Annotated in this window: 60 protein-coding genes and 2 tRNA genes (1 of these 62 cut by a window edge); 31 read left to right on the top strand and 31 right to left on the bottom strand. The window is 70.9% G+C overall.

All coding sequences use genetic code 11. The features are described 5' to 3' along the window. Positions 1-19: 19 nt before the first annotated feature. Positions 20-613, bottom strand: a complete 594-nt coding sequence (locus tag ACH4SI_RS39255) for a lytic polysaccharide monooxygenase (RefSeq protein WP_398304799.1) — start codon at positions 611-613, stop codon at positions 20-22. A gap of 156 nt (positions 614-769) precedes the next feature. Here ACH4SI_RS39255 and ACH4SI_RS39250 point away from each other — a divergent pair. After that, positions 770-843, top strand: a tRNA-Lys gene (locus ACH4SI_RS39250). A gap of 135 nt (positions 844-978) precedes the next feature. Here the strand turns inward: ACH4SI_RS39250 and ACH4SI_RS39245 are convergent. Together ACH4SI_RS39245 and ACH4SI_RS39240 are read right to left on the bottom strand one after the other, a co-directional pair. After that, positions 979-1530: a GNAT family N-acetyltransferase gene (locus ACH4SI_RS39245; protein ID WP_398304914.1), complete on the bottom strand. Its 552-nt coding sequence runs from the start codon at positions 1528-1530 to the stop codon at positions 979-981. Positions 1531-1653: 123 nt separating this feature from the next. Next, a complete protein-coding gene (locus ACH4SI_RS39240; RefSeq protein WP_398304796.1) occupies positions 1654-2247 on the bottom strand; it encodes a choice-of-anchor C family protein in 594 nt (197 codons plus the stop codon). A 229-nt stretch (positions 2248-2476) separates the two neighbouring features. Here ACH4SI_RS39240 and ACH4SI_RS39235 point away from each other — a divergent pair, with 229 nt between their 5' ends. The 3 genes from ACH4SI_RS39235 (at position 2477) to ACH4SI_RS39225 (ending at position 3930) form a co-directional block, all read left to right on the top strand. After that, complete coding sequence (locus tag ACH4SI_RS39235; RefSeq protein WP_398304793.1) at positions 2477-3166, top strand: hypothetical protein; 690 nt, start codon at positions 2477-2479, stop codon at positions 3164-3166. A gap of 67 nt (positions 3167-3233) precedes the next feature. Continuing rightward, positions 3234-3503: a hypothetical protein gene (locus ACH4SI_RS39230; RefSeq protein ID WP_398304790.1), complete on the top strand. Its 270-nt coding sequence runs from the start codon at positions 3234-3236 to the stop codon at positions 3501-3503. Then, complete coding sequence (locus ACH4SI_RS39225) at positions 3496-3930, top strand: DUF6879 family protein (protein WP_398304787.1); 435 nt, start codon at positions 3496-3498, stop codon at positions 3928-3930. Before ACH4SI_RS39230 ends, ACH4SI_RS39225 begins: the two co-directional genes overlap by 8 nt. A gap of 32 nt (positions 3931-3962) precedes the next feature. On the opposite strand, the gene ACH4SI_RS39220 is transcribed toward ACH4SI_RS39225, so the two are convergent. After that, a complete protein-coding gene (locus tag ACH4SI_RS39220) occupies positions 3963-4172 on the bottom strand; it encodes a 4-oxalocrotonate tautomerase family protein (protein ID WP_398304784.1) in 210 nt (69 codons plus the stop codon). A gap of 137 nt (positions 4173-4309) precedes the next feature. On the opposite strand from ACH4SI_RS39220, the gene ACH4SI_RS39215 reads away from it, so the two are divergent. Further along, positions 4310-5170 (top strand): helix-turn-helix transcriptional regulator, encoded by an 861-nt coding sequence (locus ACH4SI_RS39215; protein WP_398304911.1) that lies wholly within the window; start codon positions 4310-4312, stop codon positions 5168-5170. Between the two features lie 10 nt (positions 5171-5180). On the opposite strand, the gene ACH4SI_RS39210 is transcribed toward ACH4SI_RS39215, so the two are convergent. Together ACH4SI_RS39210 and ACH4SI_RS39205 are read right to left on the bottom strand one after the other, a co-directional pair. Next, complete coding sequence (locus ACH4SI_RS39210) at positions 5181-6191, bottom strand: alpha/beta hydrolase fold domain-containing protein (protein WP_398304781.1); 1011 nt, start codon at positions 6189-6191, stop codon at positions 5181-5183. A 327-nt stretch (positions 6192-6518) separates the two neighbouring features. After that, positions 6519-7253 (bottom strand): TetR/AcrR family transcriptional regulator, encoded by a 735-nt coding sequence (locus ACH4SI_RS39205; RefSeq protein WP_398304778.1) that lies wholly within the window; start codon positions 7251-7253, stop codon positions 6519-6521. A 73-nt stretch (positions 7254-7326) separates the two neighbouring features. On the opposite strand from ACH4SI_RS39205, the gene ACH4SI_RS39200 reads away from it, so the two are divergent. The 3 genes from ACH4SI_RS39200 (at position 7327) to ACH4SI_RS39190 (ending at position 10021) form a co-directional block, all read left to right on the top strand. Then, entirely contained in the window at positions 7327-8796 is a 1470-nt protein-coding gene (locus ACH4SI_RS39200; protein WP_398304908.1) for an FAD-dependent monooxygenase, read from the top strand. Between the two features lie 407 nt (positions 8797-9203). Next, positions 9204-9356, top strand: a complete 153-nt coding sequence (locus tag ACH4SI_RS39195) for a hypothetical protein (RefSeq protein ID WP_398304775.1) — start codon at positions 9204-9206, stop codon at positions 9354-9356. Between the two features lie 32 nt (positions 9357-9388). Then, a complete protein-coding gene (locus ACH4SI_RS39190) occupies positions 9389-10021 on the top strand; it encodes a class I SAM-dependent methyltransferase (RefSeq protein ID WP_398304773.1) in 633 nt (210 codons plus the stop codon). On the opposite strand, the gene ACH4SI_RS39185 is transcribed toward ACH4SI_RS39190, so the two are convergent. Then, complete coding sequence (locus tag ACH4SI_RS39185; RefSeq protein ID WP_398304770.1) at positions 10018-10449, bottom strand: ATP-binding protein; 432 nt, start codon at positions 10447-10449, stop codon at positions 10018-10020. The genes ACH4SI_RS39190 and ACH4SI_RS39185 overlap by 4 nt on opposite strands. Positions 10450-10564: 115 nt before the next feature. On the opposite strand from ACH4SI_RS39185, the gene ACH4SI_RS39180 reads away from it, so the two are divergent. From ACH4SI_RS39180 to ACH4SI_RS39140, 9 genes are all read left to right on the top strand, one after another. Continuing rightward, positions 10565-11395, top strand: a complete 831-nt coding sequence (locus ACH4SI_RS39180) for a helix-turn-helix domain-containing protein (protein ID WP_398304767.1) — start codon at positions 10565-10567, stop codon at positions 11393-11395. Beyond that, complete coding sequence (locus ACH4SI_RS39175) at positions 11392-11568, top strand: DUF397 domain-containing protein (RefSeq protein WP_398304763.1); 177 nt, start codon at positions 11392-11394, stop codon at positions 11566-11568. The genes ACH4SI_RS39180 and ACH4SI_RS39175 overlap by 4 nt, the downstream gene beginning before the upstream one ends. A gap of 73 nt (positions 11569-11641) precedes the next feature. Continuing rightward, the gene (locus ACH4SI_RS39170) at positions 11642-12322 is read left to right on the top strand and encodes a FadR/GntR family transcriptional regulator (protein WP_398304906.1); all 681 of its coding nucleotides are present in this window, start codon (positions 11642-11644) and stop codon (positions 12320-12322) included. A gap of 339 nt (positions 12323-12661) precedes the next feature. Beyond that, the gene (locus ACH4SI_RS39165) at positions 12662-14494 is read left to right on the top strand and encodes a glycosyltransferase family 2 protein (protein WP_398304760.1); all 1833 of its coding nucleotides are present in this window, start codon (positions 12662-12664) and stop codon (positions 14492-14494) included. 3 nt (positions 14495-14497) lie between these two features. Beyond that, a complete protein-coding gene (locus ACH4SI_RS39160) occupies positions 14498-16441 on the top strand; it encodes a galactose oxidase-like domain-containing protein (RefSeq protein ID WP_398304757.1) in 1944 nt (647 codons plus the stop codon). 9 nt (positions 16442-16450) lie between these two features. Then, on the top strand, positions 16451-17869 hold the full coding sequence (locus ACH4SI_RS39155; protein WP_398304753.1) for a DUF6177 family protein: 1419 nt from the start codon (positions 16451-16453) through the stop codon (positions 17867-17869). A gap of 149 nt (positions 17870-18018) precedes the next feature. Continuing rightward, positions 18019-18447, top strand: coding sequence for a DUF6507 family protein (locus ACH4SI_RS39150; RefSeq protein WP_398304750.1), 429 nt, complete (start codon positions 18019-18021; stop codon positions 18445-18447). Next, complete coding sequence (locus ACH4SI_RS39145) at positions 18444-21245, top strand: hypothetical protein (RefSeq protein WP_398304747.1); 2802 nt, start codon at positions 18444-18446, stop codon at positions 21243-21245. The genes ACH4SI_RS39150 and ACH4SI_RS39145 overlap by 4 nt, the downstream gene beginning before the upstream one ends. Before the next feature lie 11 nt (positions 21246-21256). Further along, positions 21257-22120 carry an immunity 49 family protein gene (locus tag ACH4SI_RS39140; protein WP_398304744.1) on the top strand — a complete coding sequence of 288 codons (864 nt, stop codon included), beginning with the start codon at positions 21257-21259 and terminating at the stop codon, positions 22118-22120. 56 nt (positions 22121-22176) lie between these two features. Here the strand turns inward: ACH4SI_RS39140 and ACH4SI_RS39135 are convergent, their stop codons facing one another. The 5 genes from ACH4SI_RS39135 to ACH4SI_RS39115 form a co-directional block, all read right to left on the bottom strand. Then, complete coding sequence (locus ACH4SI_RS39135) at positions 22177-23256, bottom strand: glycoside hydrolase family 6 protein (RefSeq protein WP_398304741.1); 1080 nt, start codon at positions 23254-23256, stop codon at positions 22177-22179. Between the two features lie 156 nt (positions 23257-23412). Then, positions 23413-23742: a hypothetical protein gene (locus ACH4SI_RS39130; RefSeq protein ID WP_398304738.1), complete on the bottom strand. Its 330-nt coding sequence runs from the start codon at positions 23740-23742 to the stop codon at positions 23413-23415. 34 nt (positions 23743-23776) lie between these two features. Continuing rightward, the gene (locus ACH4SI_RS39125) at positions 23777-24496 is read right to left on the bottom strand and encodes a class F sortase (RefSeq protein WP_398304735.1); all 720 of its coding nucleotides are present in this window, start codon (positions 24494-24496) and stop codon (positions 23777-23779) included. Continuing rightward, positions 24489-25037, bottom strand: coding sequence for a hypothetical protein (locus ACH4SI_RS39120; protein ID WP_398304731.1), 549 nt, complete (start codon positions 25035-25037; stop codon positions 24489-24491). Before ACH4SI_RS39120 ends, ACH4SI_RS39125 begins: the two co-directional genes overlap by 8 nt. Before the next feature lie 84 nt (positions 25038-25121). Beyond that, positions 25122-25904, bottom strand: coding sequence for an HAD-IIA family hydrolase (locus ACH4SI_RS39115; protein ID WP_398304728.1), 783 nt, complete (start codon positions 25902-25904; stop codon positions 25122-25124). A 140-nt stretch (positions 25905-26044) separates the two neighbouring features. On the opposite strand from ACH4SI_RS39115, the gene ACH4SI_RS39110 reads away from it, so the two are divergent. Beyond that, the gene (locus ACH4SI_RS39110) at positions 26045-26233 is read left to right on the top strand and encodes an antitoxin (RefSeq protein WP_398304725.1); all 189 of its coding nucleotides are present in this window, start codon (positions 26045-26047) and stop codon (positions 26231-26233) included. An 11-nt stretch (positions 26234-26244) separates the two neighbouring features. Here the strand turns inward: ACH4SI_RS39110 and ACH4SI_RS39105 are convergent, their stop codons facing one another. Continuing rightward, positions 26245-27699: a hypothetical protein gene (locus ACH4SI_RS39105; protein ID WP_398304722.1), complete on the bottom strand. Its 1455-nt coding sequence runs from the start codon at positions 27697-27699 to the stop codon at positions 26245-26247. Positions 27700-27816: 117 nt separating this feature from the next. Beyond that, positions 27817-28914, bottom strand: coding sequence for an ROK family protein (locus ACH4SI_RS39100; RefSeq protein ID WP_398304903.1), 1098 nt, complete (start codon positions 28912-28914; stop codon positions 27817-27819). Between the two features lie 67 nt (positions 28915-28981). Between ACH4SI_RS39100 and ACH4SI_RS39095 the strand changes: the two genes are divergently transcribed. The 6 genes from ACH4SI_RS39095 to ACH4SI_RS39070 all read left to right on the top strand — a co-directional run bounded on the left by ACH4SI_RS39095 (position 28982) and on the right by ACH4SI_RS39070 (position 34900). Continuing rightward, a complete protein-coding gene (locus tag ACH4SI_RS39095) occupies positions 28982-30085 on the top strand; it encodes a Gfo/Idh/MocA family oxidoreductase (RefSeq protein ID WP_398304719.1) in 1104 nt (367 codons plus the stop codon). Continuing rightward, positions 30082-30558: a heme-degrading domain-containing protein gene (locus ACH4SI_RS39090; protein ID WP_398304716.1), complete on the top strand. Its 477-nt coding sequence runs from the start codon at positions 30082-30084 to the stop codon at positions 30556-30558. Before ACH4SI_RS39095 ends, ACH4SI_RS39090 begins: the two co-directional genes overlap by 4 nt. Positions 30559-30633: 75 nt before the next feature. Beyond that, entirely contained in the window at positions 30634-31617 is a 984-nt protein-coding gene (locus ACH4SI_RS39085) for an MFS transporter (RefSeq protein WP_398304713.1), read from the top strand. Continuing rightward, the gene (locus ACH4SI_RS39080; RefSeq protein WP_398304900.1) at positions 31618-32034 is read left to right on the top strand and encodes an MFS transporter; all 417 of its coding nucleotides are present in this window, start codon (positions 31618-31620) and stop codon (positions 32032-32034) included. It begins immediately after the preceding gene. A gap of 7 nt (positions 32035-32041) precedes the next feature. Further along, complete coding sequence (locus tag ACH4SI_RS39075; RefSeq protein WP_398304710.1) at positions 32042-32557, top strand: GNAT family N-acetyltransferase; 516 nt, start codon at positions 32042-32044, stop codon at positions 32555-32557. A gap of 102 nt (positions 32558-32659) precedes the next feature. Continuing rightward, complete coding sequence (locus ACH4SI_RS39070; protein WP_398304707.1) at positions 32660-34900, top strand: sulfatase; 2241 nt, start codon at positions 32660-32662, stop codon at positions 34898-34900. 63 nt (positions 34901-34963) lie between these two features. Here ACH4SI_RS39070 and ACH4SI_RS39065 read toward each other — a convergent pair whose 3' ends face one another. From ACH4SI_RS39065 to ACH4SI_RS39045, 5 genes are all read right to left on the bottom strand, one after another. Next, a complete protein-coding gene (locus tag ACH4SI_RS39065) occupies positions 34964-35830 on the bottom strand; it encodes a fumarylacetoacetate hydrolase family protein (protein WP_398304704.1) in 867 nt (288 codons plus the stop codon). Between the two features lie 133 nt (positions 35831-35963). Continuing rightward, complete coding sequence (locus ACH4SI_RS39060; RefSeq protein ID WP_398304700.1) at positions 35964-36659, bottom strand: YidC/Oxa1 family membrane protein insertase; 696 nt, start codon at positions 36657-36659, stop codon at positions 35964-35966. A 104-nt stretch (positions 36660-36763) separates the two neighbouring features. Then, positions 36764-37084, bottom strand: coding sequence for a DUF6412 domain-containing protein (locus tag ACH4SI_RS39055; protein WP_398304897.1), 321 nt, complete (start codon positions 37082-37084; stop codon positions 36764-36766). A 48-nt stretch (positions 37085-37132) separates the two neighbouring features. Next, complete coding sequence (locus ACH4SI_RS39050; RefSeq protein ID WP_398304697.1) at positions 37133-37948, bottom strand: class E sortase; 816 nt, start codon at positions 37946-37948, stop codon at positions 37133-37135. Between the two features lie 37 nt (positions 37949-37985). After that, on the bottom strand, positions 37986-39290 hold the full coding sequence (locus ACH4SI_RS39045) for a DUF445 domain-containing protein (RefSeq protein WP_398304694.1): 1305 nt from the start codon (positions 39288-39290) through the stop codon (positions 37986-37988). Between the two features lie 319 nt (positions 39291-39609). Between ACH4SI_RS39045 and ACH4SI_RS39040 the strand changes: the two genes are divergently transcribed. Then, entirely contained in the window at positions 39610-40917 is a 1308-nt protein-coding gene (locus ACH4SI_RS39040) for an SGNH/GDSL hydrolase family protein (RefSeq protein ID WP_398304691.1), read from the top strand. A gap of 17 nt (positions 40918-40934) precedes the next feature. Here the strand turns inward: ACH4SI_RS39040 and ACH4SI_RS39035 are convergent, their stop codons facing one another. From ACH4SI_RS39035 to ACH4SI_RS39020, 4 genes are all read right to left on the bottom strand, one after another. Beyond that, positions 40935-41735 (bottom strand): DUF1707 domain-containing protein, encoded by an 801-nt coding sequence (locus ACH4SI_RS39035; RefSeq protein WP_398304688.1) that lies wholly within the window; start codon positions 41733-41735, stop codon positions 40935-40937. Positions 41736-41744: 9 nt separating this feature from the next. After that, positions 41745-42800 (bottom strand): ATP-binding cassette domain-containing protein, encoded by a 1056-nt coding sequence (locus tag ACH4SI_RS39030; protein ID WP_398304685.1) that lies wholly within the window; start codon positions 42798-42800, stop codon positions 41745-41747. Between the two features lie 10 nt (positions 42801-42810). Further along, a complete protein-coding gene (locus ACH4SI_RS39025) occupies positions 42811-43575 on the bottom strand; it encodes an ABC transporter permease (protein ID WP_398304894.1) in 765 nt (254 codons plus the stop codon). Between the two features lie 133 nt (positions 43576-43708). Then, positions 43709-44509, bottom strand: coding sequence for an ABC transporter permease (locus ACH4SI_RS39020; RefSeq protein WP_398304891.1), 801 nt, complete (start codon positions 44507-44509; stop codon positions 43709-43711). Positions 44510-44777: 268 nt separating this feature from the next. Between ACH4SI_RS39020 and ACH4SI_RS39015 the strand changes: the two genes are divergently transcribed. Beyond that, entirely contained in the window at positions 44778-47069 is a 2292-nt protein-coding gene (locus tag ACH4SI_RS39015; protein WP_398304682.1) for a transglycosylase domain-containing protein, read from the top strand. 73 nt (positions 47070-47142) lie between these two features. On the opposite strand, the gene ACH4SI_RS39010 is transcribed toward ACH4SI_RS39015, so the two are convergent. Together ACH4SI_RS39010 and ACH4SI_RS39005 are read right to left on the bottom strand one after the other, a co-directional pair. After that, positions 47143-47490 (bottom strand): GroES family chaperonin, encoded by a 348-nt coding sequence (locus tag ACH4SI_RS39010; RefSeq protein ID WP_398304678.1) that lies wholly within the window; start codon positions 47488-47490, stop codon positions 47143-47145. 88 nt (positions 47491-47578) lie between these two features. Next, positions 47579-47926: a DUF3618 domain-containing protein gene (locus ACH4SI_RS39005; RefSeq protein WP_398304675.1), complete on the bottom strand. Its 348-nt coding sequence runs from the start codon at positions 47924-47926 to the stop codon at positions 47579-47581. Positions 47927-48090: 164 nt separating this feature from the next. Here ACH4SI_RS39005 and bcp point away from each other — a divergent pair, with 164 nt between their 5' ends. After that, positions 48091-48558, top strand: a complete 468-nt coding sequence (gene bcp / locus ACH4SI_RS39000) for a thioredoxin-dependent thiol peroxidase (RefSeq protein ID WP_398304672.1) — start codon at positions 48091-48093, stop codon at positions 48556-48558. A gap of 73 nt (positions 48559-48631) precedes the next feature. Here the strand turns inward: bcp and ACH4SI_RS38995 are convergent, their stop codons facing one another. Then, positions 48632-48859 (bottom strand): hypothetical protein, encoded by a 228-nt coding sequence (locus ACH4SI_RS38995; protein WP_398304669.1) that lies wholly within the window; start codon positions 48857-48859, stop codon positions 48632-48634. A gap of 133 nt (positions 48860-48992) precedes the next feature. Here ACH4SI_RS38995 and ACH4SI_RS38990 point away from each other — a divergent pair, with 133 nt between their 5' ends. After that, positions 48993-49367 (top strand): ATP-binding protein, encoded by a 375-nt coding sequence (locus ACH4SI_RS38990; protein WP_398304888.1) that lies wholly within the window; start codon positions 48993-48995, stop codon positions 49365-49367. Positions 49368-49371: 4 nt separating this feature from the next. Here ACH4SI_RS38990 and ACH4SI_RS38985 read toward each other — a convergent pair whose 3' ends face one another. Both ACH4SI_RS38985 and ACH4SI_RS38980 read right to left on the bottom strand, forming a co-directional pair. Further along, a complete protein-coding gene (locus tag ACH4SI_RS38985; RefSeq protein WP_398304666.1) occupies positions 49372-49809 on the bottom strand; it encodes a hypothetical protein in 438 nt (145 codons plus the stop codon). A 184-nt stretch (positions 49810-49993) separates the two neighbouring features. Next, positions 49994-50191: a hypothetical protein gene (locus ACH4SI_RS38980; RefSeq protein ID WP_398304663.1), complete on the bottom strand. Its 198-nt coding sequence runs from the start codon at positions 50189-50191 to the stop codon at positions 49994-49996. 540 nt (positions 50192-50731) lie between these two features. Here ACH4SI_RS38980 and ACH4SI_RS38975 point away from each other — a divergent pair. The 3 genes from ACH4SI_RS38975 (at position 50732) to ACH4SI_RS38965 (ending at position 52305) form a co-directional block, all read left to right on the top strand. After that, positions 50732-51358: an HNH endonuclease gene (locus ACH4SI_RS38975; protein ID WP_398304660.1), complete on the top strand. Its 627-nt coding sequence runs from the start codon at positions 50732-50734 to the stop codon at positions 51356-51358. Positions 51359-51426: 68 nt separating this feature from the next. After that, entirely contained in the window at positions 51427-52218 is a 792-nt protein-coding gene (locus ACH4SI_RS38970) for an HNH endonuclease (RefSeq protein WP_398304657.1), read from the top strand. Between the two features lie 12 nt (positions 52219-52230). Then, a tRNA-Leu gene (locus ACH4SI_RS38965) sits at positions 52231-52305 on the top strand. Positions 52306-52351: 46 nt separating this feature from the next. Here ACH4SI_RS38965 and rdgB read toward each other — a convergent pair. The 3 genes from rdgB to rph all read right to left on the bottom strand — a co-directional run. Beyond that, positions 52352-52993, bottom strand: a complete 642-nt coding sequence (gene rdgB, locus ACH4SI_RS38960) for an RdgB/HAM1 family non-canonical purine NTP pyrophosphatase (protein ID WP_398304654.1) — start codon at positions 52991-52993, stop codon at positions 52352-52354. A 14-nt stretch (positions 52994-53007) separates the two neighbouring features. Continuing rightward, positions 53008-53403 (bottom strand): hypothetical protein, encoded by a 396-nt coding sequence (locus ACH4SI_RS38955; RefSeq protein WP_398304651.1) that lies wholly within the window; start codon positions 53401-53403, stop codon positions 53008-53010. Between the two features lie 63 nt (positions 53404-53466). Continuing rightward, positions 53467-53515 carry the 3' end of a ribonuclease PH gene (gene rph, locus ACH4SI_RS38950; RefSeq protein ID WP_398304648.1) on the bottom strand. The gene runs 677 nt beyond the window's last position, so only the last 49 of its 726 coding nucleotides appear in the window; the start codon falls outside the window, past its right edge; it ends in the stop codon at positions 53467-53469.

The raw sequence follows: 53515 nt of genomic DNA, 5'->3' as shown, positions 1-53515 counted from the left end.
CACGCCGGATTCGGCACGGTCAGAACTGGACATCCGAGCAGGCGTAGAACGCGTTCCCGGTGTCCGCGATGGTCCAGACGGCGAGGATCACATGCCGCCCGGTCATCCCGCTCGGGATCGTCCCCGAGTGCGAGAGCGTGGTCGGCGGCCGCTGGTTGTTGTACGGCACGGTCAGGAACGGCTGGGTCTGGAGGCTGGACCGGGTCACCTTGGAGCTCGGGTTCCAGCCGTTCTTGGTGATGTAGTACTTGAAGTCGGTGGTCGCGTGCGAGGCCGTGAACCGCCAGTTGAAGGTGTAGCTCTTCCCGGCGGTCAGCTTCGTCGTGGGCCACGCCCCGCCGCGCGGGTCGTCGAGCTGGGCGAACCGGCTGTTGCCGCCCGCGCAGATCGTCCCGTCCGCGGGCCCGCCCGACGGGAACCCCTTGGGCCCTTCCACGCTCTGCGGCTCGTACTGGATGTCGCCGCAGTTGGCGACGGTCCCGTTGGCGCACAGCTTCTGCCTGCTGATCGGTGAGTCGGTGTAGCCGTGACCGGTGGCACTGCCGCCGGTCGCGAGGACGGTGACCGCCGCGAGCCCGATGCCGACCACGGCGGCGCGGATCTTCTTGCGCATGCTTCGCTCCTGAAGACGTGGGGGTGCTTCTGCGAGCCGTGCGGTGCGGTCTAGACCAAGTGGAGCGTAGCCAGAGCCATCTGGCATGTCCATACCAATGACAAGAGGTTGGTTCGGACCACGCTCCGAGGTCCGGTAAGATTTCTCCGTCAGCAGGCGCCGCTAGCTCAGTTGGTTAGAGCAGCTGACTCTTAATCAGCGGGTCCGGGGTTCGAGTCCCTGGCGGCGCACCTGGCTTTACGCCACTGACCTGGGGTTTCCTGGCTCGTCCGGGAGGCCCCAGTCGTGTTTCGCGGCATCCGTCGCGGCGGCACGTCCAGGAGCAGAAGGAACGCCAACTCGCCCTGCGCGACGACGCGGATGCCTTACGAGGACGCCCGCCACTCGGGGGCGAGCACCGACCAGATCTCCATGTCGCGCCGCTGCCCCCGGTACAGGAAGCTCTCCCGCAGTACGCCGTCCTTCGTCATCCCGAGGCGCCGGGCCACGGCGATGCTGGCCTCGTTCGCCTCCGCGACGAGCCATTCCACGCGGTGGATGCCCCGCTCCTCGACTGCCCAGTCGATGATCACGCGGGACGCCCTGGTCACCAGGCCCCGGCCCACCGCCGATGGCTCCAGCCAGCAGCCCGCCTCGGCGGTGCCCTGCGCGATGTCCATCGTCCGGAAGAGGACTCCGCCGACCAGCTTGCCGTCCGTCCAGATGCCATAGATCCGCCCGGTGTCCGTGGCGGCCTTGTGCGCGTACGACTCGAGGAACCTACGGCTCGACGCCAGGTCCGTGACAGCGTCCGCCAGCGCGATGTGCTGCCCGATGAACTCCCGTCCCCGCTCCATGTGGGCAAGGAACTCCTCGGCCTGCCACGGTTCGAGCGGGCGTAGCTCCGCGCCGTCGTCCCCCAGGGATATCGCGTACATCATCGCCCTCCACGGCCCGGCCCACCCCGCCACGACGCGACGGATCTTCTCACGAAGCAGTACGAACCGCCCCGGCGCGCGAGGGCGCCGGGGCGGTTCGTACGCGGTCGGTTCAGGCCGCGATCAGCCGCAGTCGGGGCAGGGGTCGCAGGCGCGGACGGAGACGTCGTCGATGACCGGACCGTAGGCGCCGGACAAGGTGCTGGCGAAGGCCAGCGTGGTGGTGGGGCCGGTGGCCACGAAGGACACCTCGTGGGTCACATAGCCCATGTTCGCCATGGTCTTGCCGGTGACGTCGAAGGTGAAGTCCTGGAAGTTCTGGCCGTCGACCAGGACCTTTCCGGTCCTGATGGCCGGACCGCCGGCGGGGTTACCGGCGAGGGAGTACGTCACCGTGTACCTCTTGCCCGGCACCGTGGTGAAGTTCTGGCTCACCGTGCCCGCGTTGTCCCCGTTGAGGTCGACGGACTGGTCCCCCTCGGCCGCCTGCCAGAACCCGCCACCAATGTGGTCGACGTTCCCGGCGGCCACCTGCCATGGCCCGATGGTCCCTCCCGTCCCCACGTTCACGAACGTGTTGGCCGCCACCCTGGGGGTTTCGAAGCTGCCGTCATCGAAGTGGCTGGCCGCCGGCGCGGCCAGCGCGGCGCCCGTACCGGCTCCCGTGAGCACACCGGCGATGATGGCCACAGCAACAAAGGTGCGAATGGGCGACATGTTCCCCTCCCGGATAAAAGATGCGCGAGCGTCTGAATTGACCGCCCGGATGAATCTCCCGCATCTCCCGGCGGAGACCAAGACCGAGCCACCGGCGCACGGTGGTGGGCGACGGCCCGAGCCCCCTGGGCGCGCCGGTCTGTTAATCCGTCCGCCCCTGAACGTCTCGCCTCCATTACGGAGTCCGGAAGGGTGGCATACACCCTCCCAATCTGGTGATCATGGTCAAGTGGAGATCGCCGAACTCGTCCTGAAGTACATAGAGACGCTGGTCTGGCCCGCCGTGACGGTGGGCCTGGTCTGGGGCCTGCGCGGCCACATCCGCGAGGCGTTCACGCGGATGACGCGCCTGGAGACTCCGGCGGGCGCGATCGAGTTCGAGACGCAAGCGCGGGAAGTGCTGAGCCTGGCGGAAGAGGTCGTCATCGCCGACGCACCGGTGCCCTTCGCGCAGGGAGTGCCCACGCCGCGCCCTCAGCCCTGGCCGCCGTACCCAGCACCGGCCGGTGAGCCGGCCCCCGAGCGCGCGGAAGAGGACCTCGCCCCTCCCGCAGGCGAGGAAGCCCCGCCACCGCAGGCCCCGCAAGGACCGGCACCACAGCCTGCGGGCGCGTGGTCTCCGCCCTCGTATGCGCAGCCTGCCCCGACCGAGGCACCGTACTGGCGCGAACAGCTCAGCGAAGCCCGGACCATGGCCGACGCGTCGCCCGTCGGGGCCGTCGTCACGGCGTGGAACGCGCTGCTCAGCATGATGCATGATGGCCTGCCGCCCGACATGGTCGACGTCGTCAACCGGCTGCGCACCCTTCGCAACCAAGCCGTGCACCAAGCCCACACTGTCACTCCCACCGCTGCCCGGAGCTTCATCGAAAGCTGCCATCACGTCGCGCTGCTGGTCGGAACAACGAGGCGGCCATAGATTCCGAGTCCCGGCGCGAATACACTCAGTGACGACCACTCCCGTGGTCCGTTGAGCGGAGGCAGACATGACTCACGCCTGGAAGCCCGACCCGTCCGCGTTGTTCGAGCGGCGGCTCGGAAGGTCCGGCAAAGAGCTCGGCGTTACAGATGGCCGTGACGACTGCCCGGACATCTGGCAGCTCAATAATGGCGACATCGCGGTGATCGGCAGGGACCTCACGGCCGTCTACGGCGCTCAGCTACCGGACGGCGTGAGCGTCGGCCCCGACGAGCGGCTTGTCGTCATCCCCGGAAGCATGCTCAGGGCGGCGAAGGCGGACATCCCCGATGCGTGATCTCCAGGCCCCCGCTCTCCCGCCCGAGCAGGGCGAACGGCTCACCCGGGACGCCTACAAGCGCGACTTCCGGGAACGCGAAGCGAGGATCCGTGACGCCGCCTCCTGGAAGCTGGAGCGCCGACAGCACTTCGAGGAGCAGGGCAGCCCCAGCCGGGACGCACTTCGCCGGGGCCAGTGGGAAGAGGCGCTGCGGCTCCTGGAAGACCGACGTGACGCCTTGCGCGCGGCCGCCCAAGAGGACGCACAGCACGGACACACCTTTCACCGTGTGCGGGTGGTCGAACCACCGCTGACCCCGTACATGCAGTGGGAACTCCACTCCCACCGACAGCGCGGCTACTGGGCGACCACGACGGGCCCACGGGCGGTGGCGATGCGCGGCGCCATCGAACGTCGGTTGGAGGGAACGGACCAGGAGAGCTGACCACCAAGCGCGCGATCGCCGCCGCCCGTTGGTCAGCCCGATTGCTGGAGCGCGGCGAGGGTCAGGACGTTGCCGCCGATGCCCCAGCCGCCGTCGGCGACCTCCTCCACCAGGACGAGGGTGTTGGCCCGGGCCCGTTCGCCGTAGATCTCGGCGTACAGGTCGGTCGTCCGCGTGATGATCTTCTCCTTCTGCTGCTCGTCGAGGGTTCCGGCGGGGACCTTGAAGTTCGCGAAAGGCATGGTGGTTCTCTTTCCTATGCGGAACGGCAGGGACAAGCTGGACAGGTCCCACCCTGGGCCGGTGCCGCCGCGCCAACCAGGGCTGTGCCCACCCAGGGGTTGCCGTCCCCTGGATCAGCGCACCGGTGCGCGCGACGATGGACGGCGTGAACCACTCGCAGCTCGCCGCATTTCTGAAGGCCCGACGCGCCCGGATCCGCCCGGCCGACGTCGGGCTGACCGCCGGTCCGCGGCGCCGGGTGCCCGGGCTGCGGCGCGAGGAGGTCGCCCAGTTGGCCGGGCTCTCCGCGGACTACTACACGGAGCTGGAGCGCGGGCGCGGTGCCCAGCCCTCGGCCCAGGTGCTGGCCGCCCTCGCCCGCGCGCTGCGGCTGGACGGCGACGCACGCGACCACTTGTTCCACCTCGCCGACCGCCGCGTTCCCCCCGCGGCCCACGGACCGGCCGCGCACGTCCAGCCCGCCCTGCTCGGCCTGTTGGACCGGCTCACCACCACCCCCGCGCGGGTCATCACCGACCTGCACGAAACGCTCGTCCAGAACCCGCTGGCCGCCGCGCTCCTCGGTCCGCCCCCGGCCGTACGCGGCCCCGAGGCGAGCTTCGTCCACCGCTGGTTCACCGACCCCGGCGCCCGCGCCCTCTACCCGGCCGAGGACCACCCCCATCACTCCCGGGCCTTCGTCGCCGATCTGCAGGCCGTGGCCGCCCGGCGCGGCGGTGACGCCACGGTGGCCGAACTGGTGGCCGAACTACGGCGGCGCAGCGAGGAGTTCGCCGTCCTCTGGGACACCCACGACGTCGCCCTCCGGCGGACCGACCACAAACACATCGTCCATCCCGCCCTGGGGGTCATCGAACTGGACTGCCACACCCTGTTCAGCGAGGACGGCTGCCAACGCCTGCTGTGGTTCACCGCCCCGCCCGGCACCGAGGGCGCCTCGCAGCTGCAACTTCTCTCCGTCATCGGCACGCAGGACATGACACGCGAGCAGGCGTAGGCGCTGGTCTTCACGGCGCCAGGAGTCTGCGCAGCCATAACAGCCGCGCGGCCCGTGCGTCCCGGGAGATGGCGGCGTGCGGGGCCATTCCGCTGAAACCGTGGAAGGCACCGGGCCAGACGTGCAGTTCAGCCCGCCCCCCGGCGCGCCAGATGCGGCCGGCGTAGTCGACGTCCTCGTCGCGGAAGGTCTCCGCGGATCCCACGTCGATGAACGCGGGCGGCAGCCCCGACAGATCGGTCGCGCGGGCGGGTGCGGCGTACGGCGAGACGCCGTCCGTTCCGCGTGCGGCGCCGAGCAGCGCCGTCCACCCCGCCTCGTTGGAGGCGCTGTCCCACACCCCGACTCCGGTCATCTGGCGGGCGGACGGGGTGTCGTTGCGGTCGTCCAGCATGGGGCATATCAGCAGTTGCCCGAACAGGGCGGGGCCACCGCGGTCGCGCGCCATCAGGGCGACGGCCGCCGCGAGGCCGCCGCCGGCACTGCCACCGGCGACGACGATGCGCTCCCGGTCGACGCCCAACTCCTCGGCGTGCTCGGCGGTCCAGCTCAGACCGGCGTAGCAGTCCTCGACCGGCCCCGGATGCGGTGTCCCGGGCGCCAGGCGGTACTCGACGGACACCACGGCCAGCCGCAGCTCCTGCGCGAGGTCGAGCATGTCGGGCATGCCCGTCCGGTTGTCGCCGACCATCATGCCGCCGCCGTGGATGTGGTACAGCGCCGGTGTCGGGGTGGTCGCGTGGGCCGGGCGGCAGATCAGCAGCGAGACCTCCGGCGCGCCCGCCGGGCCCGGAACGGACCGCTCCTCGACCCGGAAGGCCCCGTCACGCTCCAGGGCCGCGTTGGTCACCGGTGCCATCCCGGGCACATCCTCCGGGGGCGTCTCGCCCGGGTCGGCCCCGGACCCGCCGGGCGGCAGCATCCGAGTGATGACCGCGAGTGCCGCGGCGAGTTCCGGATCGAACGGCGGCGGTGGCCCGAGCGGTGCCGTGGCCGCCGGGTCGGGGGACGTGTTCGGCATGGAGGACTCCCAGGGGCGCAGAAGGAGGATCCCCCGTCGTCGGCCGCCCGCTACCCGAAGATCAGCCGCCGCGTGGCGGATTCTACCGGCGTGGCCCGGCGGTCGGCGGGTGCCTCGGCCAGGGCTGTCCCGGCGCGCTCGTGGCCGGGGCAGCGGGGCTCGGGGCGGACGGCGGGGTGGGGAGCTGCTGCCGGTGGAACGCGCTTGGGCGCCCTTGGTGTGCGTGAGTGAGTATTGACGACCGCGTCATGCGCCTTGAGCGGGAACGGGAGGGAGTCCGTCCCGCCCGGGGAGGCGGGGGCGCTACGATCCCCGGCCGCGCTTGAATCAGACCTGCGGCCCCGTCGAGCGGTGTGCGAGGCCGTCGATCATCAAGGCGAGGGTGAAGTCGAACCGGTCGTGGCCCTCGCCGGCCGTGATCTCGGCGGCGTGGCGGGCGGTGTGGGGGAAGGTCGCGGCGGGCAACGCGGTGAACCGGCGCAGCAGTTCGTCACGGTCGACGACCCACGCGGCGTCATCGTGCGCTGCTCGCTGCCGCACGATCGACGCCTCCAGGCAGTAGGCGGCCACGTACAGCAGGAGGGCGTCGATGGCCCAGGCGGCGGCCTGCGGGGCGACGCCACCCGCGAGCAGGATCGCCAGCATTCCTTCGCTGACGCGCAGGGTCTCCAGGTCGGTGGGGGCCATGGCGAGCGCGGCGCGCGAGATCCCGGGATACGTCAGGTACTGGTCGCGGATCTGGGCGCACACCCCGCGGATCTGCTCCCGCCAGGCCGAGGGGTCGGGTTCGGGCAGTACGAGCTGGGCGCACAGCCGCCCGATGAGCAGCTCGTCCAGGTCGGCCTTGTTGACCACGTGGGCGTAGAGCGAGGCGGGTCCGGTGTCGAGCGCGCCGGCCAGTCGGCGCATGGTCAGCGCCTCGTAACCCTCCGTGGCGATGACACCCAGCGCGGTGTCCACGACCTGCTCGACGGTGATCGGGACCGTGCGGCGCCGTGGTGTGAGGTCGGCCTCGGGATTCGGCGGCTGGTGGCGCGCCGCGCGTCGCTCTCTTGGGTTCACCCGACCACCCTAATTGACACGAACGTCGTTCGTACATAGAACAGCGTTCGTGAAAGTAAATGTGAACCACGATGTGGACGTGACCGTGGTCGGAGCCGGGCCCGTGGGCCTCGTGCTCGCCGCCGAGCTGGCGCTCTCCGGGGCGACGGTGCAGGTCATCGAGCGACGGGCCGAGCCGGACGAGGCGATGAAGGCGGGGGCGATCAACGTGCCGACGGCCGAGGCCCTCGACCGCCGCGGCCTGCGGCCCGCCGCCGAACAGGTGCAGCGCGAGATGCTGGAGCGGGTGGGGCCGTTCGCCCCCGATTCCCGCTTCACCGGGCACTTCGCGGGGATGGTCCTCGACCCCGGCCTCGTGGACTGGTCCGATCCCGACCTCGCCGCGCACACCACGGTCGACGGAGCGAGGCTCGTGCCGCAGCGCGAACTGGAGGCGCTGCTGACCGACCACGTCGCGCGGCTCGGCATACCGGTGCGTCGCGGGATGGAGGTCACCGCCCTCGAGGACACCGGCGACGGCGTGCGTGTCGGCACCACGGACGGTGCGGTGCGCACCGGGTGGCTGGTCGGGTGCGACGGCGGACACAGCGCCGTACGACGCCTCGCGGGCATCGCCTTCCCCGGCACCGGCCCCGAACTCACCGGGCACCTGGCGGTCGCCGACATCGCCGACCCCTCGATGCTCGCGGACGGCTGGGCGTGGTCGCCCCGGGGTGCGTACCGCTACGGGCCGCAGCCCGGGCGGGTGGTCACCGTGGAGTTCGACGGCGGCCCAGCCGACCGGTCGGCGCCGGTCACCCTGGAGGACGTGCAGGCCGGCCTGCGCCGGGTCTCGGGCACCGACGTCACGCTGACCGCGCTGCGCGGCACGGCGACCCGCTGGACCGACAACGCCCGCCAGGCCGCGGCCTACCGCTCGGGTCGGGTGCTGCTGGCCGGTGACGCCGCGCATGTGCACTCGCCGTTCGGCGGCCAGGGGCTCAACCTCGGCGTCGGCGACGCCATGAATCTGGGCTGGAAGCTCGGCGCCGTGGTCGCCGGGTGGGCACCCGAAGGGCTGCTCGACACCTACGACGCCGAGCGCCGCCCCCTCGGCGCCTGGGTGCTGGACTGGACGCGGGCCCAGATCGGCGTGATGCGCGGGGACGCCAAGTCGGCCGCGCTCCGGGAGGTCGTCGCCGACCTGCTGAGCACCTCTGCGGGCGCGACCTACGCGGTCAAGAAGATCTCCGGCGTCACGCAGCGTGTCGACCTGCCCGGCGACCATCCGCTGCTCGGCCGGTACGTCCCCGACCTGTGGCTGAGCGACGGCTCCCGGCTGGTCGACCACGGCCACGGCGGCGGGTTCCTGCTGCTCGACCGCAGCCCGGCCGGCGCGTTCGCCCGCCTCGCGGCGGCCTGGGCAGGACGGGTGAGCACCGTGACCGACGGACCCGGGACGCCGGCCGGGGTGCTGGTACGCCCGGACGGGGTGGTCGCCTGGGCCACCGACACCGCCGACGACACCTGCCTCGAAGCCGCCCTGCGTCGATGGGCGGGTTAGTCACGTCGCGAGCTGACGTGCGCCCAGATAGGCAACGCGCATCGCATCCTCAGCGCCGTGCAACTCGACCGTGGCGAACCGCTGGAGGCCCGGTGGGCGGCGGAGGAGGCCGTCGACATCGCACTCGAACTGCGCAACACCACACTCGAAGGGTATTGGCTGCTTGCTCAGGCCGATGCGCTGCGTGCCTTGGGACGGTTCGGGGAGGCACTGGAGGCGGGGCAGCGGTCGGTGGGACTGCACGGGAGGTTGGGGGACGCTTCGCGGGAGGCGATGGGGTGGCACGGGGTGGGTGCCACGTACCAGGCGATGGGGCGGCGCGCGGACGCCGAGCCATTTCACCGGATGGCGGTGGAGGCACACCGCGCCTCGGGGACACATGGCACGAGGCCGTCGCGCTCGACGGCTTGGCCACGGCCGTGGTCGGCGAGGACCCGGAGGCGGCGCGTCGGCACTGGACCGAGGTGCTACGGCTCCTCGCCGACTACGACGACCCCCGGGCGACCGCGTTACGTGGCCACGTCGAACGCCGGTTGGCGGGACTGGGCGAGACGGGCTAGGTGTGCGTGCGCGGGTGCTAGCTTTCCCTCCCGTGACGGAACACCAGGACGAGACCAGGGTGGCCTACGACGGGGTCGTCGAGATATACGCGTCGCTGTTCGCTGATCGGTTGGAGGCGCATCCGTTCTCGCGGAACATGATCGGCACCTTCGCCGAGCTGGTGCGCGGGACGGGGAACCCGCGGGCAGCCGACGTCGGGTGCGGGCCTGGACATCTGACGGCCATGCTGCACGAACTGGGGCTGGACGCCTTCGGGCTCGATCTCTCCCCGGGCATGGTCGACCACGCCCGGCGGGCCCATCCGGCGCTGCGGTTCGACGTGGCGCGGATGGAGGCCCTGCCGGTCGAGGACAGCTCGCTCGGCGGCATGCTGTCGCACTACTCGATGATCCACACCCCGCCTGGGGAATTGCCCGCGCTGCTCGCCGAGCAGGTACGTGTCCTGGCACCGGGCGGCCTGCTCCTGGTCTCGTTCTTCGCGACCGACGACGGACCGGAGCCGGTCCGCTTCGACCACAAAGTGGCGCCCGCCTACAGCTGGCCGGTGGACCGGTTCGCCGAGTTGCTGGCCGGGGCCGGGCTCGACACGTTCGCCCGGCTGCTCCACGATCCGGCCTCCGAGCGGGGCTTCCTCGACGCCCACTTGCTGTCGCGCCTCCCCTAGAGCGCGCCCTTCCGTAAGGTGATGTGGGCCCAGACGGTCTTGCCCGGGCCGCGGCGTTCCTTGACGCCCCAGCGGTCGGCCAGCGCCTCGACCAGGAGCAGGCCACGGCCCTGTTCGTCGGCGCAGGTGGGGGCCTTGGGGGTGGGCTGACGGTCGTGGGTGTCCGAGACCTCGATCTCCAGACGGCCGGTCTCGTGGTCGTACCGCAGGAGCAGGGCGAAGTCCCGTCCCGGGACGCGGCCGTGGAGTACGGCGTTCGCGGCCAGCTCCGCCACGACGATGACGGCTGCGTCGCTGGGGCCGAGCCCCCAGGAGGCGAACTGGTTCGCGGCCAGCAGCCGGGCGAGCCGGGCCCCGCGCCGGGTGGCGGAGAATCGCTGTGCGAACGTACGTACGGTGACGGGAACTTGGCCCTGTGGTGCGGTCATGGGCGGAAGCGTTGCGGTGCGGGGGCGCCTCCGGCCAGGTATGACACCCACCCAGTTTCCGCTGTACCAGTTGACTCGCTGGACTGGGGCGGTCACCGCCCGTGACGATGTACGTATGGGAGCAGACAACAGCGAACCCGAAGTGTCGGACAGCCTCAAGACGTTTGGCGCGGTGCTGAAAGCGCTGCGGGACGAAGGGGGGTTGACGCAGGAGCAGTTCGCCCCGCGCGTGCGGTACTCGGTGACGTACGTCGCCAAGATCGAGCAGGGCAGGAGGTTCCCACCGAAGGAACTCGTCCCGCGTTCGGAAGGTGTTCTGGGCGCCCCGGCCGCTCGGGTTCTGGGCGCCGCCTACCGCACTCTGATGCGAAAGGCAGGTCTGGCGGCATGGTTCCAGCAGTGGGCGGGGATCGAGGAAGAGGCGGTGACGCTGTACGCGTATGAGTGCCGGGCGATCCCCGGATTGCTGCAGCCCGAGCCATACATCCGCGCCATATATGAGCGCCGGTTGCCACCGGTCACCGAAGACCAGCTGGAACGGGAGGTAGCAGCCCGACTGGAACGCCATCGCCTGCTGACGGAGAGGCCGAACACGGCGTTCAGCTTCATCATCGAACAGGCGCTATTGGAACGGCACATGGGAGGACCTGACGTCACGCGGGCCGTCATCGACCATCTACTGGAGGTCGGCCGCCGACGCAACGTCGAGATCCAGATCATGCCGCTGCGCCAAGAGGATCACTCTGGCGTCGACGGCCAGATGTACTTGGCTGAGACTCCGGACCACCAGTGGGTCGGCTACACCGAAGGACAGCGTTCGAGCACCCTGATTACAGCACCGAAGGACGTGAGTGTTCTCCTCCAACGCTATGGCAAGCTGCGTTCGCAAGCCCTCGATTGCGGGGCCACGGTGAGCTTGCTGAAGCAGATGCGAGGAGCGCTATGAGCATCACTGAACGAGACTGGTTCAAGAGCAGCTACAGCGGAAGCGAGGGAGACAACTGCGTCGAGGTGGCGATACGCCCCCACAGCGTCCATGTCCGCGACTCCAAGGACACCCAGCTCGGCCAGCTGACCATCTCACGGCAGGCGTGGTCGGCATTCACCGCGCAGCTCTGAGGGAACACCCGGCGCCGCTGCCGCTAAGCTGACCGGATCGGAGGTGGCGGTGGCGGCGCAGGCGCGTGGTGGGATGGCGGGCGACATCCAGGAGCGCATCAAACGGCTCATCATCGACCAACGGCTCCCCTCCGGCGCCCCTCTCCCCACCGAGACGGACCTTATGCACTTGCTCGGAGTCAGCCGTAACTCCGTACGCGAGGCGCTCAAGGCACTCCAAGCCATGGGGATCGTCGAGATCCGGCACGGCTTCGGGACATACGTGGGGCCCATGTCGATGGCGCCCATGATCGAGGGGCTGATCTTCCGCACCGTCGCCGGTCACTACCGGGGCGAGGACAGCCTGCTGCAGCTGCTGGAGCTGCGCGAGGCCGTGGAGACAGGGCTCATCGCGCGGTTGGCGGGACGGATACCGGCAGAAGACCTCCAGGCGCTCGACGCGATCGTACGGCGGATGGAGGCGGAGGCGGCCGAAGGGGCCGTCCACGCGGAGACCGATCGCGCCTTTCACGCCGCGCTGTACGGGAGCCTGGACAACACGCTGCTCAGCGAGGTACTGGAGGCGTTCTGGGACGCCTTCCACCGGGTGCGCACCGACCTGGTCGACGTACCGACCGACCCCCACGTCACCCTCGCCCAGCACCGGCGGATTCTGGAATCGGTCCGGTCCGGCGACGCCCTACGCGCCGAAGAGGCCATTCGCGACCACTTCTGCAACATTCGCAACAGACTGCGTTCTCCGCATCACGAATAAGCCGTTTTTGCGACCAGCCATGTCCACCTCACATTGCGCACCTTTGTCCGAATAAGGCCGCGTTTCTCCTTGCGATCACCCGAGCGCCTTCGAGACCCTGAGCTGGGTGCATCACACACCAACACGCCTTGTAACAAGGGGTGTTGGGGCGCCCGGGGGGAAGTCCGGACGAGACGAGTCCGGCACACTTTGCGCACAAGCCGAAGGCGACCATTCCGCATTCGATTCCATTCGACGGATTGATCGCCTCCACTATCGTGCCCGTACGGCCGTGGGGGGTCGTGCCGGCAAGGAGAACGTGACGACACGCACCAGCCCGCGTGCGGGGGGAATGAACTCATGACGTCGACGCCGACAGGCGCCCGGCATTCGTACGACCAGCATGCGTACGACTCGTCCACCACGACGCGCTTACGCATCCCGCGGCAGTATCCGAACGGACGATGGGGCAGCCGCCGGCGGCGGCCGTTGCCGAAGTACGACTACGAGCACTACAGCAGGCTCGCCGGACCACTCACCCAGCCCGACCCGCACGCCCCCTACCGCGTGCGCTACCGCAGCCTGCTGGCGGACGAGCCGCACCGCATCCGGGCCGCGCTGCTGCTGGGGGCGGCGCCGCTGGTGTCGCTGGGGCTGCTGGTATGGCTCATCCAGCCCGCGCACTGGACCGATCGGGCCGACGCCGGCCCGACCATGGCGGTGCTGGACGCCGTCATGCTGGTCTCGATCGGGCTGATCGAGTTGTTCCGGACGATGAACGTCGCGTCCAACGCGCACGCGACGCTCGTGGCCCGCGATCCGGTTCCGGTTGTGCCCGAGACGGGGACGAAGGTCGCCTTCATCACCACGTTCGTGCCCGGCAAGGAGCCGATCGAGATGGTGACGAAGACGCTCCAGGCGGCGGTCAGGGTACGGCACCGGGGGGAGCTGGACGTCTGGCTGCTGGACGAGGGCGACGACCTCGAGGTACGAGAGATCTGCGCGCGCCTGGGCGTGCGCCACTTCACCCGCAAGGGCGTCGAGAAGTGGAACCAGGCCAGCGGCCCGTACCGGGCGAAGACCAAGCACGGCAACTACAACGCCTGGCTGGACGCCCACGGCGACGCGTACGACTTCTTCGCCTCCGTCGACACCGATCACGTGCCGCTGCCGAACTATCTGGAGCGGATGCTCGGCTACTTCCGCGATCCGGACATCGCCTTCGTGGTCGGCCCCCAGGTGTACGGGAACTACGACGCAGCGGTCACGAAGGCCGCCGAGAGCCAGCAGTTCCTGTTCCACGCGCTGATCCAGCGCGCCGGGAACGCGTACCGCGCGCCGATGTTCGTCGGGACCAACAACGCGGTGCGGATCAGCGCCATCAAGAGCATCGGCGGGCTGTACGACTCGATCACCGAGGACATGGCCACCGGCTTCGAGCTGCACCGGCACCGCAACCCTTCCACCGGGCGGAAGTGGGGCTCGGTCTACACCCCGGACGTGCTCGCGGTGGGCGAGGGCCCGAACGCCTGGACGGACTTCTTCACACAGCAGCTGCGCTGGTCGCGCGGCACGTACGAGACGATCCTCAAGCAGTTCTGGAAGGCGCCCTTCTCGCTGCCCGCGGGGAAGCTCTTCAACTACACCCTGATGGTCATCTTCTATCCGATGTCGGCGCTGAACTGGATCCTCGCCGGGATCAGCTGCGCCCTGTTCCTCGGGTTCGGGGCGTCCGGCATCCAGATCGATCCCGCCATCTGGATGATGCTCTACGGCAATGCCTCGGCGCTCCAGATCGGGCTCTACGTCTGGAACCGGCGGCACAACGTTTCGCCGCATGAGCCGGAAGGGTCGGGGGGTGTGGCGGGAATGGTGATGTCCGCGATGTCCGCACCGATTTACGCGCGGTCCCTGATGGATGCCGTACTACGCCGAAAGAGCCGCTTCGTCGTCACCCCCAAGGGTGACTCGTCGAGCCCCGACACGCTCTTCGGAACATTCCGGATCCATCTTTTCTTCCTGGTCGTCTTCGGCGGGTCGCTCGCCTCTTCCTTCTACTTCGGCCACAGTCATCCAGCGATGACCGTTTGGGCATCACTCGCCCTGGCTATCACAGCCGCTCCGATCATCGCCTGGCGGTGGACCGTCCGCCAGGAGAAACGGACAACGCAGCCCGCTCTTGGGGGACGATAAGACGTGAAGTACCGACCGAGTCGCCGCACCCGCCGCTTCGGAATCGGTGCGGCGGCCGTGACCGTACTGGCCGGGATGAACGGCCCGGCGCTCTACCGATTCAGCTCCGCGCACTATCACGATTACAAGATCAACCAACCGGAGTACAAGGCCGAGAACGGCCACTGGGACGTCGTCAACGTCCCGAAGGCGTATCGGATCAATACGATCCACGCCGCCCTGCTGCACACCGGGAAGGTGCTGCTGGTCGCCGGTTCCGGGAACAACGCCAAGAACTTCGACGCGAAGTCGTTCCGCACCGTCCTGTGGGATCCGAAGAAGAACACGTACCGGAACATCCCCACACCCCAGGACCTCTTCTGCTCCGGGCACGCCCAGCTCCCGGACGGAAAGCTGCTGGTGGCGGGCGGCACGCAGCGGTACGAGAAGCTCAAGGGCGACGTCGAGAAGGCGGGCGGACTGATGTTCGTCCACAACGAGGACCCGGACAAGCCGAAGACCTTCCCGCCCGGGACGCGCTTCACGGGCAAGGAGAACGGCAAGACCTTCGAGTCCAAGGACCCGGTCCTCGTCCCGCGCGCGAAGAAGAAGACGAACGCCAAGACGGGAAAGGTCACCGTCACCGCCAGCACGGCGCGGGTCTATGTCGAAGCGCGCCGGAAGGGAAAGAAGTACCAGACCGGCACCGAGGACAATTACCGGATCGCCGGGCTGAAGGGCAAGGACAAGCGGAACTTCTACGGCATCGCGCAGAAGCTGTCGTTCGACAAGAAGGACTTCCAGGGCATCAAGCAGGCCTACGAATTCGACCCGGAGTCGGAGCGGTACATCACCGTGGACCCGATGTACGAGGCCCGCTGGTATCCGACCCTGACGACCCTGAAGGACGGCCGGGTGCTGGCCGTGTCCGGGCTCGATGAAATCGGCCAGGTCGTGCCGGGCAAGAACGAGGTCTACAGCCCGAAGACGAAGAAGTGGAAGCGGCTGCCGAAGAAGCGCTTCTTCCCCACCTACCCCTCGCTCTTCCTCACCGAAAAGGGCCGCCTCTTCTACACCGGGTCGAATGCCGGATACGGTCCGGACGACAAGGGCCGCGCCCCCGGGATCTGGGATCTGAAGAGCAACAAGTTCCAGGTCGTGCCGGGCATCAGCGACCCGAAGCTGCTGGAGACGTCGATGTCGGTCATGCTGCCGCCGGCGCAGGACCAGCGGTTCATGGTCCTGGGCGGCGGCGGGGTCGGCGAGTCCGCCCGGTCCACGGCCGGGACCCGGATCGTCGACCTGAAGGACGACAAGCCGCGGTTCAAGGACGGACCGGATCTGTACGAGAAGGTGCGCTATCCGAGCAGCGTCATCCTGCCGGACGACACGATCCTGACCACCAACGGCTCCGGCGACTACCGGGGGCGCAGCGACAGCAACGTGCTGAAGGCCGAGCTGTACGACCCGAAGACCAACCGCACGCGCGGCGTCGCCGATCCGCTGGTCGGGCGCAACTACCACTCGGGCGCGCTGCTGCTGCCGGACGGGCGGGTCATGACCTTCGGCTCCGACTCGCTGTTCAAGGACAAGGCGAACACCACGCCGGGCCAGTTCCAGCAGCAGATCGACCTCTACACGCCGCCGTACCTGTACCGGGACGGGCGCCCGAAGCTCGCCGCCGAGGGCGGGCCGAGGACGGTCAAGCTGGGCGCGAAGACCACGTACAAGACCGCCCAAGCCTCGGCGGTCAAGAAGATGCGGCTGATCCGGCCCAGTTCCTTCACCCATGTGACCAACGTCGAACAGCGGTCGATCGCACTCGACTTCAAGCGGACGAAGGACGGCATCACGGTGACCCTGCCGAAGGACCCGTCGCTGGTGCCGCCGGGCTACTACATGCTGAACGCGGTCGACGGCAAGGGCACGCCGTCGGAGGCGGTGTGGGTGAAGGTGCCGAAACGTTAGTCTCGCCGCATGACCAAGGACGTCATAGCCCTCACCCGGCAGATGCCCGAACCCGGGGCCGTGCTCGCGGGCCTGCTCTCCGGGGGCCCGGACAAGCTGGTGGACACGACGGGCGAAGGGGCGGTCGTACAACTCTGCGACGAGCGGGGCCGGCCGCTCGTTTCGGTGGAGGCGCCGCTGCTGGTACAGGTTCCGGGTGAGGCCGAGCGGCTGCTCGGGGCCACCGAGCCACCGGTCCCCTTCTGGTGGACCGAGGCCCGCGCCGCCACCGGTGTCGCCGAGGCCGAGCGGCTCGCCGGAACGTTCGCCGCCCGCCTCGCCTCCCTGTCCGGCGGGTCGGCCTGGCCCCGGGAGGCCACGCGCTCGCTGGGGGTGGTGGAGACCGACGGGGTCAGCGTCGCGCCCACGCCCGCCGCGGCGCAGCCCGCCGTGGACGTGCTGACCCCCAAGGTCGCCGTCATCATCATGGACCGCCCGGTCGTCGCCATGACGGCCTGGCTCGCGGATGCCCTCCGGGCGGCCGCGGCCGCCGAGCGGGGCCTGCAGATCGTCACCCCGCCCGGGACGACGCTCTCCCCGGCGGTGCTGGCGAACATGCCGGACTGGCCGTCGCGGTGGGTCGTGCAGGACGAGCGGGAGGGCTACTTCGACGGACTCTCGGGCGCGGTGCTGCGCTGGCAGGACGGCATGTTCAGCGCGGTGGCGGCCCCGGACGCCACGGAGGAAGACCCTCGCACCCCGGCCGCGGCCTCGTACAAGGAGGCCGTGAGCACGGGCGAGCGGCAGTTGGTCGTCACCTTCCGTACGATCCACCCCGCGCACGAGCGGCTGGTCCTCGGCGGGGCCCTGGAGACGGTGTGGCGCGAGCTGACCGGCGAGCCCCCGGCGGGCTGGGGCACCGCCGAACCCGCGAACCTGCCCTGGTCGCCGGGGCGGTTGACCGAGGTGGCCTTCGCACGGGCTCCCGAGCCGACGTGGTTCGTGGTGGTCGGCAGCCGGGAGCGGCCCGGCCTCGCCACGGTGCGGATCAGCCGTACGAAGGCGGGCGTCGAGGAGACCGTGACGCTGGCGTTCGGCTACGGCGCCGATGAGGAACCGCCGCTGGATGCCCTGCGCGGGACCGCGGAAGCGCTCGTCACCCGCCACCCCCTCCAGTCGATGCTGGTACAGCTCCGCAAGGCGCGCCGCGACCTGCTGGTGCCGCCCCGGTTCGAGGGACCGGGGGTTCCGCTGGCCTTCGTGCTCGGGGCGGAGGAGGTCCGGACGGTGCCGGGCGACCGTGCGCGGCTGACGCCGCTGGCCGAAGCGCCGGTCAAGCTGGGGCCGAAGGCGCGGCCGGCCTACTACTACCCGCTGCCCGGGGACCCGTCGGACCTGGCGGGGTGGGCCGACTTCGAACGGCTGATGCGGCACCTGAAGGGCGAATGAAGCACGCGGCTTGATTGTCATGCGTTGGTCACAAGTCCCCGGCCGAACGCCAGAGCACTGACATGCGTTGATAGAAACGGACATAATCGCAGTAGTCAGTTGTTCGCATCAGTCGCCAAGACGACAGGTTGAACACCCGGGGGACGTCGATGACGTGGTGGGACATCAAGCCGCAAGGCGTGCAAGGTCAGTTGAAGACCGTCGGCGGACACGCCGGCGAGCTGGAAAAGGCCCTGAACGCCCTGGTCAAGAACATGTCGGAGGCGGCCCAGGCGGCGGGTACGGCCGTACCCGGCTCGCAGGCGGAAACGAAACTGCAGGGCCCGGTGGCCCCGGGTCAGGCTCCCCTGTCGCACAAGGCGATGGGTCCGGTGGCGGCCGCTCTGAGTGAGTACCTGGAGGGCCGTCAGAAGCAGTTCACCTCGATGGCCGAGCGGATCGAGGCATGCGTCCTCGGTGCGGCGAAGGCGACGAACGAGTACGTCGCAGGGGATCTGGACGCTGCCAAAGAGGCGCAGAACGCGGCGAAGTCCGTGAATCTGGAAGCCCTGCGCGAGCAGCCGGGGGGCAAGAAGTGAGCGGGGACGCGCCGGTCGACCCGGCCGAGGTGCCGGTGTTCACCGGCGATCTGGGAGTGCTTGACGAGAAGGTGAAGGCGCTCTCGACGGGCGGAGTGACCGTCTCGTCGAAGGCGACCGACGTACACACGAGTTTCGGTGGGCTGTCCGCGTTCTATCAGGCGCCGGAGGCCGACCAGCTGTTCGCGACGACGAAGCCGGTCTCGGACGTGGGCCTGACCGTCAGCTCGGACATGTGCACGATCGTCGGGGCATTGGGCACGTACAGCCGCGATGCCGAGCCGCTGGTGAAGAAGCTGGAGAACCTGAAGACGGAAGCGGCGGAGTTCCGCACGAAGGTCGCGGACGACGACAAGTGGCGCGAGGACGGCGACCTGATCGAGGAGAACCTCAATCGCCGCAATGAGATCGCCGAGGTGTGGGCCCAGTTCCAGGAGGTGGAGCGGGCCGCCTACGCGAAGATCGTCGCGCTGGTGGGCGGTAAGGCGCTCAAGGTGAACGACGGCTCCAACGGCGAGGGCATGTACGGCTATGACGCCGAGGCGTTGAAGCAGTCGAAGTCCCTGCCGTGGGGCGATGCGGTGGAGGAGTCGGTTCCGGCCTGGCAGGTGTGGGAGCACGCCTGGGACTTCGGCAAGGGCCTGATCGTGGACGGCGTGTGGGGCACCCTCAAGGGGCTCGGCGGTCTGGTCGGACTGTCCGGCTGGGACACGTTCAAGGCGTCCTGGACGGGGCTGGGGAAGCTGGCGACGGGGCTGGCGATCTCCTCGATTCCGGGTGTGCGCGAGCTGTACTGGGCAGCTCCGGACGACAAGCTCCCGTCGTGGCTGCGTGACTCGCGCACGGCGATGAAGGAGACCGGCAAGGCGCTGCTGGCGTGGGACCAGTGGGGCTCGAACCCTTCCCGCGCGGCGGGTGCGGTGACCTTCAACGTCCTGACGACGGTGTTCACCGGTGGCTCGGGCGGCGCGGTGTCGGGTGCAGGCAAGGCGGGCGCGGTGGCCAAGGCGCTGTCCTTCGCGGGCAAGGCGGGCAGGGCCATCGACCCGATGACGTACATCTTCAAGGGCGCGGGTGCGGGGGTCTCGAAGATCGGCGATGTGCTGGCCGGTCTCAAGGGCATGGGCAAGATCGAGATCCCGAAGATCGACGTGGACGGCGCGTTCGCCTTGCCGGACGGCGGGCGCCTGCTGCCGGACGGCACGATCGAGGTACCACCCGGCACGGCGATACCGGAGGGGGCCACCAAGCTCCCGGACGGCACCATCAAGGTCCCCGAAGGCACCGCGACCCTGCCGCCGGGCACGGTCAAACTGCCGGTCGACGGGCCGCCGCAGTTCATGGACCCCAAGGGCAACATCTACGACGCGAAGGGCGCGATCACCCAGCACGCCGACGAGGCCCCACCGGGCAAGCCGGGGACGGGGGCGGGCGTCCCGAAGGCCGACTCCCCGACGGTGGACAGCCCGACCACGGCCAAGGTGCCGGACCGCGAACTGGTCGGCGTCGGCGGCCGCGGCGACGACGTGATCCGCGTCGGCAGCGACATCTCCGACCCGGTCCGCGCCGGCGACGACCTCCCGGGCGGCCGCCCGGACACCACCCCGGGCGGCACGGCGGGCCACACGCCCGGCGGTCACGCGGGCGACCACATGCCCACGAACCGCCTGGACAACCCTCCTCGCGGCGGTCACGCGGACACCCCGGGCACGGGCGGCCACGCCGACTCCCCGGGCACGGCGGGCCACGCGGACGGCCCCGGCGGCACCCCGCACACCGATGGCCCGGGCTCGGGTGGCGGCGGCCACCACGAGCCGCCGGCGCCGGGCGGCGCCCACCCGGGCGGGGTGGGTGGCGCAGACGACGCGGCACGCGGCGCGGACGACGCGGCGCACCGGGCGGAGTACGAGGCCGCCCGGGAGAAGCCCGCCAGCGAGCGGACCCCGGCCGAGCGGGCGGCCATCAGCCGCGAGCACGTCCGGCTGGCCGACGAGAACCTGGCCTGGCGAATGGAGCACTACGACAAGATCGGCCGACGTCTCGACTCCACCAAGATGGTCGACGGCCAACTTCTGCCGCAGCTCGTGGAGAAGCCAGGCGGCGGCTGGATGGCAGCCGACGACATACCGTACGCGGACCCGGAGAAGTACCGGCCCGGAACCATGCACCGGGGCCCGTCCACGGTCACCCCCGACAACGTCCAGCACCTCAACGAGACCGCGGCCAAGCGCCACGCGGGCATGGGGCTGACCAAGGCCGAGACCAAGTTCGAAGCCGACCCGAGCAGCAAGCACGCCCAGGAACTCGCCGCCGCGCAGAAGCACTACGACGACACCGTCGGCGCCGATGTCCCCAACAACAGCAAGCTCGGCGAGGCCCTTGGTGAGGAGGCCGCACGGCGCCACATGCTCCAACAGCCGGAGTTCCAAGGGGCAAAGGAGATCATCGACCTCCCCGAGACGCCCAATGGCGCGAAGCGGTTCGACCAGCTGTGGCGCACCAAGGAAGGCAACCTGCTCATCGTCGAGGCGAAGGGCCCCAAGGGCGACCTGGAATGGCGTCGAGGCAACGGCGACCTCGACCAAGGCATGAAAGTGAAGCAGGGCACGATCGAATACGTCCGCACCATCGTGGCCGATATGCAGGATCGTGCATGGCTGTCACCGGACGACGGCAAGTACGCCGCGGAAATTCAGGCCGCGATCGACAACAAGACCCTGGAGTACGTCCTCGTCCAGGCCACCGAGAACTCCGGTACGTATGCTGGGGCCGAGCTCAAATATTTCAAGATCTTCTAAGGAGAGACGCGTTGGTCTCCATCGTTTCCCGCCCCCCGTTTCCGACGGGGAACGCGGCGGCGGGCCTCGCCGTGCTCCAGGAGAACGCCTCACAGCAGCTCGACTGGCTGGAGGCCGGCTCCGGCGACTTGGGCGACGCCCTGCGCACCCACCTCACCCTGGCGAAGTCGCACTCCCTGCTGGACCCCACGGCGCAGAAGCTTCCCTCGTGGCTTGCGTGGGTCAGCGCGATGCAGCTCGGCTCCGCCGTGTTCACCGCCGCGACCACCACCGAGCCGTCCGTGACCTGCCATATCGCAGACAAGGACCGCACACTCCAGGCCACGGGAGTGCAGCCGTACACGCACGCGGGCACCTGGCTCACCGCCTTCTACCTGGCAGTGGTGTGCCGGGAGAGGGACCGGATCACGGCCCTGTGTCGGGTGCCGGTGTCCCTGCTGCGGGAATCCGGCGCGGTGTTCGACGAGTTCCAGTACTCCTGGATCGAGACGCTCCAGGAGTACTGGGTCGGCGCCGGCGACATCGGCCCATCGCTGGTGGCCGCGGTCGACGGGACGGATCCAGCGGCCTCCACCATCGCGGACCCGGAGACGGTGGCGAAGCAGTTGTATCCGCCGATGGAGCTGTTCCACCGGTTCATCCAGGACGACCACGAGGAATTCAACCGGTCGCTCACCTATGCCCTGGAATGGCACAAGGACTACTGGAGCGAGGAGAGCCGGTCCATGCAGGCCTCGGGCTTCGTCGCCCTGGCCCCGCTCGCGATGGCCTGTTTCGCCCACGACGCGGGGATCCCCATCGAGGTGGAGTCCGAGTACCTGCCCACCGCGCTCCTGGAGCGCGACTGGGTCGGCGAGTTCTCGACCTCAGGCTGACGGCCTGCGCCGCTTGGTGGCCCGCACCGCTCGCGGTGCGGGCCCTCGTACCGGCCCTACTCGGCGTTCCGGGCGAGATCGAGCGCGTAGCGCGGCCACCACTGGCCGGCCTTGGGGCCGCCCTTGCAGGGGCCGTCCGACTCGCCCGGACGCTTGATCCACAGATAGGCGTCGACCTTCTTGTCGCCGGTGTCGACCGTCGGCGGCTCGCCCAGCGCCCGGCCCTTCGGGTTGCACCAGGACTCCGGGTCGTCCTTGCCCGGGGCCGGGCCGTTGCCGTTGCGGCTGGTGTCGATCACGAAGGGCTTGCCGCCGACCATCGCGGACAGCTTCTTGCCGTAGGTCTTGTTCTCCGCGGTGGTCTGGTAGTTGGAGATGTTGAGCGCGAAGCCGTCCGCCTTGGCGATCCCGGCGCGCTTGAGCGGTCCGGCAATCGCCCGCGGGTCCTTGATCCAGTGCGGGTTGCCGGCGTCCAGGTAGACCTTGGTGTGGGGCAGGCCCTTGAGCTTGTCGACGGCGCCGGTGAGCAGGTCGTACCGCTCTTCGAGGAACTTCTTCGGCGTGCAGCCGTCCGCCACGTGGGGCAGCGCGTCGGGCTCCAGTATCACCGTGGCCTTCCGGTCGCCGATGCCCCGGACGGCCTTGTCGAGCCACGCCCGGTAGGCGGCGCCGTCGGCCGCGCCGCCCTTGGAGTACTGGCCGCAGTCGCGGTGCGGGATGTTGTAGAAGACCATTAACGCGTCGCGGTCCGCGTGCGCGGCCGCCTCGGTGAAGCCACGCGCCTGTCCCTCCGGGTCGTCCACCCCCAGCCACTCCGCGACCGGCTGCTCGGCGATCTTCTGAATCAGCTGGGCGTCGTCGTCCGCGCCTTTCTTGCGGTACGCGGCGACCTGCCGGGCGGCGCTGCCGTCGGGGTTGACCCAGAAGGGGACGGTGGCCTTGGGGCGCTGCTTCTGACGGACCGGCGGGGCCGCGTGGTCGGTTCCCTTGGTGCCCTCGGAGGCGCCGAAGCAGCCGGTGAGCGTCGCGAGCGACAGCAGCGCTCCAGCGGCCGCCACGCCGTTGCGCCGGAGATTCCGTTTACGGTGGTGGTGACGGGCAACGGTGTGCCGACGGCCGGTGTAACTGCCGTACATCCACTCCCCCTTGGGTGCACGCTCCGGGGGAGGACGAGGGGCCCCCGGGTGGGACAAGCCGGTCGAATCCATCCTTGCACAGGGCTCCGGCCGCCCGGGCCCGCCTGCGCAAGCGGAGGCGGGTTTTCGCCCGTCCGGCGCGATTCGCACGGTGTTCTACCGACGGAAGCGGCGCCGCAGGCCCCGACGGAGGCGGCCGCGGCGGGGGCCGCGGGACGGCGGGCCGGGCGCGCCGAGGCCGCGACCGGCCGGACGCCATGGGTGGTCGGGGGACTCGATCGGCGCTTTGCGTTCCGCTTGTGCCCGTATCTCCAGATGGGACTGATAGCCCGACACCTGCCACGCCTGGTCATGGGCCGCGACGGCCGCGCGGATCGCCGAGCCCGCGACGCCCCGGCGGCGGGCCACGACCGCCAGCCAGGCGAAGAAGCCCATGACGGCGACCAGCACGCCGACGAAGATCAGGTACGGCAACAGCGCAGCCATACGGCACCCCTCCCCACACCAGAACGGGCCACCGTCACCCGGCGTTCCCTGCGTTCCCGGCGGTGGTTCGGGGTGCGGGGTGCGTCGGGTGCGGGGGCTGCGTCGTGCCCGTCAGGTACGCGGACACCACCACGTTCGCCGAGTACGTCCGCGTCTTCTTGTCGAACCGTCCCCCGCACGTGATCAGCCGTAGCTCCGCCCGGCCGCCGATCCGCGCCCCGTACACCCGGCGCGCGTCGAACCGCTTGGCGTTCACCATCGCCACGTCCTCCACCGTGAACTCCGCCGTCGAACCGTCCGACCGCCCGATCCGGAGCGTCTCCCCGCGCCGGAGGTCCCTCAGCCGGTAGAAGACCGCGGGCTTGGAGCGGGTGTCGACATGGCCGACCAGCAGCGCCGCCCCCGCCGTGCCGGGCTCGGGCCCGCCCCGGTACCAGGCCACGGAGTCCGCGCGGCTGAACGGCGGCGGCTGCACGGCCCCCTTGCGGTCCAGGCCCGCGCCGATGACCGGGGCGTGGACCCCGGCCGCCGCGATGTCGATGCGTTGCGGCCGGGCGGCCGCCAGCGGGGTGTGCGCCTCGGGCAGCGGATGCGCCGGAGGACGGCCGACCGCGGCCGCGTCCCCCGTCATCGGCGCCGGGGCGCCCGTACCGTCGGTGATGTCCCGGCCCCACATCCACAGCCCGAGCAGCAGCGCCACCCAGGCCAGGCCCATGGCCAGCCGTCCGGCTCCGGAGAAACGCGTCTCAGACATCGCCACCCACCCGCTGCCGACGCCGCCGTACCGCGAGCCCCGCGACAGCCACCGCCGTACCGCCGGACAGCACCAGGCCGTACGCCGTCGCGCCGCCGCCGATGCCGTCCCGCCGTGGCGGCTCCTCGTCGGTGGGCCGCGGCGCACCGCCGCCACCCGCGTGTATGGGCGCGACGGGCGACGGCGGGCGCTCCACGGCCACGGACACCTTCCCGGCGCCCGGCTCCGCCACGCCGCCGCCGCAGTCGACGGCGACCCGATGCACGCCCTTGGAGGCCGTCGAGCGGATCGTCGCCTCGCTGAACAGCCCATCATCGCCATCGGGGGTCAGCTCCGCGTCGTCGACGAACACCGGCGAGGTGGCCGTCGCCATCGTGCCCTGGCAGCCGAAGGCCCGTACCTCCACCTCGGCGCCGGGCGCGATGGCGAGCGGGCTGATCCGGATCGTGGCGGTGGCGTCGTGGCGCTGATCGGCGCGAGCGGGTCCCGAGGCGATGAGGCAGAGAGTTGCCGTACAGAGCGTGAGGGTGGCGATGCGCATCGTGAACCTCCTGACACCACGAGGCTCACGCGCCCGGCCGGGCCCCGCATCCGCTGCGGACCCGGCCCTGCTCCGAACGGGTGCTCAGACGACGCGTTCCACGAGGTCCGCGATCGAGTTCACGACGGTGGACGGCCGGTACGGGAAGCGGTCGACCTGATCGGCCTGGGTCACCCCGGTGAGCACGAGGAACGTCTCCATGCCCGCCTCCAGACCGGCCCGTACGTCCGTGTCCATCCGGTCGCCGATCATCGCGCTGCTCTCGGAGTGCGCGCCGATCGCGTTCAGCCCGGCGCGCATCATCAGCGGATTCGGCTTGCCGACGAAGTACGGCTCCTGACCGGTCGCCTTGGTGATCAGCGCCGCGACCGAGCCGGTGGCGGGCAGCGCGCCCTCGGCCGAGGGGCCGGTCTCGTCCGGGTTGGTCGCGATGAACCGGGCGCCGTCGTTGATCAGGCGGATCGCCTTGGTCAGCGCCTCGAAGCTGTACGTACGCGTCTCGCCGAGGACGACGTAGTCCGGCTCGACGTCGGTGAGGACGTAACCGATGTCGTGCAGGGCGGTGGTCAGCCCCGCCTCCCCGATGACGTACGCGGTGCCGCCGGGGCGCTGCTCGTCCAGGAACTGGCCCGTGGCCAGCGCCGACGTCCAGATGTTCTCGACCGGTACGTCGAGGCCGATACGGGACAGCCGGGCGTGCAGATCGCGCGGGGTGTAGATGGAATTGTTCGTGAGCACGAGGAAGGGCCTGCCGGACTCTCGCAGCCGCTTGATGAAGGCATCGGCCCCGGGGACCGGTATGCCCTCGTGCATCAGCACCCCGTCCATGTCGGTAAGCCATGACTCGATCGGCTTGCGCTCTGCCACTGGTTGCTCTCCGCTCGGCTCGACCGTCTGGGCGACGTCCACAGCCTAACCGGGGGCAGCACGGCCTCAGCGCGACAGACCCGCACAGGTGTCCGATGCTGAGGGAAGGGGGAACGCGAGTCGACGGTTAGGAGACCGCCATGGGCATCATGGACAAGCTGAAGGACGCGATCGCCAAGAACCCGGACAAGAGCCGACAGGGTGCACGCAAGGGGGCGGACGTCGCCGACAAGAAGACCGGCGGCAAGCACTCGGAGCAGATCCAGCGCGGCTCGGACAAGGTCGACGACGAGCTCCGCCGCCGGGGCGAGGGGCCCCGGGGCGGTTAGCGGCGGCGTCCTCAGCGCCTGGCGCGCCGGGACTTCACGACGAGGGCGGTGCCCCCGGCCACGAGTCCGACACTGATCACGCCGAGCCCGGCGAGCCGAACGTTGCGTTCGCCCGTCGCGGCCAGCTCGGGTTTCCAGTGTTCGTGGCGGCGGGCGCCGTCCTCGTCGTGCCGGTCGTCGCCCTTGTCGGCGGGGGCGGTCTCGTCAGGGTCGGTCTTGTCGGATCCGGGGTCTTCGGAGCCGGTTTCGGAGCCAGGGTCTTCGGTGGCGGGGGCTTCGGTGTCGTATCCGGGGTCTTCGGTGGCGGGGTCGGTTTCGGTGCCGAGGTCGGTCTCGGTGCCGAGGTCGGTCTCGGTGCCGAGGTCGGTACCGGGATCGGTTTCGGTGTCGGTACCGGTCTCGGTATCAGCGCCGGTGCCGGGGTCCGCCTCCGTATCCGCCTCGTCCGTATCCGCCTCGTCCGTATCCGCCTGGTCCGTGCCCGCCTCGTCCGTGCCGGTGTCCAGACCCGTGTCCACGCCCAGATCCTCGTCAGTGCCGGAATCCGCCTGGTCCTCGGTGCCCTGGTCCGTCTCGCTGTCGGGGCTCGGCGGCGCGACGAGGCTCCGCTCCCGGCGGCGGGTCGGGGTGGGACTCGGCTCGGCCTTGGCCTTGGTCTCGGGCTCCGCCTTGGCCTCGGGCTCGGGCTCGGCGCTCGGCACGGGCTCCAGCTCGGCGCTGGGCTCCGACTCCAGCCCGGCACTGGGCTCGGGCTCGGACTCCGGCTCGGCGCTCGGCTTCGCGTCCGGCACCGGCAGTGGCACCGGCGCCGGCACCGGTGTGTTGTCCGCCCCCGCCGTACTGTCCGCACCGGGCTCCGCCTCCGCGGCGATCCGGAACGCGTAGTCGTTCGACTGCCCGACCCACCCCCCGTCGTCCCCGCGCCGCTGTACGGCGATGGCGTTGGCCGTGACCGGGCCCAGGGGGGCGTCGGTGGTGAAGCGGGTACGTATCGTCACGTCGACGGTCTTCCCGGCCGCCACGGTGAACCCCTTGAAGTCCTTCTCGAACACGCCGATGTTCTCGTCCTCGTCGGTCGTCTGGAAGGAAACGTCCCGCCAGGTGCCGCCGTCCGCGTACGGGTCGAGGAACTCCAACTGGATCTGGCGGGGCCGCAGCGCATGGCCCTGGTCGACGAGGACCGTGACGGGGTGGATCGCCCGGCATCCGGTGTCCGTGGTGTTGCGCAGTACGAGGTGCCACTGCTGCCACCCGGCGCCCCGCGCGAACTGGTCGGGGCCGCCGCGCAGCCGGGTCTCTATGGGGAAGTCGGAGACGGTCCCGTCCCCGCAGGTCGGGGCGGGTTCGGCCACGGCGGCGTGCGCTTCGAGCCCGTACAGGGCCGGGGCGAGCGCGAGCGCGGCCGCGGGCAGGGCGGCGCGGAGGGACAGAGCGGCGCGGAAGGACAGGGCGGTGGGCAGGCGCATGGGTGACCTCTGCTGGCAGCGGCGTATCCCCGAGCACTCCGCCACATTCCGCGTCCGCACGTCGACACACCGCAGGGGCCGCCGATTGACCCCGACTGGCCGTCAACAAACCCTCGATCAGCCCAATGCGAACAGCGGGGCGAGCACGAGCTGCGCCGCTCCCTCGACCACCGCCCGCGCCCCGCCGCGTACGAGGTCGACCGGGACCGTGGGGCGGCTGGTGCGGGCGGCGTCCTCGGCGAGCACGGCGGCCACGCCGCGTACATACGACGTGGGGTCGGCCAGCACGACCCGGCCGCCGAGCAGCACCCGGTCGATGTCGAGGAGCCGTACGAGGTTGGCCGCGCCGACGCCGAGCAGCCGGGCCGCCTGCGCCTGCGCGCCGCGGGCCACGGCGGCCAGGCACAGGGCTTCCAGGCAGCCGTAGTTGCCGCAGCCGCAGCGCGGCCCGTCGAGCTGCACCACCTGGTGCCCGAACTCCCCCGCGTCCGTCCGCGCGCCCCGGTACACGCCGCCGTCGAGCACGAGCCCGGCGCCGAGGCCCGTGCCCAGGTGCAGATACGCGAACGAATCGACGGGGGCGGCCGGGGCGGCGAGGCCGAGGGCGGCGGCGTTGGTGTCCTTGTCGAGGACGACGGGCAGGCCCAGGCGCCGGGCGAGCGCGTCGCGCAGGGGGAGCCCGTCCCACTGCGGGAAGCCGGTGACCTGGTGCAGTACGCCGGAGCCGTGGTCGAGCGGGCCGGGTGCGGCGACCCCCACTCCGAGCAGCCCGCCCCCGGACAGCCCGGGCGCGGCGGCGATCAGGGCCTCGACCTCCGACGCCGCCGCCGTCAGGGCCCGATCCGCCTCGGCGCCGAAGTCGAAGCGTGCCGTACGGAGGGCCACCGGCGTGCCCGCGAGGTCGACCAGGACCGCCGTCAGCTCGTCGCGGTCCAGGTGCAGGCCGATCGCGTGGCGGGCGTCCGGGACCATGCGGAGGACGGTGCGCGGCTTGCCGCCGGTCGAGGCGCGGCGGCCCGCCTCGGCCGCCAGGCCCTCGGCCCGCAGCCGGGCCGTGATCTTGCTGACGGCCTGGGGGGTGAGGCCGGTACGGTCGGCCAGTTCCAGCCTGCTGACGCCGTCCCCGCCCGCGTCGCGCAGCAGGCGCAGGACGAGCGCGGCGTTATGGCTGCGTAGGGCGGACAGATTGGCTCCGGGCCCGGCCGCCCCCGACATCGTGCTGTTCACACCCCCATTGTGGTCATCGCTTGCGCTTTAGCAACACTGTTGTCAAAGTGGCGGCATGGATGACAAGAGCAGCGATGACAGCAGGACCCTCCGCGCCGGACTGATCGGCTACGGCCTCGCGGGATCCGTCTTCCACGCCCCCCTGATCGCCGCCGCCGACGGCCTCGCCCTCGACACCGTCGTCACCGCCAGCCCCGAGCGGCAGCAGCAGGCCCGCGACGAACACCCCGGCGTGCGGATCGCCGCGTCCGCCGGCGAGCTGTGGGCCCGGGCCGGTGAGCTGGACCTGATCGTCATCGCCTCCCCCAACCGCACCCACGTTCCGCTCGCGCGCGCCGCGCTCCAGGCCGGGCTGCCGGTCGTCGTGGACAAGCCGCTGGCCGCGACCGCCGCCGAGGCCGAGGAGCTGGCCGCGCTCGCCGAGGCCCGCGGGCTGCTGCTGAGCGTCTTCCAGAACCGCCGCTGGGACAACGACTTCCTGACCCTGCGCAAGCTCCTCGCCGACGGCTCGCTCGGCGAGGTGCTGCGCTTCGAGTCGCGCTTCGAGCGGTGGCGGCCGCAGCCCAAGGGCGGCTGGCGGGAATCCGGCGACCCGGCCGAGATCGGCGGGCTGCTGTACGACCTGGGCAGCCATCTGGTCGACCAGGCGCTCACCCTCTTCGGCCCGGCCGACTCCGTCTACGCCGAGGTCGACGTACGGCGCGCCGGGGCGGAGGCCGATGACGACACCTTCATTGCCGTCCACCACACGAACGGCGTCCGCTCGCAGCTGTGGATGAGCGCCGTCACCGCCCAGCTCGGTCCGCGCTTCCGGGTGCTGGGCAGCGAGGCGGGCTATGTGAAGTACGGCCTCGACCCGCAGGAAGCGGCCCTCCGCGAAGGGCTGCGCCCCGCCGAATCCGCGGCGTGGGGCGCCGAGCCCGAGTCCGCGTGGGGGCGGCTGGGCGCGGGCGAGTCGCCGCTGACCGGCGGCGGGCGGCCCGTCCCGACCGTCCCCGGCGACTACCCCGCGTACTACGCCGCCATCGCCACCGCCCTCCGCGACGGCACCCCGCCCCCGGTCACCGCGGCCGAAGCGGCGGCGGCGCTGCGGGTGCTGGAGGCGGCCCGGGTGTCGGCGACGGAGGGCCGTACGGTCCCCATCGGAGGCGCCGCATGAGCACCCCCGACCTCGCTGATCTCATCGCGCAACTGGAGGAGCAGGAGCGCCGGCTGCGCCTCCCGTCCCTGAGTAATGACGACGCCTGGCGCCTCGGCTGCCTCATCGCCGAGCTGGCCGAGGAGCGCGGCGCGGCCGTGACCATCGGCGTGCGCCGGGGCGGCCAGCGCCTCTTCCATCGCGCCCTGTCCGGCACCTCTGCCGACAACGACGCCTGGCTGGAGCGCAAGTGCCGGGTCGTCGACCGCTACGCGGCCTCCTCCTATCTCGTCGGCACCCGCTTCCGGGCGAAGGGCACGACCTTCGAGGAGTCCTCCCGGCTCGACCCCGACCGCTACGCCGCGCACGGCGGCGCCTTCCCGCTTCATGTGACGGGCACGGGCGTCGTCGGCACGGTCGCCGTGTCGGGCCTGCCACAGGCGGAGGACCACGCGCTGGTGGTGGAGGCCCTGGAACGGTTCCTGGCCGACTGATCACGGCGACCGCCCGACGGCGGCGCGGGCTCGCTTCGCCGGGCGCCGAAGCTTTCCACGCCTACGGTGAAGCGCATGGCAGCGAAGACCGTCACCACGGACCTCCCCACCACCGCGCAACCGGCGCGCGTGCTGTCGTTCGCGCTGGTCGCGGTGTGTACGGGCTATTTCATGGTCATCCTGGACAGCACGATCGTGAACGTCGCCCTGCCCGCCCTGCGCACCGATCTGCGGGCGGGCGTGAACGGCCTCCAGTGGATCGTCGACGGCTATCTGCTGGTGCTCGCGGCCGGGCTGCTGTCCGGCGGGGCGCTCGCGGACCGCTTCGGCGCCCGGCGGGTGTTCCAGGCCGGGCTCGGCCTTTTCGTGTCGGCGTCGCTCGGATGCGGGCTGGCCCCCGACGTGCCGGTGCTGGTGCTCGCGCGGGTGGCACAGGGGGCCGGGGCGGCGCTCTCCGTACCGGCCTCGCTGGCGCTGCTGCGGGCCGCGTACACCGACCGGACGACGCGCGCCCGCGCGGTCGGCGTGTGGGGCGGCATCGCCGGGGTGGCCGCGGCGGGCGGGCCGCTCCTCGGCGGCGTCCTGGTCGCGGCGGTCGGCTGGCGGTGGGTGTTCTTCGTCAACGTGCCGATCGGTCTTGCCGCGATGGCGCTGACCGCGCGGTACGTTCCGGCGCCGCGCGCGCAGACCGGCAAGGGGCTGGACCCGGCCGGTCAGCTCACCGGCGTCCTGGCGCTGACCGCGCTGGCGCTCACCATGATCGAGGGCGGCCGCTCCGGGGCGACCGCGCTGGTGGCGTGCGGCGCGCTGGTGTTCGTCCTGGCGGCCGCCGGGTTCGTCGCCGTCGAACGGGCGGTGCGCGCGCCGATGCTGCCGCTCGGGCTGTTCCGCACGCCCACCTTCGCCGGGGGCACGGCGGTCGGCCTGCTGATCAACCTCGGCTTCTACGGCGAACTGTTCGTCATCAACCTCTACTTCCAGCAGACGCTGCACTACTCCGCGCTGCTCGCCGGGTTCGCGCTGCTGCCGCAGATGGGCGTGGTGGCGGCCGGTTCATGACTGTCCGGGCGCTTCACCGCCCGCGTCGGCAGCCCGCGGCCCACGCTGCTCATCGGGCTGGTCACGGGCGGGGCGGGGCTGCTCGCGCTCACCGGTCTCACCGCCGCGGTGGCGCACGTTCCGTATGCGCTGCTGGTACTGCCCCTGATGGCCACGGGCTTCGGGATGTCGTTCACCATGCCCGCCGTGACGACGGCCGTCACCGACGGCGTGCCCGCCGAGCGGGCCGGGCTCGCCTCCGGCGTGATCAACGCCTCCCGCCAGACCGGCGGCGTCATCGGCGTCGCCCTCCTCGGCGCCCTGGCCGGCACCGGCCCCCTGGCCGGGCTGCGTACGGCGCTGGCCATCGCCGGGCTGGCCTTCCTCGCCGGGGCCCTGATCACCCTGCGCACCGTCGATCGCGCCCCCATGCCATGATCCTGCGGTGCCCGCAGCGAACATACGCCCCCGAACCGGCCAGGACCTGGCGGCCTGCGTCACCGCGCTCGCGACCGTGCAGCGGGCCGACCGCTACCCGGTCGACTGGCCCGACGACCCGGAGCGCTGGCTGACACCGGACGGGATGCTCGGCGCGTGGGTCGCGACTGAAGGGGCCGCAGACCCCGCCGTACTCGGCCATGTGATGCTCACCCGGACCGATCCCGCCCTCGCGGACGCCATCGGCGCACCGGCCGAAGGGCTCGCCGCGGTGGCCAGACTGTTCGTCACCACCGCGGCACGCCGCCGCGGTCTGGCCGCCGGGCTGCTCGGGCACGCGGCGCGGGCGGCGGTGGCGGCCGGACTGCGGCCCGTCCTGGAGGTCGACTCGGGCGCCACCGCGGCCATCGGGCTGTACGAGCGCGCCGGGTGGCGCTTCGTCAGGGCCATGACCGCCGACTGGCACACGGCGGACGGACGGCTCGCCGTGGTGCACGCGTACAGCGGACCCGCTGGTCACTGAACACATCCGGCCCCCGGGCCGTACGAGGTGACGGCGGCACCTCGACCCCCCGAGCCTGGTCCGCCGTGTCACTACCGGGCCCCGCACGGAAGGACCTTCGGGATGCGCCAGCTGCCGGACAAGGACAACGCCGAAAAGGCTGCCCCGGAGGAGGGCGACACCCCGGAGGACAGTCCGCCTGAGCGGGCCCCGGAGTCCGCTGCCGAGGGCCCGGGCGGCCCCAAGGCCCCTGCCGAGCCCGACGTCGAGGCCAAGGACGAGGGCGACGCCAAGGGCGAGGCCGACGCCAAGGGGCAGGAGGCCAGAAGTCAGGCCCCGGAGAGCAAGGACCAGGAGAGTCCGGCCAAGGCAAGCCCGGCCCCCAAGAGCCCGGACCCCGAGAGCCCGGACCAGGGAGGCCAGGACCAGGCGAACCCGGCCCCCAAGAGCCCGGCCCCGGAGAGCAAGGCCCCGGAGGACCCGGCCAAGGCAACCACGGCCCCCGAGAGCCGGGACCAGGCGCCCTCGGCCCCCGAGAGCAAGGCGTCCGAGAGCCCGGCGCCCGAGAGTCCCGACCAGGCCGACGACGGGCCGACCGAGTTGTTGGGCGGCGTCACCGCCGGTGGTGGCGGTGAGGACGACGGTCCGGGACCGGACCGGGCGGTCACCGGGCGTGGCGGCTGGCGGGGGCGGTATCCCCTCGCGGCGCGCGCCGTGTCGTGGACGGTCACCGGGCTGTCCCTCGCCCTGGTCTTCGTCGCCCTGCTGCTGCCGACGAAGCTCGAACTCCTCACGGTCGACCACTTCACCCGCATCCCGGTGGAACTGATCTTCGGGGCCGGTCTGCTGCTGCTCCTGCCGGCCCTCGCCCGGAGAGTGGTGGCGGTGCTGGCGGGGCTGTTCCTCGGCGCGCTGGCCATCCTCAACATGCTGGACATGGGCTTCAACGAGTTCCTGGGCCGCGGCTTCAACGTCGTCCTCGACTGGATCCTGTTCGACGACGCCCAGTCGTACCTGGAGGACTCCGTCGGCCAGACGGCCGCCGCGGCCGCCGTGGTCGGGATCGCGGTGCTCGCGCTCGCCGTGCTCGCCCTCATGGCGCTGGCGGTCCTCCGGATCGGCAACGTCATGGCCCGCAACAGCGTCGTGGCGACCCGCACCACCCTGGTGGCCGGGACCGTCTGGGTCGCGTGCGCGTCGGTCGGCGCGCAGGTCGCGGGGCTGCCGGTGGCGTCCCGCAGCACATCCGCGGCGGTCCAGGACCGGGCGGAGCGGGTGGAGAAGACCCTCAAGGACGAGCGGGAGTTCAAGAAGATCGCCGCCTTCGACACGTACGGCGACACCCCGGGCGATCAGCTGCTGACCGGGCTGCGGGGCAAGGACATGATCTTCACCTTCATCGAGAGCTACGGCCGCAGCGCGATCGAGGACCCGGCGATCGCGCCCGGGGTCGACTCGACGCTGAAGAAGGCGACCGAGCGGCTGGACAAGGCCGGGTTCGCCAGCAAGAGCGGCTGGCTGACCTCGGCGACGTACGGCGGCAACAGCTGGCTGGGCCACTCCACCTTCCTGACCGGCCTGTGGATCGACAACCAGAACCGCTACCGCACCGTCACCGCGGGCGACCACCTGTCCATCACCCGCGCCTTCAAGCGCACCGGCGCCTGGCGGACGGTCGGCATCATGCCGGGCGTCCAGAAGAGCTGGCCGGAGGGCACGTTCTACGGCCTCGACCACGTCTACGACTCGCGCGAGCTGGGCTACAAGGGGCCGAAGTTCAGCTGGTCGACCATGCCCGACCAGTACGCGCTGAAGGCGTTCGAGCAGCTGGAGCACGGTAAGAAGCACGACAAGCCGCTGATGTCGCTGAACATCCTGACCTCCAGCCACCAGCCCTGGGCGCCGATCCCGAAGACCATCCCGTGGAGCAAGGTGGGGAACGGCTCGGTCTACAAGGGCATCGAGAAGGCGGGCAAGCGGCCCGAGGACGTGTTCACCGACTCGACCAAGGTGAAGCAGGAGTACGGCAAGTCCGTCCAGTACTCGGTGAACAGCCTCATCGACTACGTGATCAAGTACGGCAACAAGAACACCGTGCTCGTCTTCCTCGGCGACCACCAGCCGCTGGCCCGGGTCAGCGGCAACCACGCGAGCCGGGACGTGCCGGTGTCCATCGTCGCGCATGACCCGAAGGTGCTGAAGCGGATCGCCGACTGGAACTGGGCGGACGGGCTGATGCCCCGCGCGGACACCCCGGTGTGGAAGATGAACACCTTCCGCGACCGCTTCCTGAAGGCCTACGGCTCGACGCCGAGCGCGACCCCGCAGCAGGTGAGGCAGGAGGCGAAGCGGGCGGCCGAGTGAGCGCCGCGGCCTCCGGACGCCGGTGGCGTCCGGGGGCCGCGCTCAGCGCTTCACACCAAGCCGTCAGGCGTCCTTGAACTCCTGGCGCTGGCGGCCCAGTCCGTCGATCTCCAGCTCCACCACGTCCCCGGACCGCAGATACGGCTTGGGCTCCGGCCGGCCCATGGCGACGCCCGCCGGGGTGCCGGTGTTGATGACATCGCCCGGGTAGAGGGTCATGAACTGGCTGAGGTAGCGGACCACATGGGCGACGCCGAAGATCTGCTCGGCCGTCGTGCCGTTCTGCTTGATCTCACCGTTGACCCACAGCCGCAGGCCGAGGGCCTGCGGGTCGGGGACCTCGTCGGCGGTGACCAGCCAGGGGCCCAGCGGGTTGAACGTCTCGCAGTTCTTGCCCTTGTCCCACTGGCCGCCACGCTCGATCTGGAATTCCCGCTCGGAGACGTCGTGGGCGATCGCGTAGCCCGCGACGGCGGCGAGAGCGGCCTCGTCGGATTCGAGGTAGCGGGCGGTGCGGCCGATGACGACGGCCAACTCCACCTCCCAGTCGGTCTTCACGCTGCCGCGCGGCACCAGCACCGTGTCATCGGGACCGATGACCGTGTCGGGCGCCTTCATGAAGAGGATCGGCTCCTCCGGAAGGGCGGCGCCGGTCTCGGTCGCGTGATCGTGGTAGTTCAGCCCGATGCAGACGATCTTGCCGATACGGCCCAGCGGCGGGCCGACCCGTACGCCGCCGTCCTGGATCACCGGCAGCGCGTCGGCGCCCTCGGCCTCGGCCGCCACGCGGATCCGGGCCAGCGCCGCCTCGTCGGCGAGCAGGGCCCCGTCGATGTCCGAGACCAGGCCGGACAGGTCGCGGAGGGTGCCGTTCTGGTCGAGGAGGGCCGGGCGTTCCGCCCCGGCCGGTCCGACGCGCAGCAGCTTCATCCTCACAACTCCCTGGTCTCAGGACGGTGGCCAGGGGCGACTCCATGGCCTCTGGCCGCTCGATCCTCCACGAGCCTCGTCCACCCCGCAAGACCCCGTTCACGGACTGGACCGTGCCCTCGCCGTCCGGGGCTCACCGTCCGCGGAGCAGCAGGGCCCGTTCCACCGCCGTCCAGGTGGTGCTGGTCGCGAGGTAGAGCGCGGCGGCCAGCGGCACCACGGCGGCGGTGATGAGCGTGCCGAAGGAGAGCAGCGGCAGCACCCGCGCCAGCCCGGACGCACCGGGCGCGCCGGGCACCGCGGGCGCCGCCGCCTCGCGGGCGGCCTTGCGGTTGCGTACGTACGTCCAGGTCGCGACGGCCGCTATCAGCGCGAACAGGGCGAGGTAGACCATCCCCTGCTGCCCGGCGAGCGCCCCGCCCCAGCGACCGTCGAGCGGGGCACCGGCCAGCGTGTGGTCGAGCAGGTCTCCGGCGCCGCTGCCGGTGGAGAACACGTGGTACATGACGAAGAAGACCGGCAGCTGGATCAGGGTCGGCAGGCAGCCCGCCAGCGGGGACGCCCCTTCCTTCGCTTGGAGGTCGGTCATCGCGCGGCGCAGCCGCTCGGGGTTGTTCTTGTGCTTGCGGCTCAGCTCGGCGATCTTCGGCGCCAGCGCGGCGCGCGCCTTCTCGCCGCGGGCCGCCGCCCGGGCGAGCGGATGGAGCGCGGCCCGGACGCACAGGGTGAACAGGACGATCGCGGCGGCCGTCGCCGAGGCCCCGAACAGCGGATCGAGCCGGTCGGCCAGGGTGGTCAGCAGGGTGCCGAGGGTTGCGAAAACAGACATGGGAGCCCTCCACGGGTCTCGTCATGGGCCGGATGACCGAAGAGAAACGGATCGACGGCGTGACGAGCCGCGTGGGCGCGGCGGGGTGCTGCGGGTGCGTGCGCCTACGCGGCCGTCGGAAGGCGACGGCCGGGCGCTCGGGGCCTGGGGCGGCCCGCGGCGTCGGGGTCCCGCTGCGGCAGGAACGCGGTCCGGCGCTCCCGGTCCCGTATCGCGGTGCGTATGCGCCCCGGGGGCGCGGGCACCCGGGCCCGGGCGGCGAGCACGGCGCAGGTCAGCAGCGCGGCCGCGACGGCGGCGGTGGCAGCGGTGGTGGCGGCGAGGGCGACGGCGCTGATCAGCCCGGTCTGCGTGAGCAGGGTGCCGGTCAGCAGGAAGAGGAGCACGCCCAGGTGCATGCGCAGCGTCTCGATGCGATGCGTCATGTCGATGCGAGTCATGCGGCTCCCCCTCTCCACTCAGCCGCCATCAGTCTAGGGGGCGCCACCGACAACGCGCGGCGCGGCCAGTGTCAGCCTGGCCCACACCACCAGCCGGTAGCGGGAGGTGTATTCGGGGGTGCAGGTGGTCAGCGTGAGGTAGGAGCCGGGCTCGGTGTAGCGGTAGCGCGGGTGGACCGAGCTGTACGGGACCTTCGCGATCACCGTGCCGTCGGAGGGCGAGGTGCGCGGCAGGGTGCGGTCGACGACGTACGTATAGCGGGCGTGGACGGTCTCGATGCTCACCTTGTCCCCGGGGCGCAGCTCATCGAGGTGGCGGAAGGGTTCGCCGTGCGTATTGCGGTGGCCCGCGAGCGCCACGTTGCCCGGCCGTCCCGGCTGGGCGGTGCCCGGATAGTGGCCCACGTACCCCTTGTTGAGGACGTACGGCTTGCTGATGCCCTCGGCGAGCGGGGCCGTGAGCCCGATGCGCGGGATGCGGATCACCGCGTACGTCCGGTCGCGGCGCGGGGCCCGGTCGTCCACGGTCACGGTCACCTCGCCGTCGTTCTTACGGTGCCTACCGCCCGTACCCACGGCGCCCCCGGACTCCGTACCCTCCCGGCCGGTGCCGGACGAGGGCACCGTGGGATCGTCGGCGCCCCACTGCCGTTCCAGCTCCGCCACTTGGCGCTTCGCGCCCTCCCGGGCCTCGCGGTTGGTCCACCACAGCTGGTGGGCCACCAGCAGGAGCAGGACGATCCCGATCGTGACGGCGATCTCGCCGCCCGTCCACAACACCCGCGCCGCAAGGGCCCGCCGTCGTCGCACACCGACCTCCCCACCCACCCCCACCGGGAGGGGCACCATAGGCCCTGCGGCACGCACCTGCCAGACACGTGACCCGTCAGCCGCCGCCCAGCCCCCGCGAGACGGTGTAGATGACGAGCCCCGCGAGCGCTCCCACCACGGTGCCGTTGATCCGGATGAACTGCAGATCGCGGCCGATGTGGGCCTCGATCTTCCGGGAGGTGTGCTCCGCGTCCCAGCTCGCGACCGTCTCGGTGATCAGCGAGGTGATCTCGTGCCGATAGGTCGTCACCACATAGACGGCCGCGTCCTCCAGCCAGCCGTCGATCTTGCCGCGCATCCGCGCGTCCGTCACCATCCGCGTGCCCAGCGACAGGATCGCCGCGCGGGCCCGCAGCCGCAGCTCGCTGCGCTCGTCCTCGGCGGCCGCGACGATCATCGACCGCACCGCGGCCCAGGTGGAGGCGATCAGGTCCTGCACCTCACCGCGGCCCAGCACCTCGCTCTTGAGCCGCTCGACCCGGTCTCGGGTCCCGCTGTCGGACTGGAGGTCCCCGGCGAAGTCGGACAGGAAGCGGTCCACGGCGCCGCGCGCCGGATGGTCCGGCATGTCGCGCATCTCACGGACGAACCGCAACAGTTCCCGGTAGACCCGCTCGCCGACCTTGCGGTCCACGAACCGCGGCGTCCAGCCGGGCGCGCCGCCGGTCACCGCGCCCATCACCGACTCGTTGTGCTCGACCAGCCAGTCGTGGGCGTGGACGCACACCAGGTCGACGGCCCGGCGGTGACCGCCGTCCGCGACGATCCGCTCCAGCAGCTTGCCGAGCCCCGGCGCGATCTCCTGGGCGTCCGCGCGCCGCGTGATCGCCTCGCCGACCACGGCCTGCACATCGGAGTCGCGCAGCACGGTGAGCGCGCCGCGCAGCGCGGTCGCCAACTCGGCCGTCACCCGGTCGGCGTGCGCGGGTTCGGCCAGCCAGGTGCCGAGCCGGCTGCCGATGCCGACGGCGCGCAGCCGCAGTCGTACGACATCGCCGGAGAGGAAGTTCTCGCCGACGAAGTCGCCCAGGGTCGCCCCGAGCTGGTCCTTCTTGGTGGGGATGATCGCGGTGTGCGGGATGGGCAGCCCCATGGGCCGCCGGAACAGGGCGGTGACGGCGAACCAGTCGGCCAGCGCGCCGACCATGCCCGCCTCGGCGGCCGCGGCGACGTACCCGGCCCAGCCCCCGGCGCCGGAGTTCTGCGCCCACTTGGCGACCGCGTACACCAGCGCGACGGCGAGCAGCATGCCGGTGGCAATTGCCTTCATGCGGCGCACGCCGCGCCGCCGCTCCTCGTCGAGGGGGGTGTCCGCGAACGCGACGACGCCACCGGCCGCCGCCCTCGCGCCGCGCGACATTGACCGCTTTTCACCCGTCGTTGTCCGGTTCATACGCTCCGCCCGGTCGAGGCGTCCCCTCTGTTCGCCGACGCCATTGTCTCGTTCCTGTCTCACTCGCCCCCTGAGTGGAACGAACGGCGAGTTCCCGTCGTCTGTCTGGGGGAGCGACCCCGTCCAACCGGGGGCAGGCCGACAGGCGGACCTCTGTCCGGACATGGGATCATGGAGGACCGACCGGACCGCATCGGCGAAGCACCGTCGCTCGCCGTTCCCGTTCACTTTCGGAGCCCCGGGCTCCGGCTGCCCGAGGAGACCTCCGCCCATGAGCGTGCCCCGTATGCCCAGACGCACGGCCTATGCCGTGTTCGCTGCGCTGGCGGCTGTGGTGGTCCTCGTCTCGACCGCGATATTCGTCGGGGTCGGGGGCCGGGACCGGGATGTGAACGAGGCCGCGCAGGGCACCCGTAACTCCGCGGCCCCGGCCTCGTCGGGGTCCTGGGTGGGCACCTGGTCGGCGTCCGCCGCCGCGGCCGAGCCGAACACGCTCCGCGGCCTCTCCGGCATGTCGATACGGAACGTCATCCACACCAGCATCGGCGGCGCCGGCGCGCGCATCCAGCTCTCCAACCTCTACAGCGCCCGCCCGCTGACGATCACGCATGCCTCGCTGGCGCTGGCGGCCGCCCCCAGCAACCCGACGGCCGCAGCCGGCACCATGCGCCGGCTCACCTTCGACAACCGCTCCTGGGTGACCATCCCGCCCGGCCAGGCCACCACCAGCGACCCGGTGCACATGAACATCCCGGCCGCCGCCGACCTGCTGATCACCACCTACGCCCCGCAGGCGTCGGGCTCGGTGACGTACCACCCGCACGCCCGCCAGACCTCGTACCTGGCGCGCGGCGACCGTACGGAGGACACTGCGGGCGCCGCGTACACCGAGCAGAGCCCGTTCTGGCGCTACCTCAGCTCCGTGGACGTGTGGTCCAAGGAGGCGCAGGGCACGGTCGCGGTGCTGGGCGACTCGATCACCGACGGCATCACCTCCACCGCCGGGGCCAACCGCCGGTGGACCGACTTCCTCGCCGAGCGGCTGCGCACCGAGCCGGGAGCGCCCCGCCTCGGCGTGCTCAACCAGGGCATCAGCGGCAACCGGGTACTGAGCGACGGCACCCAGTTCCCGCCGAACAACCCCAGCGGGCTGTCCCGCTTCGGGCGTGACGTGCTCGACCGTACGAGCGTCAAGGCCGTGATCATCGAGCTGGGCGTCAACGACATCCTCCGCATCCCCCATCAGACCGACCCGAACAAGATCGTGGACGGGCTGCGGCGGCTGACCGAGCAGGCGCACGCCCGGGGCCTGCGGGTCATAGGGGCCACCCTGTCGCCGTTCTACGGCCACCGGGGCTACACCCCGCTGCTGGATTCCGTGCGCGAGCGGGTCAACGCCCAGATCCGGGCCGGGAAGGTCTTCGACGAGGTCGTGGACTTCGACAAGGCGCTGCGCGACCCGGCGCAGCCGCTGCGGCTGCGCCCGGCGTACGACTCGGGCGACCATCTGCACCCGAGCGACGAGGGCTACCGGGCGATGGCGCGGGCGCTCCCCCTCGACTACCTCCGGGGGAGCGCGGCCGCCGCGCTGTGAGGGGCCGGTAAGGCCCGCTAGTGGCCGAGGTCGTGCCTGCGGGCCCGGCGCTCGGCCTGCCGCTCCTCCAGCTCCGCACGGCGCTCACGGCGCGCGGCGCGCAGTTCCTCCTTGCGCGCCTCCCGCTCCCGGCGGCGCTCCGCCTTGAGCCGCTTCTGCTCGTCCCTGCGGAGCTTGCGCTCGACGCTTACCCCGCCGAAGACCGCCAGGCCCGTGACGGTCACCCGCGGGCCGGTGGGGTCGCCGTCGGCCGTCCCCGAGTGGTCGAAGGCACCCATGATGCCGACGCCGCTGACATGCGTCTCCAGGTCCGGCGGCACGATGATCTGTACCCCGCCCATCAGCGTGAAGCAGCGGATCACGGTCTCGCGGCCCTCGAAGCGGGCCTCCCGCAGATCGATCTCGCCGCCGCCCATGAGGGCCATGGCGGTGAAGGCGCGGGGTGCGGTCCACGTGCCCTTGCGCTGGAAGCCGCCCATGATCGCGACACCCATCCTCGACGTCGGGGCGCCGCCGATCCGCCCGGCCCAGCCGTCGTCCCGGGCGGCGAGGCTCGTGGCCTCCTCGGGCCGCGGTTCGGGAGCGGCCACTGCACCGGGCGCCGGGAGGTCCCGGACCAGCGGCTCCAGCTGGGCGTGGGTGCGCGCCGTGTAGGCCGCCTCCAGCCGCTCCTCGAACTCCGCCATGTCCAGGCGGCCTTCGGCGACGGCGTCCCGCAACACCTCGGCGATGCGCTCGCGCTCGGCGTCGGAGGCACGCATCTGGGACCCGCCCGGAAGGTCGGGGGCCGCTCCCTGGGTAGATCCCTCAATTGTCATACGGACAGACTAATGCGGACCGACCGCCCTGGCGGCCCCCCGCGCCGCGCCCCCCTCCGGCGCTCTGCCGGGGTCTTCGCCGGGGTCCTCGCCGGGGTCCTCGCCGGGGTCCTCGCCGGGGAACAGCATGCGGGCGATGACGTCCTCGATCTCCGGCTCCCGCACCGACAGATCCACCAGCGGATATCCGTCGGCGACCGCCGCGACGAGGGGCGCCGCACTGGCGGCGGCCGGGAACGCCAGCCACTGCCGCGGCCCCTCGACCCGCACGGTCCGCGCGCCGGGGACGTCGATCGGCGGCAGCTCCCGCTCCAGGTCCACCACCAGGGTGCGTTCGCTCCCGCCCACCGCGTGCAGCCCGTCCAGCCCGCCGTCGTACACCAGCCGGCCATGGTCGATGACCATCACCCGCTTGCACAGTTGTTCGATATCGGTCAGGTCGTGGGTGGTCAGCAACACGGTGGTGCCGCGCTCCGCGTTCACCTCGCGCAGGAAGCCCCGCACCTTCGCCTTGCTGACCACGTCAAGACCGATCGTCGGCTCGTCCAGGTACAGCACCTCGGGGTCGTGCAGCAGGGCGGCCGCGATGTCGCCGCGCATCCGCTGGCCGAGCGAGAGCTGACGGACCGGCACGTCCAGCAGGTCGCCGAGGTCCAGCAGTTCGACACAGCGGTCCAGGTTCCGCCGGTACCGGTCGTCGGGGATCCGGTACATCCGCCGCACCAGCGCGTACGAGTCGCGCAGCGGCAGGTCCCACCACAGGGTGGTCCGCTGCCCGAAGACCACCCCGATGCGGCGCGCGAGCCGCGTCCGCTCCCGTGACGGATCGATCCCGGCGACCCGCAACCGCCCGCCGCTGGGCACCAGGATCCCGGTCAGCATCTTGATCGTGGTCGACTTCCCGGCGCCGTTCGGGCCGATGTAGCCGACCATCTCACCGCGCGGCACCCGGAAGCTGATGCCGTCCACCGCGCGCACCTCGCGCCGCTCCCGGCGCAACAGCCCGGCCCGGCGCCGCACCTCGAACACCTTCTCGACCGCGTCGAGTTCGATGAAGTCATCCATTGCGCCCTCCTCAGCTCCCCGTGCTCTGATACGCCCGCAGCCCCGCCCGCCACGCCAGCCCCGCGACCGCCGCACAGCCGAGCGCGACCAGCGGCGCGGCGAAGCCGATCCAGCCGGGCAGCCCCAGCGGGTTCGGGCGACCCAGGACGTACAGCGCGGGCAGCCAGTTGACGAAGGCCAGCGGGATCACAAACGTGACGCCGCGTAGCAGCTCCTCGGCGAAGAGCGTCGGCGGGTACTGGAGCATCGTCGTCCCGCCGTACGTGAACGAGTTCTGCACCTCGGAGGCGTCCTTGGCCCAGAACTGGAAGGCCCCGCCGAGCACGAACACCGACCCGAAGATCACCGCCCCGCTCAGCAGCATCAACGGCACCAGCAGCACCCGGTCGGCCGTCCAGCCGATGTCCAGCCGCGTCAGCGACCAGCCGAGCAGCAGCGCCCCCTGGCTGATCCGGCCCAGCCGGCGCAGCGCGAAGCGGTCGGCGGCGACCTGGGCGAGGATCGGCACCGGCCGCACCAGCAGGGTGTCCAGCGTGCCGTCGCGGATGCGCCGCCCGACCCGCTCCATGCTGCCGAGCGCCAGATCGGCCAGCCCGAAGGCGGTGCTGGACGTGCCGTACAGGAAGGCGACCTCGACGAGGGTGAAGCCGCCGAGCGTGTCGATGTGCGAGAACATCAGCGCGATCGCGACGAAGTCCAGCGCGTTCACGGCGAAGTTCCCGAACGCCATGATCAGGAACGAGGTGCGGTACGCCATCGTGGAGCGCACCCACATCCCGACGATCAGCACATAGGCGCGCAGCCCCTGGTACGCCCGGGAGCGGGCGCCGGACTCAGCCACCCCGGACTCAGCCACTCCGGACTCGGCCACTCCGGACTCAGCCACCTTCGACTCAGCCACCCCGGACTCAGCCACCCTGGACCACCACCTTCCGGGTCGCGACCGACTGGAGCGCCCGCCCGGCCGCGAACAGCACCACCGCCCACCCCGCCTGGAAGCCCAGCGCCCCCGCCACCGCGGCGCCACTGCGGTGCCCCAGGAAGACGTCCGCGGGCACCTGGAGCATCGCCGCCCACGGCAGCGCCCCGGCGATCGCGCCGAGCCGCCCAGGGAACACGTTCAGCGGCAGCACCATCCCCGAGAAGAACATGCACAGGAGCCCGCTCATCAGGCTCAGCCCCGACCCGTCCAGCAGCCAGAAGGCGGCGAGCGCGACCAGATAGCGCACCGCGAACCCCACACACACCGCGAGCACCACCGACAGCAGGAACCACAGCCACGTCAACGGGGAGCCGGGGAGGGTCAGTTCGAAGGCCAGCGCGCCGCACACCATGGGCACGATGCCGCGCCCCAGCAGCTGGAACGCGGCCCGGCCGAGATCCGAGGCCAGCCACCACAGCTGCAGGTCGACCGGGCGGTAGAGGTCGACGGCGATGTCACCGGACCGAATCCGCTCCTGAAGCTCGTCCTGGAAGCCGCCGCCGAACAGCGCGACGGTCGCCAGCAGCGCCTGACCCAACCAGACGAACGTGAGGGCCTGGGAAAGGTCGTACCCGCCCAGATGCGGCCGTTCGTCCCACAGCGCGGCGTACGTGTACGCGACGATGAAGCCGAAAACGGTGTTGGTGAACACCCCGGCCACGGTGGCCACTCGGTACGTCGCGTAGCGTTTGAAGCCGCTCAGCGCGACGGCCGCGTAGAGCCGCATCAGCCCGTCCCCCTCCCCCGTCCACACGGCACCAAAGCTTGGGAGCCTAATCCGCGGGAAGGTGACACTGCCAACCATTTTTCACCGGATGGTGTGAGGGGAATCACTCATTCGGCCGGTCACAGACCAGTCACGGGTGCGTGCCACGCCCCTGGCCCGGAGCGGATGATGCGACAGTGTTTTATGGGGCGTACGACGCGAATCGCCCGACCGTGCACGATTCCGCCGCGGCGCAACCCTCGACGGCGGCCGAGGAGTCTCAGGAGACATGAGCGACGAGCCCCAAGTGATCCACGGCGGCGCGGCCGGCGTGGGCGACCCGCGCAGCCGCAACGGCTCCGGCAGCGGCGGCACCACGGGCAGAAAGGGCCGCCCCCGGCGCACCGGCTGGCGCCGGCTGCTCCCCACCTGGCGGATGTGGCTCGGCGGCTCGCTGCTGTTCCTCCTGCTCGTCGCGGGCGCCCTGGTCACCGGCTATCTGCTCGTCGACATCCCCGCGGCCAACAAGGCCGCCATCGCCCAGAGCAATGTCTTCCTGTACTCCGACGGCTCCCCGCTCGCCCGCGAGGGCAAGGTCAACCGGGAGAACGTGCAGCTCAGCCAGGTGCCCAAGCGGACCCAGCACGCGGTGCTCGCCGCCGAGGACCGGGACTTCCACACCGAGTCCGCGATCAACCCCGAGGCGATGGTCCGGGCCGCCTGGAACACCGCCACCGGCAAGGGCAAGCAGTCCGGCTCGACGATCACCCAGCAGTACGTGAAGAACTACTACCTGGACCAGGAGCAGACGGTCACCCGCAAGGCCAAGGAGTTCTTCATCGCGATCAAGCTGGATCGCGAGGTGAGCAAGGACAAGATCCTCGAGGGCTACCTCAACACCAGCTACTTCGGCCGCAACGCCTACGGCATCCAGGCCGCCGCCCAGGCGTACTACGGCAAGAACATCGACGAGCTGAACACGGCCCAGAGCGCCTACCTGGCCACCCTGCTCAACGCCCCCAGCGCGTACGACATCATCGCCCACCCGCAGAACAAGGCGCGGGCCGAGGCGCGCTGGAACTACGTCCTCGACGGCATGGTCAAGAAGCACTGGCTCAGCCGCGCCGAGCGCGCGAAGATGACCTTCCCTGAGCCCACCGAGGCCAAGGCCCCCTCCGGCATGTCCGGGCAGCGCGGCTATCTGGTCGAAGCGGTCGAGGACTACCTCACCAGCAACGGCATCATCGACGAACAGACCCTGGCCCGGGGCGGCTACCGGATCACCACCACGATCGACAAGAGCAAGCAGGACGCGTTCACCGAGGCCGTCCGCGACCGGCTGATGAGCAAGCTCAGCAACGACCGCAAGGTCGACCGCTACGTCCGGGCGGGCGGCGCGTCGATCGACCCCAAGACCGGGAAGGTCGTCGCCCTCTACGGCGGAATCGACTACACCAAGCAGTTCGTCAACAACGCGACGCGCCGTGACTACCAAGTGGGATCCACTTTCAAGCCATTCGTCTTCACCTCGGCGGTGGCCAACGAATCCACCACCCAGGACGGCCAGACGATCACCCCGGACACCCTCTACAACGGCGACAACAAGCGCGAGGTGATCGGGCCGGACGGCCCCACCGGCTACTCCCCCGCCAACGAGGACGACGTCGACTACGGCGACATCGACGTCACCACGGCCACCGACAACTCCGTGAACTCGGTGTACGCGCAGATGGCCGAGGACGTCGGCCCCGCCAAGGTCAAGCGGACCGCCGTCGACCTCGGCATCCCCAAGAACACCCCCGACCTGCACGCCTCCCCCTCCATCGCGCTCGGCCCCGCCACCGCCAGCGTGCTCGACATGACCGAGGCGTACGCGACCCTCGCCAACCACGGCCGGCACGGGCAGTACAGCCTGGTCGCGGAGGTCACCAAGGACGGGGCCCAGGTCAAGCTGCCGGACCGGGAGGAGCGGCAGGCCATCCCCCGGACCGCCGCGGACACCACCACCTCGATACTGCAGAGCGTGGTCGACGGCGGCACCGGCACCGCGGCCCAGGGCGCCGAGCGCCCGGCGGCCGGCAAGACCGGCACCGCCGAGGAGGACAAGGCGGCCTGGTTCGCGGGCTACACCCCGGACCTGGCGACCGTCGTGGCCGTCATGGGCCAGGACTCGAACACCGGCGTCCAGAAGCCGCTGTACGGGGCCACCGGGCTGGACCGGATCAACGGCGGCGGCTACCCCGCCGAGATCTGGGCGGACTACGTCTCCGGGGCGCTGGACGGGAAGCCCCCGGCCGACTTCGACCTGAAGCTCGAGGACGGCCTCGACACGCCCGATCTGCCCACGCCCCCGACCGAGGCCCCGACGTCCGCCCCGCCGATCCCCACCACACCGCCCAGCACGGAGCCCACGGCCCCGACCGAGGCCCCGACGTTCCCGACGTTCGACCCGCCGACCGAACCCACCGAGGAGCCCCCGCAGACCCCGCCCACGGACTTCCCGACCGGCCCGCCGACCGACGGCGGCCCCACCGGCCCCGGTGACCCGGGCGGGGACAACGGCGGCTGGAACGGCGGCTGAGCGGCTGAGCCCCGTCGGACACGGCAGAGGGTGGTGACGGAACCCCGTCACCACCCTCTTCTTACCTCTGCTCCTACAGGTACAACCCCGTAGAGTCCTCCGTGCCCTCCAGCCGCTCGGCGGCGACGGCATGCAGATCGCGCTCGCGCATCAGTACGTAGGCGACCCCGCGGACCTCCACCTCGGCGCGGTCCTCCGGGTCGTAGAGCACCCGGTCGCCCGGCTCCACGGTCCGCACGTTCTGCCCGACCGCGACCACCTCGGCCCAGGCCAGCCGCCTGCCGACCGCCGCGGTCGCGGGGATGACGATACCGCCGGTGGACCGGCGCTCACCCTCCGGAATGTCGGTACGGACCAGCACGCGGTCGTGCAGCATCCGGATGGGCAGCTTGTCATGGGACGTCTTCGCACTCACGGTCATGACCGTACCCGCCCGAACGGCGTACCGGTGCCCCAGGGCCGCAGGGAAGACCCTAGAACCCGTTGCCCGTAGAACCCCGTGCCCGTGCCTACCTCCGGCGCTTGCAGCCCTTGCCCTTGCCGCCACCGCCGCGCGAGGACATCGCCAGCAGCCCGACCAGCCCCGCCACGACCAGCGCGACCGGAACGATCCGCTCCATCCGCGGCGCCCCGTCCTCGGTGACCAGCTGGCCGCGCACATTGGTGACCATCCGGTTCGCGGACACATACGCCCGCCCCGCCGTCCGGTCCACGGCCGACGCCGCCTTCGCCTTGGCATCGCCCATGATCGTCTTCGGATGCACCCGCACCCCGATCTCGTCGAGCGTCACGGCGAGCTCCTGCCGCCTCCGGGCGATGTCCGCCTCGATCTGAGCAGGGGTCCTGGCATCCGACACCGCGCTGCCTCCGTCAGTCTCGATCAGTCCCGATGATTCCTGATGGACAGTCTGTCAGTTTCCCTCCTCGCCCGCCCCACGGCACCCCCGGCGAAAACGCTGGCTAATGTCGTCATCTAACGCCAGCCGTTACCGGACACCCGAAGCCACGAGGAGCACCGACCATGAGCGAGCGACTGCAGCCCGGCGACACCGCCCCCGCCTTCACCCTCCCCGACGCGGACGGCAAGCAGGTCTCGCTCGCCGACCACGCGGGCCGCAAGGTCATCATCTACTTCTACCCCGCCGCCCTCACCCCCGGCTGCACCAAGCAGGCCTGCGACTTCACCGACCAGCTCGAATTCCTCACCGGCCACGGCTACGACGTCATCGGCATCTCCCCTGACAAGCCGGAGAAGCTCGCCAAGTTCCGCGACCAGGAATCCCTCAAGGTCACCCTCCTCGCCGACCCCTCCAAGGAGACCCTGGAGGCGTACGGCGCCTTCGGCGAGAAGAAGCTCTACGGCAAGACGGTCACCGGCGTCATCCGCTCCACCGTCATCGTCGACGAACAGGGCAAGGTCGAGCGCGCCCTCTACAACGTCAAGGCCACCGGCCACGTAGCCAAGATCATCAAGGACCTGGGCCTCTGACCACCGCTCTCCACGCCCCGGACCGATCATGGTCCGGGGCGTTCGACCTCCACGTCCGACATCAACGGCGGCGTCAGCCGGTGAGCCGCGACAGCAGGCCCGAGGCACCGCTTGAGCAACCGGTCATGGGGGCGCGGCGGGCCTCCCGCACCGCGTGCCCGTTCCCGACGGCGCACCGCCGCCCCGCCCGGCAGTCGGCGCAGTCCACGGCATGGCCGAGGAACCGGCCCCAAGGTGTGGCCTCGCCGCAGGCGCGGCGCACGCCCACACCTCGTACGCCGTCCGTGTCGCCCCGCGTCATCCCTGCCGCCTGACGGCGACATCGCGGGCAGGAAGGGTCCTCTCGAACGGGTCGCGTTGCTCGGGGAAGCTGGCGGCGCACGCGCCCGGACAGGCGTAGACCGTGCCCCCGCCAGCGCTGGCGCTACTCGGTCCTGTTCGACACCGCCAGCAACTGGATCTCCCGTCTCGCCGAGGCTCACCACTCCGGCCGACTGGAGTTGGAGCTGAAGAAGATCCGCCGCTACAAGTTGATCATTATTGACGAGGTGGGCTACATCCCGTTCGACCAGGACGCCGCGAACCTGTTCTTTCAGCTCATAGCCTCGTGTTACGAGCAGGGCTCCGTGATGGTGACCTCGAACCTGCCCTTCGGGCGCTGGGGAGAGACCTTCTCGGACGACGTCGTCGCAGCCGCGATGATCGACCGCCTGGTCCACCACGCCGAGGTCCTCACGCTCACCGGCGACTCCTACCGGACCCCGGCCCGACGCGAGCTGCTGGCCAAAGACCGGGCCGGACGGGAGTGAGCCGTCACAGCGTCCACCAGCAGTAAAGGCGCAAGTCCGCGGCGCGAGCCCGTCTGGCCAGGCCGACCAGGGCCTCCAGGACCACCGCTGCAGTCGCCGCATCGAGTCCGACGACCCCGCCGGTCGCAGACCAAGCCGCGGCCGCGGCCACAAGGTCGTCCCCGGAGGCGGAGACCAGGACATCGCACAGCGTGTCCGACACGGTCAAGACGAACGGGCTGTCGACGTCCTCAGAGGACAGAAGCTGCCCCACCCTCGGGCGCTGGCTTGCCTCTTCATAACTGCAGCCGGTCATCACTGCTTCGGCCTGGGCGATGGCATCGACCGGATCGATGTCCTTAAGGAAGATCACGTCCAACCCTGCACGGACCGGTCCGCCAGCCTCGATCACGGCAACGGCGGACTCATCATCGGCGGCAGAGAAGTAGTCAGCGTCTGGCATGCCACGGATTCTGGCATCCGCCACTGACGATCAACGTCTCCGGACCTGGACCGGAGCCTCACACAACTGGGGGTCATTTTTCGGAGACTGCCAGAGGGCCACTTTTCGCGAAGCGTTGACACGGGACTTCTGGGGACGTGGTCACTCGCCCAACGTATTTCCCAGCCAAGGTCGTTCGGCCGACCTAGCCGGACGCCGTGTCCGCCGCGTCTTCCTCAGCGGTAGGAAATATCAGCCGGGCGGCCAGGATGATCACTCCCAGGGATCCCAAGGCCAGGCCATGACGGAGCCACCTCATGCCGCCCTCCCAGTCCTGGGGAGGGCCGAAGACCAGCCAGAGCGCGACAGTGATACCGACCAGCACACTTGCTACGCCGGCCATGCGACGTAATCCAGGTCTCATGAGCCCAGGATCTCCGGTAGCCCTCCAACCCACAATCGATAAAGCGGCGAGTTAAGACCGCTCGACTCTGGGACGGGCATGACTCCGGTGCTCCAGGTTGGGGCGCAGTCGGGGCAGACGTACGCCCGCCATCGCGCCGTGCCCGCGCGCGACCACGACCGGCTGCCTGGTGGTCGTTTGGCAACGGGCGCAGACCGGAGCCCTCACCGGGGCGTCGCCCCTCGACGAGCTCAACCGCGATCGCCCGCACCAGAGCCTCACGGAGCCGTCCGGGGTCGGTCAGGGCCTACGGGCACGCGCCCGTGCAGGCGTGGAGGCCCCTCCGGTGTGCGGGCAACAGCGGACATGGGCAGCCCGTGACAGTCATGCACGAGGGATCGGCCCAAGAGCAAGAGCGAGAGTTCCCGACAGTCAGGGCGATCGAACTCCTCAGTGCGAGGGCCCGCGCGTAACCGTTGGGCGAGTGATTCGTTACTCAGTGCGATGGTGCGACATGTGGTCGCAGGGGGAGGGAGCGGAATGCCCGCCAGATACACCTACGAACGGCTCGCCGAAGCCGCGCGCACGGCGAAGACCATCGACGAAGCCATACGACAGTGCGGTGGCGAACCGACCACTGGGAGCAGGCGCTATCTCCGTCACAAGTTCGCCGAAGCGGGCATCGACGCCTCACACCTCCGTACATCGCGAGAACGCCACAGCGAGACGACACTTCGCGAGGTCGTGGCATGTTCGAGCAGCGTTGCCGAGGTCGTTCGTCGCCTGGGGATCAGCCCCGTGGGCGGCAATCAGGCCCATATCGGCCGGCGCATCACCCGGTTCGGCATCGACACGTCGCACTTCTCGGCCCGTGCGCCTCAGCGCCCCAGGAAACCGGCCGGTGATCGCCTGACTCTCGGGTCGCCTTCGGACGGCAGAACCCCTGGAGACCAGCTTCGGAAGGAACTCGTCCGACGTGGCATTCCGGAGGTGTGCGCGATGTGCGGGACGGGTCAGGAGTGGAACGGGAAGCCGTTGCGCCACGAAGTCGACCACATCAACGGCGACTGGTGGGACAACCGTCCCGGCAATCTGCGTCTGCTGTGCCCCAACTGCCATGCGGTGACCGACACATACCGTGGCCGGAAGCGACGTGCGACCCGGTGAGCGATCGGTACAGGTACCCCCGCGATGTGCTGGCCCAAGTCGCCGCTGCGTCCACAAGTCTCGTGGACATGATGCGGCGGCTTGCCATGCCCCTCGGAAGCGGCCCGCGCAGATATCTGCGCACCCGCCTGAGGCACTACGGCATCGACACGTCCCACTTCGTCGAAGAGCCGCTTCCTCCGCGCAAGCCCTTCGCGTACACGAGGGAGCTCCTGGAAGAGGCCGCCACCCGGACACAAGGCATTCGGGAGATGCTCGACTACATGGGCGTCCCCCCGTACGACAGCGCCTACGCCCATCTCCGGAAGAAGCTGGCGCAGTTCGGCATCGACACTTCGCACTTCACCCGCCGTCACGGCCAAGCGCCCATTCCACGCGATGATCTACTCAAGGCTGTTGCCGAGTCGTACAGCCTGGCGGGCGTGCTGCGCGCCCTGGGCCGCCCCAACGGAGGGGCAGGCCGCACCTTCGTCCGGCGCAGCATCCATGAGCACGGCATCTCCACGGCCCATTTCGTCGGGCAAGGTCATCAGCGCGGCAAACGGTCGCCCCACCGCAAGTCCGCCGCCGACATTCTTCAGCGAGGTGAGCCCGGCTCTCCCCGGCAGAAGACCGCCTTACTCCGGCGTGCGCTCGACGAGACCGGAGTGCCCCGGGTCTGTGCCACCTGCGGCATCGGGGACTCGTGGCAGGGCCGACGGCTCGTCCTGGAGATCGACCACATCAACGGCGACTGGCTGGACAATCGCCTCGGGAATCTTCGGTATCTGTGCCCTTCCTGCCACAGCCAGACGAGGACCTTCTCGCGCCGGGGTCCGCGCCGTACCGCCACTTGGCGTCAGGGAGGCAACACGCAGTAAAGTTGCGCTCGCGGGCCCGTATCCCAGCTGGCAAGAGGATGCCGGTTTAGATCCGGTACGTCGTGGGTTCGAGTCCCACCGGGCCCATCGCTGAAGGCGCGGCACCAGTCCTGGTGCCGCGCCTTCGCGTCGTTCACCCCAACAGCTCACGCACCACCGGTGCCATCGCCCGGAACGCCTGGCCGCGGTGGCTGATGGCGTTCTTCTCGTCCGGGCTGAGTTCGGCGCAGGTGCGGGTGTCGCCGTGGGGCTGGAGGATCGGGTCGTAGCCGAAACCGCCGCCGCCGGTGGGCTCGTGGCGGAGGGTGCCGGTGAGGCGGCCGGAGACGACGCGTTCGGTGCCGTCGGGGAGGGCGAGGGCCGCGGCGCATTCGAAGTGGGCGGTGCGGTGCTCGTCGGGGACGTCGCGGAGCTGGGCGAGCAGCAGGTCGAGGTTGGCGCGGTCGTCGCCGTGGCGGCCGGACCAGCGGGCGGAGAAGATGCCTGGGGAGCCGCCCAGGACGTCGACGCAGAGCCCCGAGTCGTCGGCGATGGCCGGGTGGCCGGTGGCCTGGGCCAGGGCGTGGGCCTTGAGGAGGGCGTTCTCGGCGAAGGAGACGCCGGTCTCCTTGACGTCCGGGACCTCCGGATACTCGTCGGCGCCGACGAGTTCGACGTCGAGCCCGGCTTCGCCGAGGATCGAGCGCAGCTCGGTGATCTTGTACGCGTTGCGGGTGGCCAGGATCAGGCGGCGGGGGTGTGCGCTGTCCGCCGCTGCGGGGTGCTGTTGCTCCATAGCTGCCGATTAGATCAGGGCGTGCAGACGTTGGTCAGTTCGGTGGTGGCGTCCTTGACCGGGGTCAGGTCGGGGTGCTTGCCGCTGTCGACGGAGGTCTGGACGTTGTCCACGGCCTTCCGGAGGTCGCCCAGGGCCTTGTCGACATCCGTGTTGTCGGTGCGGTCGCCGACCTTGTCGATGTCCTTGTCGAGGGCGTCGAGGACCTTGTCGGCCTCGGTGGGGTCGGTGGCGGCGCCGGAGACGGCGTCCGTGAGGTTGTCCACGTCGTTGGATATCTCGACCGCGAGCCGGCCGCAGTCGAGGGCCTTCTCCACCGCCCCGCAGCCGGTGGTGAGCGGCGCCAGGAGGGCGACGGCGGCGAGCGTGGTGGCGGTGGCGAAACGGTGGCGGGCCTGGCGCGGCGTCATGGGTGGTTCTCCCCCTGGTATCGGATGCGGGCGCGCGCAGGTTCGCGCGCGCCCGTCATCTGATTACACGCCGAGGGCCGCCCGCTGGTTGCCCGCCAGCTCGACGCAGCCG

This window comes from Streptomyces sp. NPDC021212, from assembly GCF_044332925.1.
Classification (GTDB): domain Bacteria; phylum Actinomycetota; class Actinomycetes; order Streptomycetales; family Streptomycetaceae; genus Streptomyces.
The sequence above is the reverse complement of the archived record's forward strand: the minus strand, read 5'-3'. Positions and strand labels throughout refer to the sequence as shown.

What these genes read in the sequence shown, in the direction of transcription:
- ACH4SI_RS39110 (WP_398304725.1), top strand. Translation starts at nt 26,045, where the DNA reads ATGGGCATCATGGACAAGCTGAAGGACGCGATCGCCAAGAACCCGGAC.
- ACH4SI_RS39180 (WP_398304767.1), top strand. Translation starts at nt 10,565, where the DNA reads ATGGGAGCAGACAACAGCGAACCCGAAGTGTCGGACAGCCTCAAGACG.
- ACH4SI_RS39175 (WP_398304763.1), top strand. Translation starts at nt 11,392, where the DNA reads ATGAGCATCACTGAACGAGACTGGTTCAAGAGCAGCTACAGCGGAAGC.
- ACH4SI_RS39035 (WP_398304688.1), bottom strand. Translation starts at nt 41,735, where the DNA reads ATGACAATTGAGGGATCTACCCAGGGAGCGGCCCCCGACCTTCCGGGC.
- ACH4SI_RS39070 (WP_398304707.1), top strand. Translation starts at nt 32,660, where the DNA reads ATGCGCCAGCTGCCGGACAAGGACAACGCCGAAAAGGCTGCCCCGGAG.
- rdgB (WP_398304654.1), bottom strand. Translation starts at nt 52,993, where the DNA reads ATGGAGCAACAGCACCCCGCAGCGGCGGACAGCGCACACCCCCGCCGC.
- ACH4SI_RS39085 (WP_398304713.1), top strand. Translation starts at nt 30,634, where the DNA reads ATGGCAGCGAAGACCGTCACCACGGACCTCCCCACCACCGCGCAACCG.
- ACH4SI_RS39240 (WP_398304796.1), bottom strand. Translation starts at nt 2,247, where the DNA reads ATGTCGCCCATTCGCACCTTTGTTGCTGTGGCCATCATCGCCGGTGTG.
- ACH4SI_RS39210 (WP_398304781.1), bottom strand. Translation starts at nt 6,191, where the DNA reads ATGCCGAACACGTCCCCCGACCCGGCGGCCACGGCACCGCTCGGGCCA.
- ACH4SI_RS39165 (WP_398304760.1), top strand. Translation starts at nt 12,662, where the DNA reads ATGACGTCGACGCCGACAGGCGCCCGGCATTCGTACGACCAGCATGCG.
- ACH4SI_RS39255 (WP_398304799.1), bottom strand. Translation starts at nt 613, where the DNA reads ATGCGCAAGAAGATCCGCGCCGCCGTGGTCGGCATCGGGCTCGCGGCG.
- ACH4SI_RS38975 (WP_398304660.1), top strand. Translation starts at nt 50,732, where the DNA reads ATGCCCGCCAGATACACCTACGAACGGCTCGCCGAAGCCGCGCGCACG.
- ACH4SI_RS39225 (WP_398304787.1), top strand. Translation starts at nt 3,496, where the DNA reads ATGCGTGATCTCCAGGCCCCCGCTCTCCCGCCCGAGCAGGGCGAACGG.
- ACH4SI_RS39055 (WP_398304897.1), bottom strand. Translation starts at nt 37,084, where the DNA reads ATGACGCATCGCATCGAGACGCTGCGCATGCACCTGGGCGTGCTCCTC.
- ACH4SI_RS39155 (WP_398304753.1), top strand. Translation starts at nt 16,451, where the DNA reads ATGACCAAGGACGTCATAGCCCTCACCCGGCAGATGCCCGAACCCGGG.
- ACH4SI_RS39230 (WP_398304790.1), top strand. Translation starts at nt 3,234, where the DNA reads ATGACTCACGCCTGGAAGCCCGACCCGTCCGCGTTGTTCGAGCGGCGG.
- ACH4SI_RS39020 (WP_398304891.1), bottom strand. Translation starts at nt 44,509, where the DNA reads ATGCGGCTCTACGCGGCCGTCGCGCTGAGCGGCTTCAAACGCTACGCG.
- bcp (WP_398304672.1), top strand. Translation starts at nt 48,091, where the DNA reads ATGAGCGAGCGACTGCAGCCCGGCGACACCGCCCCCGCCTTCACCCTC.
- ACH4SI_RS39100 (WP_398304903.1), bottom strand. Translation starts at nt 28,914, where the DNA reads ATGTCGGGGGCGGCCGGGCCCGGAGCCAATCTGTCCGCCCTACGCAGC.
- ACH4SI_RS39215 (WP_398304911.1), top strand. Translation starts at nt 4,310, where the DNA reads ATGGACGGCGTGAACCACTCGCAGCTCGCCGCATTTCTGAAGGCCCGA.
- ACH4SI_RS39025 (WP_398304894.1), bottom strand. Translation starts at nt 43,575, where the DNA reads ATGTGGGTGCGCTCCACGATGGCGTACCGCACCTCGTTCCTGATCATG.
- ACH4SI_RS39220 (WP_398304784.1), bottom strand. Translation starts at nt 4,172, where the DNA reads ATGCCTTTCGCGAACTTCAAGGTCCCCGCCGGAACCCTCGACGAGCAG.
- ACH4SI_RS39015 (WP_398304682.1), top strand. Translation starts at nt 44,778, where the DNA reads ATGAGCGACGAGCCCCAAGTGATCCACGGCGGCGCGGCCGGCGTGGGC.
- ACH4SI_RS38955 (WP_398304651.1), bottom strand. Translation starts at nt 53,403, where the DNA reads ATGACGCCGCGCCAGGCCCGCCACCGTTTCGCCACCGCCACCACGCTC.
- ACH4SI_RS39065 (WP_398304704.1), bottom strand. Translation starts at nt 35,830, where the DNA reads ATGAAGCTGCTGCGCGTCGGACCGGCCGGGGCGGAACGCCCGGCCCTC.
- ACH4SI_RS39185 (WP_398304770.1), bottom strand. Translation starts at nt 10,449, where the DNA reads ATGACCGCACCACAGGGCCAAGTTCCCGTCACCGTACGTACGTTCGCA.
- ACH4SI_RS39150 (WP_398304750.1), top strand. Translation starts at nt 18,019, where the DNA reads ATGACGTGGTGGGACATCAAGCCGCAAGGCGTGCAAGGTCAGTTGAAG.
- ACH4SI_RS39090 (WP_398304716.1), top strand. Translation starts at nt 30,082, where the DNA reads ATGAGCACCCCCGACCTCGCTGATCTCATCGCGCAACTGGAGGAGCAG.
- ACH4SI_RS39045 (WP_398304694.1), bottom strand. Translation starts at nt 39,290, where the DNA reads ATGTCGCGCGGCGCGAGGGCGGCGGCCGGTGGCGTCGTCGCGTTCGCG.
- ACH4SI_RS38985 (WP_398304666.1), bottom strand. Translation starts at nt 49,809, where the DNA reads ATGCCAGACGCTGACTACTTCTCTGCCGCCGATGATGAGTCCGCCGTT.
- ACH4SI_RS39040 (WP_398304691.1), top strand. Translation starts at nt 39,610, where the DNA reads ATGCCCAGACGCACGGCCTATGCCGTGTTCGCTGCGCTGGCGGCTGTG.
- ACH4SI_RS39030 (WP_398304685.1), bottom strand. Translation starts at nt 42,800, where the DNA reads ATGGATGACTTCATCGAACTCGACGCGGTCGAGAAGGTGTTCGAGGTG.
- ACH4SI_RS39105 (WP_398304722.1), bottom strand. Translation starts at nt 27,699, where the DNA reads ATGCGCCTGCCCACCGCCCTGTCCTTCCGCGCCGCTCTGTCCCTCCGC.
- ACH4SI_RS39060 (WP_398304700.1), bottom strand. Translation starts at nt 36,659, where the DNA reads ATGTCTGTTTTCGCAACCCTCGGCACCCTGCTGACCACCCTGGCCGAC.
- ACH4SI_RS39095 (WP_398304719.1), top strand. Translation starts at nt 28,982, where the DNA reads ATGGATGACAAGAGCAGCGATGACAGCAGGACCCTCCGCGCCGGACTG.
- ACH4SI_RS39050 (WP_398304697.1), bottom strand. Translation starts at nt 37,948, where the DNA reads ATGGTGCCCCTCCCGGTGGGGGTGGGTGGGGAGGTCGGTGTGCGACGA.
- ACH4SI_RS38980 (WP_398304663.1), bottom strand. Translation starts at nt 50,191, where the DNA reads ATGGCCGGCGTAGCAAGTGTGCTGGTCGGTATCACTGTCGCGCTCTGG.
- ACH4SI_RS38995 (WP_398304669.1), bottom strand. Translation starts at nt 48,859, where the DNA reads ATGACGCGGGGCGACACGGACGGCGTACGAGGTGTGGGCGTGCGCCGC.
- ACH4SI_RS39135 (WP_398304741.1), bottom strand. Translation starts at nt 23,256, where the DNA reads ATGTACGGCAGTTACACCGGCCGTCGGCACACCGTTGCCCGTCACCAC.
- ACH4SI_RS39125 (WP_398304735.1), bottom strand. Translation starts at nt 24,496, where the DNA reads ATGTCTGAGACGCGTTTCTCCGGAGCCGGACGGCTGGCCATGGGCCTG.
- ACH4SI_RS38970 (WP_398304657.1), top strand. Translation starts at nt 51,427, where the DNA reads ATGATGCGGCGGCTTGCCATGCCCCTCGGAAGCGGCCCGCGCAGATAT.
- ACH4SI_RS39010 (WP_398304678.1), bottom strand. Translation starts at nt 47,490, where the DNA reads ATGACCGTGAGTGCGAAGACGTCCCATGACAAGCTGCCCATCCGGATG.
- ACH4SI_RS39130 (WP_398304738.1), bottom strand. Translation starts at nt 23,742, where the DNA reads ATGGCTGCGCTGTTGCCGTACCTGATCTTCGTCGGCGTGCTGGTCGCC.
- ACH4SI_RS39120 (WP_398304731.1), bottom strand. Translation starts at nt 25,037, where the DNA reads ATGCGCATCGCCACCCTCACGCTCTGTACGGCAACTCTCTGCCTCATC.
- ACH4SI_RS39170 (WP_398304906.1), top strand. Translation starts at nt 11,642, where the DNA reads ATGGCGGGCGACATCCAGGAGCGCATCAAACGGCTCATCATCGACCAA.
- ACH4SI_RS39245 (WP_398304914.1), bottom strand. Translation starts at nt 1,530, where the DNA reads ATGTACGCGATATCCCTGGGGGACGACGGCGCGGAGCTACGCCCGCTC.